The organism is Brachyspira sp. G79 (genome assembly GCF_002379365.1).
Taxonomy (GTDB): Bacteria; Spirochaetota; Brachyspiria; order Brachyspirales; family Brachyspiraceae; genus Brachyspira.
The window spans coordinates 934397-982871 of sequence record NZ_JQIU01000008.1 but is presented as its reverse complement, the minus strand read 5'-3'; the positions used below and the strand labels follow the sequence as shown (position 1 = coordinate 982871).

Annotated in this window: 42 protein-coding genes and 1 tRNA gene; 14 read left to right on the top strand and 29 right to left on the bottom strand. The window is 27.0% G+C overall.

What is annotated here, in order from left to right:
* Positions 1–1667: toll/interleukin-1 receptor domain-containing protein (locus KQ44_RS05710; protein WP_096736606.1), on the bottom strand; the 1667-nt coding region annotated here is incomplete at its 3' end.
* Positions 1668–2039: 372 nt separating this feature from the next.
* Between KQ44_RS05710 and KQ44_RS05705 the strand changes: the two genes are divergently transcribed.
* Together KQ44_RS05705 and KQ44_RS05700 are read left to right on the top strand one after the other, a co-directional pair.
* The gene (locus KQ44_RS05705) at positions 2040–4694 is read left to right on the top strand and encodes a valine--tRNA ligase (RefSeq protein WP_096736605.1); all 2655 of its coding nucleotides are present in this window, start codon (positions 2040–2042) and stop codon (positions 4692–4694) included.
* 291 nt (positions 4695–4985) lie between these two features.
* Positions 4986–6023 (top strand): hypothetical protein, encoded by a 1038-nt coding sequence (locus tag KQ44_RS05700; RefSeq protein ID WP_096736604.1) that lies wholly within the window; start codon positions 4986–4988, stop codon positions 6021–6023.
* 147 nt (positions 6024–6170) lie between these two features.
* On the opposite strand, the gene KQ44_RS05695 is transcribed toward KQ44_RS05700, so the two are convergent.
* Entirely contained in the window at positions 6171–7004 is an 834-nt protein-coding gene (locus tag KQ44_RS05695) for a class I SAM-dependent methyltransferase (RefSeq protein WP_096736603.1), read from the bottom strand.
* A 216-nt stretch (positions 7005–7220) separates the two neighbouring features.
* Here KQ44_RS05695 and KQ44_RS05690 point away from each other — a divergent pair, with 216 nt between their 5' ends.
* Together KQ44_RS05690 and KQ44_RS05685 are read left to right on the top strand one after the other, a co-directional pair.
* Positions 7221–7976, top strand: coding sequence for an outer membrane beta-barrel protein (locus KQ44_RS05690; RefSeq protein WP_096736602.1), 756 nt, complete (start codon positions 7221–7223; stop codon positions 7974–7976).
* Between the two features lie 96 nt (positions 7977–8072).
* Complete coding sequence (locus KQ44_RS05685) at positions 8073–8669, top strand: hypothetical protein (protein ID WP_096736601.1); 597 nt, start codon at positions 8073–8075, stop codon at positions 8667–8669.
* On the opposite strand, the gene KQ44_RS14875 is transcribed toward KQ44_RS05685, so the two are convergent.
* The 10 genes from KQ44_RS14875 to KQ44_RS05640 all read right to left on the bottom strand — a co-directional run bounded on the left by KQ44_RS14875 (position 8670) and on the right by KQ44_RS05640 (position 19259).
* A complete protein-coding gene (locus KQ44_RS14875) occupies positions 8670–8849 on the bottom strand; it encodes a hypothetical protein (protein ID WP_240516502.1) in 180 nt (59 codons plus the stop codon).
* Positions 8850–8869: 20 nt separating this feature from the next.
* Positions 8870–9934: a hypothetical protein gene (locus KQ44_RS05680; RefSeq protein WP_240516501.1), complete on the bottom strand. Its 1065-nt coding sequence runs from the start codon at positions 9932–9934 to the stop codon at positions 8870–8872.
* Positions 9924–10766, bottom strand: a complete 843-nt coding sequence (locus tag KQ44_RS05675; RefSeq protein WP_096736600.1) for a glycosyltransferase — start codon at positions 10764–10766, stop codon at positions 9924–9926. The genes KQ44_RS05680 and KQ44_RS05675 overlap by 11 nt, the downstream gene beginning before the upstream one ends.
* A gap of 130 nt (positions 10767–10896) precedes the next feature.
* Positions 10897–11454 (bottom strand): hypothetical protein, encoded by a 558-nt coding sequence (locus KQ44_RS05670; protein ID WP_096736599.1) that lies wholly within the window; start codon positions 11452–11454, stop codon positions 10897–10899.
* Positions 11455–11696: 242 nt separating this feature from the next.
* A complete protein-coding gene (locus KQ44_RS05665) occupies positions 11697–13592 on the bottom strand; it encodes a tetratricopeptide repeat protein (RefSeq protein WP_096736598.1) in 1896 nt (631 codons plus the stop codon).
* Positions 13564–14127: a transcription antitermination factor NusB gene (gene nusB, locus KQ44_RS05660; RefSeq protein ID WP_096736597.1), complete on the bottom strand. Its 564-nt coding sequence runs from the start codon at positions 14125–14127 to the stop codon at positions 13564–13566. Before nusB ends, KQ44_RS05665 begins: the two co-directional genes overlap by 29 nt.
* A gap of 198 nt (positions 14128–14325) precedes the next feature.
* The gene (locus KQ44_RS05655; protein WP_096736596.1) at positions 14326–14883 is read right to left on the bottom strand and encodes an adenylate kinase; all 558 of its coding nucleotides are present in this window, start codon (positions 14881–14883) and stop codon (positions 14326–14328) included.
* Between the two features lie 111 nt (positions 14884–14994).
* Complete coding sequence (locus KQ44_RS05650; RefSeq protein WP_096736595.1) at positions 14995–16593, bottom strand: PEGA domain-containing protein; 1599 nt, start codon at positions 16591–16593, stop codon at positions 14995–14997.
* 210 nt (positions 16594–16803) lie between these two features.
* Positions 16804–17481 carry a transcriptional regulator gene (locus KQ44_RS05645; RefSeq protein WP_013113036.1) on the bottom strand — a complete coding sequence of 226 codons (678 nt, stop codon included), beginning with the start codon at positions 17479–17481 and terminating at the stop codon, positions 16804–16806.
* 80 nt (positions 17482–17561) lie between these two features.
* A complete protein-coding gene (locus tag KQ44_RS05640; protein ID WP_096736594.1) occupies positions 17562–19259 on the bottom strand; it encodes a hypothetical protein in 1698 nt (565 codons plus the stop codon).
* 282 nt (positions 19260–19541) lie between these two features.
* On the opposite strand from KQ44_RS05640, the gene KQ44_RS05635 reads away from it, so the two are divergent.
* Positions 19542–20609, top strand: a complete 1068-nt coding sequence (locus KQ44_RS05635) for a metallophosphoesterase (RefSeq protein WP_096736593.1) — start codon at positions 19542–19544, stop codon at positions 20607–20609.
* An 8-nt stretch (positions 20610–20617) separates the two neighbouring features.
* On the opposite strand, the gene KQ44_RS05630 is transcribed toward KQ44_RS05635, so the two are convergent.
* Entirely contained in the window at positions 20618–21655 is a 1038-nt protein-coding gene (locus KQ44_RS05630) for a glycosyltransferase family 9 protein (RefSeq protein WP_096736592.1), read from the bottom strand.
* A gap of 184 nt (positions 21656–21839) precedes the next feature.
* On the opposite strand from KQ44_RS05630, the gene KQ44_RS05625 reads away from it, so the two are divergent.
* The gene (locus KQ44_RS05625; protein ID WP_096736591.1) at positions 21840–22829 is read left to right on the top strand and encodes an ABC transporter substrate-binding protein; all 990 of its coding nucleotides are present in this window, start codon (positions 21840–21842) and stop codon (positions 22827–22829) included.
* A 92-nt stretch (positions 22830–22921) separates the two neighbouring features.
* Here the strand turns inward: KQ44_RS05625 and KQ44_RS05620 are convergent, their stop codons facing one another.
* The 3 genes from KQ44_RS05620 to KQ44_RS05610 all read right to left on the bottom strand — a co-directional run bounded on the left by KQ44_RS05620 (position 22922) and on the right by KQ44_RS05610 (position 26673).
* Positions 22922–24382 (bottom strand): radical SAM protein, encoded by a 1461-nt coding sequence (locus KQ44_RS05620; RefSeq protein WP_096736590.1) that lies wholly within the window; start codon positions 24380–24382, stop codon positions 22922–22924.
* Positions 24383–24477: 95 nt separating this feature from the next.
* Entirely contained in the window at positions 24478–25281 is an 804-nt protein-coding gene (locus KQ44_RS05615) for an SDR family NAD(P)-dependent oxidoreductase (RefSeq protein ID WP_096736589.1), read from the bottom strand.
* A gap of 78 nt (positions 25282–25359) precedes the next feature.
* Positions 25360–26673 (bottom strand): MATE family efflux transporter, encoded by a 1314-nt coding sequence (locus KQ44_RS05610; protein WP_096736588.1) that lies wholly within the window; start codon positions 26671–26673, stop codon positions 25360–25362.
* A 268-nt stretch (positions 26674–26941) separates the two neighbouring features.
* On the opposite strand from KQ44_RS05610, the gene KQ44_RS05605 reads away from it, so the two are divergent.
* The 4 genes from KQ44_RS05605 (at position 26942) to KQ44_RS05590 (ending at position 31416) form a co-directional block, all read left to right on the top strand.
* Positions 26942–27688 carry a hypothetical protein gene (locus tag KQ44_RS05605; RefSeq protein WP_096736587.1) on the top strand — a complete coding sequence of 249 codons (747 nt, stop codon included), beginning with the start codon at positions 26942–26944 and terminating at the stop codon, positions 27686–27688.
* A gap of 65 nt (positions 27689–27753) precedes the next feature.
* Positions 27754–28272 (top strand): BatD family protein, encoded by a 519-nt coding sequence (locus KQ44_RS05600; protein WP_096736586.1) that lies wholly within the window; start codon positions 27754–27756, stop codon positions 28270–28272.
* 1 nt (position 28273) lies between these two features.
* Entirely contained in the window at positions 28274–29263 is a 990-nt protein-coding gene (locus KQ44_RS05595) for an AAA family ATPase (RefSeq protein ID WP_096736585.1), read from the top strand.
* A gap of 701 nt (positions 29264–29964) precedes the next feature.
* Positions 29965–31416, top strand: a complete 1452-nt coding sequence (locus KQ44_RS05590; protein ID WP_096736584.1) for a catalase — start codon at positions 29965–29967, stop codon at positions 31414–31416.
* Positions 31417–31609: 193 nt separating this feature from the next.
* Here the strand turns inward: KQ44_RS05590 and KQ44_RS05585 are convergent, their stop codons facing one another.
* The gene (locus KQ44_RS05585) at positions 31610–32806 is read right to left on the bottom strand and encodes a pyridoxal phosphate-dependent aminotransferase (protein WP_096736583.1); all 1197 of its coding nucleotides are present in this window, start codon (positions 32804–32806) and stop codon (positions 31610–31612) included.
* Between the two features lie 336 nt (positions 32807–33142).
* On the opposite strand from KQ44_RS05585, the gene KQ44_RS14870 reads away from it, so the two are divergent.
* The 3 genes from KQ44_RS14870 to KQ44_RS05575 all read left to right on the top strand — a co-directional run bounded on the left by KQ44_RS14870 (position 33143) and on the right by KQ44_RS05575 (position 34763).
* On the top strand, positions 33143–33298 hold the full coding sequence (locus tag KQ44_RS14870; protein ID WP_240516500.1) for a hypothetical protein: 156 nt from the start codon (positions 33143–33145) through the stop codon (positions 33296–33298).
* An 8-nt stretch (positions 33299–33306) separates the two neighbouring features.
* Positions 33307–34269, top strand: coding sequence for a sialidase family protein (locus KQ44_RS05580; protein ID WP_240516499.1), 963 nt, complete (start codon positions 33307–33309; stop codon positions 34267–34269).
* Between the two features lie 65 nt (positions 34270–34334).
* Positions 34335–34763, top strand: coding sequence for a hypothetical protein (locus tag KQ44_RS05575; protein WP_096736582.1), 429 nt, complete (start codon positions 34335–34337; stop codon positions 34761–34763).
* A 65-nt stretch (positions 34764–34828) separates the two neighbouring features.
* On the opposite strand, the gene KQ44_RS05570 is transcribed toward KQ44_RS05575, so the two are convergent.
* From KQ44_RS05570 to KQ44_RS05525, 10 genes are all read right to left on the bottom strand, one after another.
* A complete protein-coding gene (locus KQ44_RS05570) occupies positions 34829–35896 on the bottom strand; it encodes a M42 family metallopeptidase (RefSeq protein ID WP_096736581.1) in 1068 nt (355 codons plus the stop codon).
* 106 nt (positions 35897–36002) lie between these two features.
* The gene (locus tag KQ44_RS05565; protein WP_096736580.1) at positions 36003–36680 is read right to left on the bottom strand and encodes a flagellar biosynthetic protein FliO; all 678 of its coding nucleotides are present in this window, start codon (positions 36678–36680) and stop codon (positions 36003–36005) included.
* Positions 36681–36693: 13 nt separating this feature from the next.
* Positions 36694–36779 (bottom strand) — tRNA-Ser (locus tag KQ44_RS05560).
* An 89-nt stretch (positions 36780–36868) separates the two neighbouring features.
* Positions 36869–37465: a hypothetical protein gene (locus KQ44_RS05555; protein ID WP_096736579.1), complete on the bottom strand. Its 597-nt coding sequence runs from the start codon at positions 37463–37465 to the stop codon at positions 36869–36871.
* On the bottom strand, positions 37465–38415 hold the full coding sequence (locus tag KQ44_RS05550) for an AAA family ATPase (RefSeq protein WP_096736578.1): 951 nt from the start codon (positions 38413–38415) through the stop codon (positions 37465–37467). The genes KQ44_RS05555 and KQ44_RS05550 overlap by 1 nt, the downstream gene beginning before the upstream one ends.
* An 11-nt stretch (positions 38416–38426) precedes the next feature.
* Positions 38427–38777, bottom strand: a complete 351-nt coding sequence (locus KQ44_RS15390; RefSeq protein ID WP_096736577.1) for an AAA family ATPase — start codon at positions 38775–38777, stop codon at positions 38427–38429.
* A gap of 95 nt (positions 38778–38872) precedes the next feature.
* Positions 38873–40837 (bottom strand): N-acetylglucosamine-6-phosphate deacetylase, encoded by a 1965-nt coding sequence (nagA, locus tag KQ44_RS05540; protein ID WP_096736576.1) that lies wholly within the window; start codon positions 40835–40837, stop codon positions 38873–38875.
* Positions 40838–40849: 12 nt separating this feature from the next.
* Complete coding sequence (locus tag KQ44_RS14865) at positions 40850–41281, bottom strand: hypothetical protein (protein WP_240516498.1); 432 nt, start codon at positions 41279–41281, stop codon at positions 40850–40852.
* A gap of 357 nt (positions 41282–41638) precedes the next feature.
* Positions 41639–44392, bottom strand: coding sequence for an RNA polymerase subunit sigma-70 (locus KQ44_RS05530; protein ID WP_096736575.1), 2754 nt, complete (start codon positions 44390–44392; stop codon positions 41639–41641).
* A 34-nt stretch (positions 44393–44426) separates the two neighbouring features.
* Complete coding sequence (locus KQ44_RS05525) at positions 44427–46025, bottom strand: hypothetical protein (RefSeq protein WP_096736574.1); 1599 nt, start codon at positions 46023–46025, stop codon at positions 44427–44429.
* Between the two features lie 193 nt (positions 46026–46218).
* On the opposite strand from KQ44_RS05525, the gene KQ44_RS05520 reads away from it, so the two are divergent.
* Complete coding sequence (locus KQ44_RS05520) at positions 46219–46563, top strand: preprotein translocase subunit SecG (RefSeq protein ID WP_096736573.1); 345 nt, start codon at positions 46219–46221, stop codon at positions 46561–46563.
* 249 nt (positions 46564–46812) lie between these two features.
* On the opposite strand, the gene KQ44_RS05515 is transcribed toward KQ44_RS05520, so the two are convergent.
* Both KQ44_RS05515 and KQ44_RS05510 read right to left on the bottom strand, forming a co-directional pair.
* Positions 46813–47499, bottom strand: coding sequence for a hypothetical protein (locus tag KQ44_RS05515; protein ID WP_096736572.1), 687 nt, complete (start codon positions 47497–47499; stop codon positions 46813–46815).
* Positions 47500–47510: 11 nt separating this feature from the next.
* Positions 47511–48218: a hypothetical protein gene (locus KQ44_RS05510; protein WP_096736571.1), complete on the bottom strand. Its 708-nt coding sequence runs from the start codon at positions 48216–48218 to the stop codon at positions 47511–47513.
* Positions 48219–48475 lie beyond the last annotated feature (257 nt).

Genomic DNA, 48475 nt, shown 5'->3' with positions numbered 1-48475 from the left:
ATAAAAGAAATATTTGTGTTGGCATCATAATATATTTTTTCTATTATATTATCATTATTATCATATTTTATAGAACATATTGAATAACCGTTTGTATGATATGCATTTTGATTACTCATATTCTGAAAATATGTATATATATTATTACCTAATTCATCATATTTGAAATAACATTTTGAGTATGAGAAACGTATATATTCATCTTTAGTATCCAAATAATTAGCACAAGATATATTTCCAAAACTGTCTAATTCATAATATACAGAAGAATAAAAATTATTTAAAGGTATTATTCTATTATGATTATTGTCAAAAAAGGATTTTTTTATTAAATTACCGTATTTATCATATTCTTTTTTTATATATGAATATCCATAATCTTTATGTGTATTAAAAAACAAATTATTTTCACTATCCAAAAACTCTTCTTTTATAATACTGTATAGTTTGTCATAGTGAAATTTTATTTTAAATACGCCATTTCTGTTTATTATATTTTCTCCTTCCATATTAATGCCGTATTCTGTTACTATCATACCATTTTTATCAACTTCGTATCTTTTTCCGTAAAAACCGTTTTTATCTGATACAAATGTATTCCAAGAATCTCTGTAATAAACCTCATTGGTAATATATCCTTCATTATTATATTCAACCTCATACCTTACTATAGAACTTCCGTCAGATACAAATGGAAGATTAAATTCATTTTGAAACTCTATTATTTTTAAATCAGAGCTATATTCTCTAATCATTACTATTTTATTGTTATGATCTTTGCATATTATTCTTTTTACATTTCCAGACACATCGGCTTCTGGAATCCATACGCTTATATTAAAATTATTTTCATCATCTCTTAATCTTCCAAAACTATTAACTCTTCTTACCTGTTTTAAAACACGCCTTTGCTCTTCAAATATGTATGTAACAGCTCTTTTTAAATACATAGACTTTTTTAATTTTCCTATGCCTTTAGGAAGTCCGTATTGATATACAAAATTATTATAGTAAGTGATTTTTAATCTATTATAATCCCATATTAAAATGGCAGCTAAAGATAATGCGGCTAAAAAACATAATGAGATTATAAATTTATTCCTAAATTTTCTATTTTCTCTTCTTTTTTCTCTTTGTCTTAAATCATCAAAATTGCATGCCAATATACATGATAATATTTTTAATAATGCTATTTTTTTAGTTTCTTTTTCTTTTTGATCAGTTTTATTTCTTACATCAGCAGCAAGCGGTTCTATTTTTTTTATTATACCGTTTTCTTCTATAAATGTTAATTCATTAGGAAAAGCTTCATAAGGCTCTCCGTCTATTAATAGAGCAACTATTCTTTCAGAACGTCCTAATTCTTTAAATATCTTTATTTCTTTTTCTATTCTTTCAGATTGTTTGCTATTCTTTGAACATATTACTACTAAATATTTTGAATGTATTAATGCTTTTTCTGTATTTATATTGATATTTTCTGAAGATTCTTCGCTGTCTTTAAATACCCTCCCTATTCTTTTTGGAAAACCTTTTTTTATTAATTCTTTAGGCACGCTCCAAGTCTCAAATTCTCTAATCAGCCAATTAGCCCATTTACTGTCTAAATCTGTATTTCTAGAGCTTATAAAGACATCATAGTTATATATCGCTTCTTCATCAATCATTAATGTATCCTAATCAAATATAATATTTAATAATATAAAATTAGTAATATGATAATATGAGTGTATAGAATTAATTTAATTATATCATAATTGTAAATTTAGGCAATATAAACTATATGATAAAATTGTTTAAGAGCCATAGATATTGCATTTAAGTATTCCTTATTACAAAGGTTATAAAATTCTTTTTAATTTCTGTTATGTTGTGATTTAAACCTTTTTTAATAAAATATTTTTAAAACAAATTTAATATATATTTTTTGTAAAATTATAATTTAAGAAAAATTAATAATTGAAAAATATTGTATATAGTATAAAATATCATATCAATTTTTAGTATTAATTTGCGATTTTATCGGAGGAAAAAAGAATATGAAACACACTTTAGAAGGAGCATACACTCCTAAAAATATTGAAGACAAATTATATAATTTCTGGAAGGAAAACGGATTTTTTCATGCAGTTATGGATAAAAATAAAGAACCATATTCTATAGTCATACCTCCTCCAAATGTTACAGGCGTACTTCATATGGGACATGGACTTAATAATACACTTCAGGATATACTTATAAGATTTCATAGAATGCTAGGCAAATGCACTTTATGGATGCCGGGTACTGACCATGCAGGTATTGCTACACAGAATGTTGTTGAGAGAAGATTAAAAGCCGAAGGTAAAAATAAATATGATTTAGGAAGAGAGGCATTTGTTAAAAAAACTTGGGAAGTGGCTAATGAACATCACTCTATAATAGTAAAACAATTAGAAAAAATAGGCTGCTCTTGCGATTGGGAGAGAGAAAGATTTACTCTTGATGAAGGCTTAAGCAATGCTGTAAGAGAAGTATTTGTTGAGCTTTATAATCAGGGATTAATATATAGGGGAAAATATCTTATTAACTATTGTCCTAGCTGCGGCACTGCTTTGGCTAATGATGAGGTAGAACATGAAGAGACGGCAGGAGCTTTGTATCATGTTAAATACCAAATAGATGGCACTAATGATTATATTGAAATAGCTACTACAAGACCAGAAACTATTTTGGCAGACGTTGCTATTGCTGTTCACCCAGATGATGAAAGATATGCACATCTTACAGAGGAGAATGTTTTGATACTTCCTATAGGAGGCAGAAAATTAAGACTTGTAAAAGATACTTATGTTGATAAAGATTTTGGTACTGGAGCTTTAAAAATCACACCAGCACATGACCCTAATGACTTTGCTATAGCTCAAAGACATAATTTAGAGATTATCAATATATTAAATCCAGACGGCACATTCAATGAAAATACTCCTTCTAATTATCAAGGTAAAACAGTAAAAGAAGCTAGAAGTATGATTATAAAAGAGCTTGAAGAGTTGGGAGCATTTGTCGGAAAGGATAATATTAAGCACCAAGTAGGACACTGCTACAGATGTCATAATGTTGTAGAGCCTTATTACAGTGATCAATGGTTTGTAAAAATGAAGCCTTTGGCAGAAAAAGCATACAAGGCAGTTAATGACGGCAATACAAAAATATATCCAGAAAGATGGATTAATACTTATAATCACTGGATGACTGATATTAGAGATTGGTGTATAAGCAGACAATTATGGTGGGGACATAGGATTCCAGTATGGTACTGTGATGACTGCGGAGAGATGATGGTGTCAAAAACTGATATCGCAGAATGTAGTAAATGTAAAAGTAAAAATATTCATCAAGATGAAGATGTGCTTGATACTTGGTTTTCTTCTTGGCTATGGCCTTTTTCTACTTTCGGCTGGCCTGAGATTAATGAAGAATTAAAATATTTTTATCCTACTACGGCACTTGTTACTGGTTATGATATATTATTTTTCTGGGTTGCTAGAATGATTATGGCTGGAACTCATTTTATGAATGATGTACCTTTTAAAGATGTTTATCTTAATGGACTTATAAGAGATAAAATCGGAAGAAAAATGTCTAAGAGTTTGGGAAATGGTATTGACCCTATAGAAATTATTGATGAGCATGGAGCTGATGCTTTTAGATTTACTTTATCATTTATAACTTCATTAGGCGGTCAGGATATTTGGCTTGACAGAGAGCTTTTCAAAATGGGCGGAAAGTTTGCTAATAAAATATACAACAGTGCTAAATATATTTTTGGTAATATTGAAGATAATGCTGATATAAAAGATTTAGACAGTTTTGAACTTGAAAATAAAGATAAATGGATATTATCAAGACTTCAGAAAGCTGTTGATGATACTGCTAAAAAATTAAAAGAGTATAGATTTGATGAGGCTTCTCAGACTATTTATAAATTCTATTGGAATGAGTTTTGCGATTGGTATATAGAGATAAGTAAGTTTGATTTAAAAGACGAAAGTAAAAAAGAAAAAACTATTGCTGTATTATTGTATGTGCTTGAAGAGTCAATGGCTATGATTCACCCATTTATGCCTTTTATCACAGAAGAGATTTATTCTAATTTACCAAAGCATAATATTGATTCAAAAGCATTGATGATTAGAGAATACCCTAAAGCTAATAGTAAATATATATTTGAAGATATAGAAAAAGATTTTAACTTAATTCAGGATATAGTATCTGGAATAAGAAACTCACGTTCATCATTTAATTTGCCTCCTAATAAAAAACTTGATGTTATAATAAGATATACTTCAGACTATTTTAAAAATACTACAGAAAGCTATAAAGATATTATATCATCACTTTCGCTTGCTGAATCATTAAATATAGTTTCATCAAAAGATACTCAAAGAAATAAAGGTTCATTTGTTAAAGTATTTGAAGGCGGTGAGGTAAATGTTAATCTTGTAGGAATAATAGATTTAGAAGCTGAGAAAAAAAGATTAGAAAAAGAGGCATCTAAATATAAAAAAGATTTGGAAGCAGTAAACAAAAAACTTTCCAATGAAAATTTCATTAATAAAGCTAAACAGGAAGCTATTGACACAGAGAACAGAAAGAAAAAAGAGTTTGAGGATAAATTAAAAGGTATAGAGGAAGTTTTATCTTCTTTATAATTTTAATGCTTAAATAATATTTTTAATAGAAGTAAAATTAAAAACTTGGCTTATGTTTTTTATAAAATGTAGGTCAGGTTTTTTTATACCTAATAAAAAATTCAAATATCAATCATATAAATTTTATAATTAATCTTTTATTAAGAAATTTCTAAGCTTTTTCTAAAGTATATAAACAGAATTATTATTGTATACTGTATTATTTTATTCTATGCTATGTATCTATTTACTTTATTTTTATATTTGTTATAATCGCTCTCTATTAAAATATCAATTTTTAAGGAAACATAAATGAAAACTTTATTAAAAACAATCTTTTGTTTTGCAGTATCGTCTGCATCGGTATTTGGTATGTATGGTTTTAGTAATGATTGGATGGATTTTCTCACAGACAGCAGTCATCTTAGAGCTAGGACAGATCAATTAGGTTTTGTATTGGGTAATAGGGGAGTTAAAGGTACTTTCGGCTTTAAGGCAGATACTCTCTCTTTTGGTAATATAATGAGCTATATTGGTAATGGAAAACTATCATTAGATGCAACTGTTTCTTTGGGTTTGGCATACACTTCAGAGATTATAAGTGTAGGACTTGGATATAATTATACTTATATAGATTCTTCTTTAGATGTTCACACTCCTGTTTTAATGATTAATGCTATGAATGACAGTTTGAGAATATGCGTGCCTTTTCAAATAGCTGATTCTAAAGACAATTCCGATTATTCTGCTTTTAGTACGACTTCTGAAATAAGATATTATACTGGGTTTGATTCTATCAATGCTGTAAGACTTTATATTAATTATGGTAAAAATAGTTATAATGGTAATAGTGCTTCTTCTTTTGGATTTGAGTTAAGATTTTATTTTCTTCCTACTACTATTAATAGTGTTTGGATTAATCCTTTTATAAAAGTGTTATATTCTTCATCATTGGATGCAAAGGGTAAAGATATCATTAATGAAAATACTGATACTTTAGTAAATATACAGTCTCATGACAGAATACAGTATACTTCAAATAGGGTAAGTGAAATATATGAATCTAATCCTTATATTGTGAGAATAACTCCTGCATTGTCATTGTATGCTAATTCTGATTTTGTTAGTTTATATTTTGAACCTAGTATAGGCTATAAAATAATATATGATGGTAAAAAAGTCGGAGAGCTTAATCATACGCTTACTTGGGGAGCTTATTCTGAGGTGAGAATATATCCTGTAAGTGATTTGGAATGGTATTTTGAAATGGGTATAAACTCATCAAATAATCCTATACCTGTTAATTTTAGGTCAGCAACAGGCATAAATTGGTATTTGCCTCAATTATAATATTATATTTTATAGGCTTTGTATATTAATTTTTTGTAATATACAGAGCCAATTAAAATTAGAGTATTATATTTTCTATTTTTGTATATATGCAATTAATGTTATAATATAGCTTAAAATATAATTAGTACGATTTAGTATTATTATCTATTCTTTAGTCTTTCCAATAATTGCCTGCTGACATATATCGTTATATCTTGTGTCTCTTTTTCTTTTTTCTATGATAACAATTCCGTCATAATAATGTATAGAATATGCACTGTCAGTAAAACTATTGGGGTATAAATCATCTTCTTCAGTGGCCCAATATGCATTTAAATAGTCTATTAAGTTTTTGGTATATTCTATAAATGAATTAGGATTTTTATAACCGCCTCCGAAATTAGGCCAGTATGAAGTATAAACATCTTCGCATAAATAAATACCGTCATCTTTTATATGTCCGTACATCTCTTCAAATGTTACTATCTGCTGATTCATTCTATGTCCGCCGTCGTCTATTAGTATGTCCAGCTTTGGTATTTGATTCTTTACTTCATTTAAAAAATCTCTGTCATCTTGAGAGCCTATAAATATTTTTATATTATCCTGTTCAAATTGTTTGCATTTTGGATTTTTATCTATTGAGTATATATTGACATTGGCCTTATCGTTGTTATTTTTGAAATATTCTCTCCACATCTTCACAGCTCCTCCGCTTCCGACACCTATTTCCATCATGTTAATATCTTTACCTCTGTATTTGGAAAAATGTCTTTCGTATATATCAAAAAAAGGAAGATGTTTAAATATTGCTTCTCCTTTATTATTAAGAAAATAGTTATGCAAGTCTGCTTTATCTTTATTATCTTCATTTATTAGTATATCTCTTATTATTTCAAGTTTTTTTTTATCTTCTTCGCTGTCGCTTTTTACTAATAGTAGGTTTTTATGCGTTTTTACTCTCAATTTTTTTATTTCAGACTTTTTGCCTTTTTTCATTTTTATTCCTTTTATTTGTATCCGTAATTTTATACAATAAAATTTTAATTTGTCAAGAATTATATAATTTATATTTTTATATAAAAAGTAAGTTTTTTTTATATAAATAATATATATTTGTAAAAAAATATTATAAATATAAGATTTTTTTATTGATAATTTTACTTTTAATGTTAAATTTTTAATATCATATAAAATACAGTTGGAGTTCAATTTATGAAAAAGATAATACTTTCTATTATGATATTTGTATTTACATCATCTGCATCATTTGCAGTTAGCGAAGGATTTGAGTTTATATTAAATGTACCTGTTGGTATGAGTGTAGGTGTTTACGATTATGAGCTTACTGATTATGCTGAGAGAATGGATGCCATTAACGGTGGATCTATACGCAGTCAATTTGCTAGAAATGGAGGGATTGGTTTTGATATAGGAGCTTCTCTGCAGCTTGGATATATGATTAAGTTTACAGATACTATGGGGCTAAGTATACTCGCAGAAGCAGGATATAGTCATGATACTTATTCTTATATAAGCAGATTAGATAAAAATAATTCTTATTCATACTCTTTTGAAAGTTTGCAGTTGGGTGTTATACCTAAGTTTAATATTAAAAACTTTGCTATAGGTATTGGAGGAGGAGTAAAGATTCCTTTAGCTGGAAATATTAACACAAAAACTTCATTATTTGAAAGCAATACTAAATTAACTTCAGATGATATAAAAAGATTATATGAAAAAGCTTTAATGCCTTATATTAAAGTTACTTTTGATTATTCTATATTTTTTACTCAGAAAACAGCATTTAATATAGGATTATATTTAGGATATGATTTTGGTTTAGAGCCTAATATATATACTGTAGACGGAGCTATTGATGGAAACAGATTGGTTGTTGATGAGGTATCATATTCTAGTTTTGATATAGGACTTCATGTGGGATTAAAATTCGGACCTAGCACAAAATAGATTTGTTTTAATTGCTTGTATAAAAATAAACAGCTTATTTATATATTTTTATAATAGGCTGTTTTTTATTATATAAAATTTATTTAGGATTAATATATGAATGATAATATTATAGATATTTCATTAAATAATCAAAAGAAGGCTTTTAATATTATAAAAGAGCTTGATATAGAAGATGCTTTTGAAGCTATCGGTGCAAGGGTAAATTTAGTAGGTTCTTTAAAGATGGGGCTTTTAATGAAAAATAAAGATATAGATTTTCATGTGTATACTTATTCGCTTGATATAGAAAAAAGTTTCCTTGCCATATCAAAAATAGCAAAAAATAAAAAAATAGAGAAAGTAACATATACTAATTTAATAGATACAGATGAGCATTGTATAGAATGGCATTTATCTTATAGAGATGATTGTAATGCAGATAATATAGAAATTTGGAAGATAGATATTATTCATATATTAGAAGGATCCTATTATGATGGTTATTTTGAAAAAGTTTCTGATGATGTAATAAATATGCTTACAGAGGATAAAAGAAATACAATACTTAAGATAAAATATGAAACTCCAGATGATATAAAAATAATAGGTATAGAATATTATAAGGCTGTACTTAAATATAATGTTCAAACATTTGAAGAGTTTATAAAATGGAGAGACAAACAGTCATTTAGCGGCATAATAGAGTTTTAATTATATTCTATAAATTATAATTGCTATCATATTTAAAACAGCGTATAAGCAAATATAATTAATATATTTAGGTTTTGTATATTTTATATTTTCTATAAAGTATATTATTGGTACAAATCCAAGTGTAAATGATGAATAAAAATAATGCGGACGTCCTCCTCCAGCAATACCACAAATCATATAAAATGCTATTGTTGAAATTATGTAAACCATATAAAAAATAAAAGTTCTTTTAAAGTTTTTGTTTCTTTATCATTATTAGTTATCATTTTTTTAGTAAAGAAATGTTTATATGCATAGATTAATGCTATTAATGCAAATATAAATGAAAGTATATAGAATATAAATGTAAAAGTATATAATGGATTTTTACCAAAGTATGAATTTATAATGTCTTTTAATCCATTTACATATTTATCTCCTCCTTCATTTGTAGTAAAAAGAATTATAGAATATATTTGCGGAGGCTGTATTACATAATTAGTGCTTAACTCAGATTTTCTTCCCAATATTTTTGATAAACTTTCAAAGTGATTTTGAAATTGATATATTAAGTAAGGCAGATATGTTAGAAATGATATAAATACTCCTATAGTTAAAGGCAGTATATTTTTTCTAGTATCTTTTTTCCATCTTATTATTAAAAACACTATTAAAGATGGTATCATAGAAAAGAAATTTGAAAAATGGCATTGTGCTGATAGAGCTAATATTGGAAATAATAATACAGCATATATAAACTTTTTATCATTATATAAATATTCATATAACACAGGTAAGAATATAAAAGATAATATTAAAGGATTATGAGGATTATATATATTATTTCCAGCATTTAGAAAATAAACATTTACAGACATAAGGAGAATCATTATGCTAAATGTAGTCAATGAAAATCTTTTATAAATCCAAACAAAAAATATAATGCTTACTAATATAGATGTAATTAAATTAACAAGTCTTGCTCCTTCATAAGTTTGCCCTCCAATTAAATATTTTACTATATATGCTAAATAAAAATATCCGCCTGGTACCCTAGCATTTTCTTCATTATCATAATTTTTAGGAGTATTAAGAAAAACACCTTCTATAGGGAATCTTTTTTCTTTTATATGTTTTTCTGTTTGATAAAATTGGTACTGTTCATCTAGTCTTGGCGGTTTGCCTATAATTGTTTTATTGTATATATAAAATCTTAAAACTATTCCTATTATAACTGCAGCTATAGAAAGTATTATTAATAATTTTTTGTTATTAACTATCATTTTTATCCTTATAAACATTTTCTTTTTTTGAAATGTTAAATTTTGAAAGTATATAAACAATTCCGATTAAAAATCTTAAAAAATACATAGATATTGAGTAAATAGGGTGGGCTAATAGTTTTTCCCATTTTCCATTTTCTATGTACACACCAATATAACGGTAGAACATACCAAACTGTTTTTTAGTGGTTTTATCATACCCCCATTTTTTGAAGTAGTTATCAAAGTTTGATGCATAGTAGCTTTTTTTAATTATATATTGTTTTAATGTATGATTTTCATGATGATATAGAGGAGATTTTATTATGGATACTTCTCCTATTTGTTTTATACGTCTGTCGATATCCCAATCTTCAGTACCGTTTAAGTTTAGATCAAAGCCTCCTATTTTTATAAAAGCCTCTCTTCTAAAGAAACGTACAGCATCTATTACAGTAGCATCATAAAAAGAACGTTCAAAACTTCTTACTCTATTAAAAAAGTTTTTTCCGTATATTTTTTCTGGTATATATAGAGCATTAACATTTTTATTATTTTCAAAAATCTCTAGGCACTCTGTAATAACATTTTCTGATAAAGTCATATCTACATCTAAAAAACCTATTATTTCGCCGCTTGACATTTCTGCTCCATAATTTCTCTGTGCTGAACGTTCTGGTCCTTTTATAAAAGTTTTTGCTCCTAATGACTTTGCTATTTCTACTGTTTTATCTGATGAGCTATTATCTACTAATATTATTTCTGTATCTTTATAGTTTGAGTTTTTTACCGCATTGATACAGTCAGCAATAAAGTTTTCAGAGTTTTTTGTTGTGATTATAATGCTTACCATTTATTACTTACCAATATTTTAGTGTTTTTATATTATATTAATAATAAAAAAATAACAATGCTATTTAATAAATAAAAAAACAAGAGGTTTTGTATGCCCCTTGTTTTTAATTATTAATGATTATTAATGATTAATTATTTTTAGATCTCCAAGTTTCTTTTTCAAACTCGCCCTGTATAGGTACTAAAGATTCATCTAAATCTATTTTTAATACAGCATTAAAATTATTAGTAGCCATCATCTGAGCTGCAAAACCTACTATAGTAACTATTTCAGAATCATTAAAATGTTTTTTAAGATTGTTAATTAATTCATCAGTTACGCCGTTAGGGTCTTTTACCATCTGCATACCTAATTGTGATAATAATTGTTCTTTTTCATCTAGTTTAAGATTTTTAGGGTCTTCTCCTATAGCTTTTAAATCTCTTATAAAGAATAAAGAACAAAGCATACAGCCATTAGTAGTAGAAACAGAATGTGCTAATATCATAGCTGCTCTTTTACCAACTACTTCTACCAATCTGTCAAAAGAAGTGTACCAACCCATAAATGCTTCATAAGTTGCATAGTCATTTAATAATGCTTTTTTCATATTTGTAACATTGCCGCTTTTTTTTAATTGATAATCGAAAGCCTCTTTTACTTTACCTTGGGCTTCTTCATATTCCATAAATTTAACTCTAGCCATAAATCAATACTCCGTTTTAAAATTAACACTAAATTTAAATAATGTTTAATCTAGTATAACATAAATTGTAATAATATAAATACTTTATTTAGTAAAAATACTGAAATTTATATTATTAAGTAATATTATGATTTTTATTATTGAAAAAATAAGAGGCTTTAATATGAAATAATTACTAAAGCCCCTTATTAAAAGATTGTAGGATTAAAATATTTAATATTCTAAAACTAATTATCTTAGAATCAATTATTGTACATAAGTTCTTTTTTTGTCAAAACCTGTCTTAAACCATCTTTAGCCTGAGAATCGCTACCGTTATAGCTTAATGCATTTCTGTAGCTTTCTTCAGCATTATCAAGCTCATTCATTCTATAATAGCATTTACCTAAAGCTAAATTAATATCAAATAAATCTCTTTTAGATGACGCCAAGTTTAAAGCTTCATTATAAGCATATATGGCATCATTATACTGGAGTCTCCTATAAGAGAAAGCCCCATAAAGCATGTAATTTTCTACACTAGGAGACATTTCTACAAGCTGTCTGTAATAATCGGCAGCATCATTATAAGAACGTATCTCTTCCATCATAGTAGCTAATGTTATCCAAGCATTTTCTCTTACTAATGTTGTATTGTTTTCATCGTTTGCTGCTATAAGTAAAGATTCTTTTGATTTTTCGTAATCTTTAGTTTTATAATAAAGCATTCCAGCTCTGTATATACTCTCTCTATCTTTAGGATATTTTGAAAGTGTATAATTATAATAATTTAATGCCTCATTATTATTTCCTATGCTTTCATAGTAAATAGCAAGCGTTCTGCTTGGAAAGGCATTACCTACATCTTCAGCAATAGAATCTTTTAATAATTTGATTCCCCTGTCAGAATTACCGTAATATAATTCCAATTCTCCAAGTCTAGGCATAAATATAGCATTATTAGTTTCTATTTTGTATATCTCCTGATAATATTTAAGAGAAGGTAAAAAATCTTTTTGTCTGTATGTTATATCGCCAAGTCTTTCCAATGCAGTTTTATAGAGATCATCTTTATTGTCAGCCATTAGAATTTTTTTATAATTAGCCTCTGCCTCTTTAAGCATACTTCCTTTATAGTAGGAATTAGCAAGAAGTCCTATAGCTTCATAAGTATTGGTATACTCTTTCATTTTTGTTAATTTCAAATAATACTTAATAGCTCTGTCATAGGCATTTTCTTTTTCGTATAATTCACCCAAAGCAAGTATAGTATCAATATCATTAGGGTTTTGCTCAAGTATTTGTTCATATACTTTTTTTATACCGTCATAGTCTTCAACCTGCTCGTATATTTTTACAAGTCTTCTTATAGAGTCTGGTTTGGTATCAGAATTAACTAAACTTTTTAAATACATTTCTATAGCACTATCAGTATCTCCAGATATTACATAAATATCTCCAAGTATTGTAGCAGCTTTGTCAGCATATTCACCTTTGCTTCTTCTTACTAATTTACTTAAAGTATCATAAGCAACACTTTGGAAACCTTCATTAAGTGCTATTAAACCAACATAGAATAATGCTTCATCACTCTCTTCTAAAGATAATACTCTCTCATAATATCCCTTTGCCAAACGAGGTAAGTTTCTTTCCATATAAAAACGTCCCAAAGTAAGAAGGCTAGGTATATAATTGCTATTTATGGATAAAGAAGTTTCTAATGAAGTTAAAGCTTCATCATACATCTCTTTTTCCAAATATGATATTCCTAAATTATGTTTAAGTTTTTCATCTAAATATAATGAATTTGTCATAGTATTAAATATTTTTATAGCATTATCATAATCTTCAGTTTCATTATATATTTGACCAAGCAGTATATTTGCTTCATACTGTTTTTTAGGATCTATAGTTGTGCTTATTTCTTTTTTTAATATAGATTTAGCTTTGTTGTAGTCTTTATTTTTATAGTATTCTTTTGCCAAAGTGTAATCATCAGCGGCCTGAGAGTTTAATCTTACTTTACCTTGCATTATTGCCACATTTAATGATATTATAGCTATAAAACCCAAAGCACCTATACATAATATAAAAACCACCATTTGAAGATTTTTATATTTGGCTAGTCTTCTATTGTATGTCTTCTTCCTGTATACCATCTAAAATCCCATTAACAAATTTATAAGAATCTTTATCACTAAACATTTTAGCGATTTCGACTGCCTCATCTATAACTACAGATTTAGGTATGTCTTTTAAAAATATTAAAGAATATATAGACATTCTGATAATAGATTTGTCTACATATTGTATTCTTTTTATGTCCCAGTTATTAGAATATTTTTCTATTAAGCTGTCTATTCTCTCTAAATTTTTTATAGTTCCTTCCACTAGATTTCTTGTAAATGCAAATATATTTTCAGGTATTTTTTTATCATAATCAAAATCTAAAATATCATTTATACTTATTTTTCTTTCATTAATTTCATAAGAATATAAAGACATTACAGCATATATTCTTGCCTGTCTTCTGGCTCCATAGGAAGATAAATCCAAGTCTTTAATATTTTCTTTGTTTTTGGATTTAACTATCATTTTCTTTTTTACTACTTTTCTAGGAGCATTATCTGAAACCGCTTCTTCGTTTGTATTTTCTGTGTTGTCAATATTTTTTATCTCTTTTTCTTCAGACATATTATAAACCTATAAATTAATAATTTTCTTCTATATTTTTAATCTTTTTAAAGATTTTCGGAATATATATTATAAAAATGATTTTACCTAATATTTTTATTTATTAAAAAATTTTATTCAATAATGAATATTTTTCATAATAAAAAAGACTATAGTATAAAAAACTATAGCCTTAACAATCAAATAATTATATATTAATTATAGTGAATCTAATTCTTTTTTTATTCTAGCATACACTTCTTCTGGTGTTCCCACACTTTCTATTTTTATTATTTTTGCTTTGCCGTTATAATAATCAAGCACAGGTTTACTCTGACTCTCAAACACTTTTAATCTATTTTTTATAGTTTCTTCATTATCATCGGCACGGCCTCTTTTTAAAAGTCTCTCTATTATTATCTTTTCAGAAGCAAATATATCTATAACAGCACTAATTTTATAATTTAGGCTGTCAAGTATAGATGATAATTCTTTTGCTTGCTCCATAGTTCTAGGGAATCCATCAAGCATAAAACCGTTTTTACAATCATCTTTGGTTATTCTTGCTTTAAGCATATCAATAACTAAACTATCTGGTACTAATTCACCTTTATCCATATAAGATTTTGCAGTTTTACCTAATTCTGTACCATTAGAAATATTTTCTCTTAGCATATCACCTGTAGCAATATGTGCTATAGAATAATCTTTTTCTATTAAAGCAGATTGAGTTCCTTTACCTACACCAGGAGCTCCTATAAAAATTATATTAAGCATATTACAACTCCTAAAAAGCATTATTATTAGTAGTATAGTAAATAATACATTTTTGTCAAATTTATTTTAAAAAATAATGTTATTTATTTATTTTTTATATTGTGAATATTGTTACCACCGCCATGAATACATTATATTTGCTCCGCTATATCCTGCGTTAAAGGATAATTCCTCTACAGCAAAGTTGCTTTCATTTATCCAAAGCATATAATATATACCAGTAGTTAGTGCAAATGCTCCAGTAAGTACCATTCCTGCTATATATATATTCATAGCAGTATTATATGTTCTTAAATCTACCTCTGGTCGGTTAGCAACATTTTGATATTGATTATAATATTTTACCATTGTAGAATCTAATATTTCACCTGCATATACATAAGTACCTATTGAAAATATAGCACTGGCTATAGTTAGTCCGAAAAATATTTTTGTGTTTCTTTCATAATTTTTAAATATTTTATCAGCTAATGTAGGTTCTTTAAATTTTTTCATATTTGGTGTAAGATTAAGAGAATTGGTACTGTCTACAGTAAATGTACCGTAATAATCTATATAATTTGTATTTGTTATTTTTAGAGAATATGTACCAAAACCAAAATATCTATTTATTACATTAGTTGGTGTTTCTTTTACACCATTTATAACCACTGAACTTTCTTCTTCTCCCGGTATATTTATCTGCACCCTAGCAGCATTTGTAAGTTTATCTAATGTGAATTGAAGGAGTATATTTTCATTAGGATTTTCAAATGAAAGCATAGTATCTATAGTTTCATAAGATTCTTTTTTGATAGTAAACCTATGGCTGTTAGTTGTAAGTGCTGGAACATATAATGTATCGCCGCTTTTTCCTACAAATATGTCATCAACATAAACAAAAGAGTCTGGAGGGCTTACATCTATTGCTATAATTCCTGTTTTATCTAAATAGCTTATTCTATTTGCTATTTCTAGGGCATAATTTGGAACTTGTTCATCTATTCTAGCTTCAGGTACTGTCATAGAATATGAAGTTATTTTTCTATCTTTGATATATGCTACATATGTTACTACATTAATATTTGGTCTTTTATATTCAACAGTTCCGAATATTGCTATATCAGAGTTTCTGGTAAATACATATTTTTTTATGTCATCTCCGAAATATTCATAATAGTTTTTTCCTATATCTACTTTTTGAATAAAATCATTAGTACCTTTTAGTATTACATTAGTTCCGTTATAGTCAAATATCATTTCGTTAGTCTGAAGTACAAATCCTTTAGTTTCAGGAGTTATTAATTTTACATTGCTTCGTACATCTCCCCAGTTGGTATAAGTTGTATATTCATAATTTGTTATTATCGTAATATTTGTTCCATTTTGTCTGCTTGTGTATGTTATATTTGTAAATTGGAATACTTTATAATCATATGCTCTTTCAAAGTCTACGGGGGTAATTGTATAATTTGTTTCAGACTGAAGCCTTATTGTTTTATTATATTCTAACTGATTGGCTATTGCATCTGCTACAGCAAATGTAATATAATTATAGTTTGTATTATCGCTTATATTTGTATATATATAGATGTCTATTTTTGCAGTTTCTGAAGTTGTATAGTACGGTCTTACTTCCTCTAGTTTTATTGGTTTTCCTCCAAATGGGTAGAGCGGTACTGAGGCAAATAATAATATTAATAATAATTTGATAATTTCTTTTCTATACATATATTCCATTTTTGTTTTTATTATTAATTCTATATTAAAAAATATCTTTTATCAATAGCAGTTATTTTATAATTTGGCTCTATAAATATCAATAGATTAGACTTACAGCAAGGCTATTCTACTGATTATTTTAGTAATTAAATATAGTTTATAAATTAGCTTTTTAAAACTGCATATATCAAAATAAAAATTCATCTTGATAAAATACAATTATTTAAAAATATCATTAGTGGCATCATACCAAAATACAAAGTCCAAATATTCCATAGGTATTTTTTCGCTTTTTGAATATTCAACTAGATTTGATTCGCAGCTTAGATAATTATTTTTTGTAAGGCTTGTTTTAGGTGTCATACCTTCAGGCAGAATGCTCAGCTTATCCATTACACGCATTATATGTCTGTCAAGTATGGCAATTTTTTGTCCGAACCCTATATTTCTAAGAAAATGACTAGCCTCTTTAAGTCCGTAGCCTTTAACTTCTTTAGCAAGCTCATTTCTTAATTCTACCATAGTATCATTTTTTAAAGCTTCATTGATTCTGTCTTTTAATACAAACTTCTCATTAGGAAAATAAATCTTTCTAGCAAGCACTATATTTTCAGCCTTCATATTATGAAATCTTACATGCTTAATAAGTATATTAGCTACTTTTTCAGCACTTCCTTTGAAAAGCAAATTATTATTATACAAATCAATTATAGCAGCCGCCCCGCTTCTAGCCTTTGTCTGAGGCGTACATATACAAAATGCAAGTTCAGCAAAAAGTCTTTTATCATTATCTCTTTTAAAAACCCTCTCAAAATATTCAAGTCTTCTTTTCATTCTCTCATGAAGAACTTTATCTTTATATATTCCCATTAAATGTTTAGCATATTCTTTATCCATAATTAGCCTCTAAAAACTAAAATATTATTAGAGTGATGATACTACTATATAAATTAAATTTCAATATATAAAATACTTTATTAATATTTAAACTCCACAGTATAATGCGTAACAGCCTCATTGGGCATAATGTATTCTCTGTTATTCATTAAAAGCTCAAGCATATCAGCCCTAGCATCATACTCCATACCAACACGTACATCTTTTATATAACTATTGGCAACATCACTCCAATAAGTTCCATCTCTAAATTCTTTTGCTGTTTTTCTCAAATAATTTATTACAATAGAATATTCTTTAATAGTATTGTACATAACTTCTATTTGTTCATAGTCCACAAGCTGTACTGCCTTATTATCAATATTAAGCATAACTTTTTCGCCTCCGCTCTGCCATACCATTAATTTATCTGTATAATCTATAGGAGTGATAACTGTCCAATCTTCATCTTTATTCGGCTCTTTATCTTTGGTTAAAAACTGATTAAGCCCTGCACTCTTTATATGAGCTTCTGTGATAGTAAAATATTCCTGCCCGCTGTCATAAGCAGCTTCTATTTCTTCATAAGGAGGTATAGGAACATAATAATATTTATTATTTATTCTATAAGTTCCATAAGGAGAGTTGTCAGATTTATAATATCTCCCATTATCAAGTTTTATCCAATTAGGCTCTTCAGGAGTTCTTATCTTTTTTTGTATATATGGCAAATCTCCTCCAGTAGTTGATAAATATTTTGCATTATTATAAGCTGAGGAATTAGGCTCTACTTGCCAATTTACGCCGTCAGTAGTTGACCATATAGTATTATCATTTTCAAAAGATTCTTTTTTAGAAGTCCAATAAGGAGGGCTTATCCATTCCCAATATTCTCTTTCGCCTTTTGCAACATATATTTTATCTTTATCATAGCGAATATTAGGATAACTTCTTTGTCCCCAAGGAGTATTAATCTTCTCCCAATTAGCACCTATAGAAGTATCTTTATTTTTATCTATTCTATAATAAACGTTCTTACTTACAGTAAATGTTCCTAAAGATGTATTTCTGCATCCGCTTGGATTTTGCTCATCAAAATCTTCTTTTAAACCAATTACATATATATAATTTTTAAACTCTACAATTTTATAACTGCTAACACCAAATCTTCCTTGAAAACTAGCATTAGGGTCTGTACTTACTGAAGGAAAAGTTTTATAAATATTATCATCAGAACCTTCTGTTGTCCAATTTATTAAATCTGATGATGTTCTTATCTCATTATTAAAAGTTATGCCTGTACGAAATGAATGATAACCTTCTTCACCTTTACAGTCTGTAGTATAAAAAGAACTTGAAGAATATGAATACTTTCCATAATAATAATCTTCATATAAAACTCTGTTTTCTTCTATTACATTCATTCTTAATAAATCATCATATCCTTTACTGTCTTTATCATAAACTACTATATTTCCGCTCTCATCTATTTGAAGTATTATGTCTTCAGCTTTTTTATTTAATGTTTTGCTTTTAGGGTCATAATCATACATATAGTCAGCTAATATATACCATTTACCTTGATATTTAAACTTCCTCTGAAAACCTCCGAATACTTCGCCGTCTTTAGCAGGCACTGGATTAACATCAACATGACTTGGTATTGTGTCTTCAGGCAATCTAAAATCAGTTGGCGGCGGTATATGTATAGGGCTTAAAAGATTAATCCCCTTACATGAAACTATTAAAACTATTATAAAAATTAGTAAAAACAATATTAAATACAATCTATTTTTCATAAGTATGGCCCCTATTTTTAAAAAATAGTAAAATTCTTTAATAAACATATTCTATATATAAATGACTTTTATATGATAAAATCATTACTTCAATTATTAATACGTATAAATAAAAAAATATACGTAAAAATTTTGTATTTTTTTGATTATTAATTTTTTAAAATAAATAAAAAATAGTTTTGAAATTAAGTATATTGATTAATTGATATATTTAATTTATAATACAAAAATACAGTTTTGAAAATTTTTAAATATATTAAATTAAAAAAGAGAAAGTTTATTATGCCTAAATTATTAATATCAAGCGACCTGCATTTAAGCCTTCAGGAAAAAGAATACTCGCTTTCAGTATTAGATGAAATATTAGAACAAGCAAAAAATTATGATGCTCTTCTTTTACTTGGAGACACTTTTAATACATTTGAGGATTTACAAGAACTAAAAGATACATTCTCAAAAAAAATAGAAAGCTATGATAAAAATGTATACTTACTTAAAGGAAACCATGAAAACCTAAAATCAAAAGGCATAACATTAAATAAATTGAAGTTTCCTGATAATTTAATAGTAATAGAAGATATAAGTTTTTTTAATATAGATAATTTAGATATTATAGCACTTCCATATAGTGAAAAATATATTATAGATAATGAATTAAATAAAAAAATAGAAAATCTAAATGCTGACAACAGGATAGTAATAGCACATGGTATAGTAGAAGGCACATTATGGGCTATAGAAGAAAATGAAGAGGCGGCAAGCATACCAATAGATATAATAAAAAAAATAGAGCCTAATATTGCTGTAGTAGGGCATATTCACAAACAAATGGAAGTTAATATTGAAAATATAGAAATAATATATACAGGTTCTGCAAGAGTATGGAGAAGAACAAAATCAGAAATGGGTGAAAGAAGATATTTGGCTATTGATATACAAAATAACTCTATAAATAAAAGTTTTATCAATATAAAAAATGCAGGTGAATACAGAGTATATGAAAGTAATATTTATAATATATCAAATTTAGAACAAAAAGCCTCTGAATGGAATATAAATGATATTATAGATATTAATATTTATGGAATAGCTGAAGATGAAAATGAGCTTGAAGAAAAAATAAACAGCATAAAAAATAAATATTCAAAATATGTACGTGATATTAATATAAAAACTAAAGAATTATTCCTGCTTGAAAATGCCCACAATGAAAGCATAATAAAAGAGTTTTTAGCTATAGCAGAAGAACATGAATTTGCTACTAATAATGAAGAAGACCTAGAGATAGTAGAAATTGCCAAACGCATAGGAATAGAAAAAATATATTCTGCTTTGCAAAATAAAAGATAATATAAACTCTATATTTTTTTTATTAATCTTTCAGCAAGAAGTTTTGCATCTATATTTTCTATACATATATGATTATTAGGACAATTTTTTCTTTTATAGCATCTAGCACATTCTAAATTTTCAACTCTTATAGTCTCGGAGTTTTTTGCTATAGGTCCAACACGTACCTCGCTTGTAGGACCGAATACTGCTATTAATGGTTTTTGAAATGCACATCCTGTATGCATTGGAAATGAATCTACTGTAACCATTCCCTTTGATTTTTTTATTAAATACGCTAGTTCTGGCAGATTAAAAAGTCCAGAACTATTTAAAACATTATTAAATCCCTTTACTATTTCTAAACATTCTTTATCATAATCGGATGTAGCTGAAACTATTATTTGTATATCCTTTAATTTTTGTATCTCTTTTATTATTTCTCTTGATTTATTTACTGATAAATCTTTAGTATCCCATCTTGAAAATGGAGAGAAAACTATATACTCATTATCTATATTAAAATTACTATTTATGCTGTATTTTATATGTTCTGTTTTTTTATTAAAATCAGCTTCTATAGTGTCAGGTAAAAAATAGTCCAAGTCAGTACCGTCATCAGGGCAATCAATAAACTTCAAAAAAGATATAAGTCCTTCTATAGCATTTATATCCTTATAATAATTACTTTTTACTCCAAACCATTTTCCCTTAGCATATTTCTTTTTAGCATGACATAAATATAAAAATATTATGCTTCTTTCAAGTCCCTGCAAATCCATAGCTATATCATAACTCTCTTTTCTTACTTCTGCTATATGAGAAATAAACTCTCTTATAGTAGAAAAAAATAATAAAGGAGATTTAAATATCTCATTTTCATATCTGTATATATCCAAAACATATAATCTGTTTATATAAGGATTGTTCTCTAATATACCTAATGCTCTTTTATCTGTTACTACATCTATTTGACAGTCAGCCTTCCATTTCTTTAATGCCCTTATAACAGGTGTCATATGTAGAACATCGCCTAAAGAAGTTTGTTTTATTAATAGTATTTTCATAAAATTATATAGCCTGCTTTATTATAATATCATAATCATATAATAATTTTATAATATATCAATAAAAAATGAATAAAAATAAAAAAAATTACTACAAACAGTATTGACAAATATTACTTTATATAGTAATATTACTATATAAAGTAATTATATATACTTAAATATTTTAATAAAGGAAATAACAATGAAAAAAAATCATATTATAATTTTTATATTAATAGCAGTATTTGTATTAGTAGGAGCATTTGGTATAAGCAGGCATGAAAATGATAAAAAGACAAACGCCTCAAATGATAAGGTAATAAAGATAGGTGTAAGCCAGATGATAGAACATGAGGCATTAGATTTGATATATAAGGGAATAGAAGATGAACTTAATAAATACTATAATAACAGCAATAAAAAAATAGTAATAGACTATAAAAATGCTCAGGGGGACACCGCAAACTGTAATACTATAGCACAAAAATTTGTTAATGATAAAAGCGATATCATAATAGCAATAGGTACTCCTGCAGCTCAGTCGGCTGTAAATCTCACCAAAGACATACCAATAATAGCTTCGGGAATAGGAGATCCAATAGGGGCAAAATTAGTCACCAATCTCAATAAACCTAATGTAAATGTAACAGGCACCATAAATCTCCCTCCTATAGAAAAACAAATAGAACTCATGCATACATTACTTCCTAATGCCAAAAAAATAGGACTTTTATACTGTTCAAGCGAAATTAATTCATTATATCAGATAAAATTAGCAAAAGAGAAATTGGATTCACTAGGACTTGAATATATAGATCTAACAGTTGCAAATGCAAATGAAATACAGCAGATGATGATAAGTGCAGCAGATAAAGTTGATGCTATATTTTCACCTACTGATAATATAATAGCAAACAGTATGGCAAATGTTGCTATGATAGAAGAAAGCGAAAAACTTCCAGTTATATGTGCTGATGCTAGTATGACAAAAATAGGAGGCACTGTAACATATTCTGTTAATTATTATGATATGGGAGTTCTTACTGCTAAAAAAGCAATAGAAGTTTTGGAAGGCATCAAAGATATAAAAAACATACCTATTGAAACAGTTGACAGCTACAATTTTGTTGTAAATACAAATATGATAAATAGATTGGGACTTACTATACCTAGTGATATATATATGAATTAAAAACAAGTTCCATATTTTTTAGATACTACATAACACAAAAACCTGCAGTTTAATACTGCAGGTTTATTTATTTTATAAAAATAAAAATACTATTAGGCAAAATCTTTTAAGTGTCCAGATGATACTTTTTTGAAAGCCCTTAAATAATATTTAATATCGTCCAAATCTCTTATAGATAATACTTTATGCATTAAAAACTGCGGAGTAAAACTTAGATTATAAAGTTTTTGTACCCATTCTTTTATTTCCTCTTCGCCTACATCAGTTTTCATTATAGCTTTACGCATATCATAATCTTCCCAATTTTCTGTAGTAAGCCAATTTTCTTTTTTACATTGATTAAATAACTCTGTTCCAGGATAAGGTATTATAATTGTAGCCTGCATAGTTTTAGCATAACCTTTAAGAAGAAGTTTTTTAGTAAGCTCATAAGTTTTCTCAATATCCTCTTCAGTTTCCCAAGGATAGCCAAGCATTACAGTTACATGAGGAGAAAGTCCTGCATTTGATGCTGCCTTACAAGATGGAAGTATCTCTTCAACCTTATTTCCTTTTTTAAGTTTGTCCAATGTATTCTGACTTGCCGATTCCAAACCAAATAATAAAAATCTAAATCCAGCTTTTTTCATAAGTCTGTACTCATCTTCATTACATGCCCCAAAACGCATATTGCAGTCTATATTAACTTTTTTATTTAGCTTTTTATCTATCATAAAATTACAAAAATCATTAAGCCATTTTTTTACTGGAAAACAGCCTGTATCGTCCATTATCTCTTTAATATTATATTTATTATAAAGAAACTCCACCTCATCAACCACATTTTCAGCAGTTCTTGCACGGAAATTTGTATATATACCAGTCCAAGAGCAGAAAGTACATCTATGATGCCAGCAGTCTCTTCCAGCCATTATATAAGTACCTGGTATTCTTTTGAAGTTGCCATTATCATATGCGTATCTCTGCCACTGAGTTAAATCTCTGTCTATAAATGGAAGGCTTTTTAAATCATGTCTTAATTCAAAAAATCCTGTATTTTTTATACTATTATTTTCTCTATAATATATACCTTTTTCTAACTGAGTTTTTCCATTAAGATGCTCTATTAAGTTTAAAAGAAGAAAATCATAATCCCCGCCCATTAATAAATAATCAACTTTGCAGTTATTCATAGTCTCTTCTGGCATAGCGGTAACATGGTCTCCAGCAATAACCACTATCATATTTGGGTATTTAGCTTTCAAGTCATTAACTATTTTCCAAGCCTTATATATAACAGGGGTTTTTACCTCAAAAAATAATAAATCTGGAGTTTTCTCATCTAAATATTTATACCATTGTTCAGTTGTCATATTTCTAGCAATGGCATCAACAAAGTCCACATCATAACCCGCATTTTTTATCATAGTTGCTGCAGTAGCTGGTACTACTGGGTAAATATATGTAGGGCTTTTAAACCATTGAAATTGTCTATTTTGAGATAATAATGCTACTCCTCTGTCGCTTTCAAATGGCGGATAGCCTATGTATATCTTATTTATCTTATTACTCATAAATTGATTTGCCTTTTTACTAAATTACTAAATATTAAAAAATTATTATACTTTAATAAGTAAAAATGTAAATAAGTTCATAATGTAAAAAAATATTATCCTTTCTTTCCGCCCATATCCATATACTGACTATACATAGGTGAAGGAAGACCAAATCCTCCTGCTACGGGCATAGTTTCACCTGTTATAAATGATGAATAATCGCTTGCAAAGAAAAGTACTGCATTAGCAATATCTTCAGGCTCTGCTGGTCTGTTTAATGGAACATTTTTTAAAAACAATTTCAAAAAATCTTCTGACATATTTTCCATAGCAGCATCAGTTGCAACAAAGCCAGGAAGTACAGCATTGCATCTTATATTTTGTCTTGCATACTGAACAGCAATATTTTTTGTAAGAAAATTGATTGCCGATTTTGATATGCCGTATGCTAGTCTTGACATATCTGGAAATATGCCGCCTACTGAAGAAATATTAATTATACTTCCTCCGCCAGTATTAATCATATGCTTAACAGCAGCCTTTGAAGGAAGATAAACACTTTTTAAGTTTTCATTAACTATATTAAAAAATGCATCAGTATCACCGTTAATTAAATCAAAATCTTTATTAGTATCAGTAGTACCGAAATTATTAACTAGTATATCTATTCTATTTTCTTTTTTTACTGTCTCTTCAATCATAGAAGTAAAAGTTTCTTCTTTAGAAGCATCAAAATATACCGTGTCAGCCTCTCCGCCATTTTTTATAATTTCATCGACTATTTTCTTACCTGCATCAAGTCTTCTTACAGCTAAATAAACCTTTGCTCCATTTTCAGCTAGTTTTTTTGAACATGCTAAACCTATACCTCTGGTTGCTGATGTTACTAGTGCTATTTTTTTATCTAAAAGTTTCATTTACTTAAATCTCCTTTTTACAATGTTTATATTAAATAATTATATTCTATTTAATAATTATTTCTATAAAATATATAATTATTTTAAAGTTCTATATTTTATAAAAAATACTGCTGTTACTATAAAAGTTAAAACTTCTGTAATAGGCATAACATACCATATACTCTCTTTTGCAAATATTAAAGGCATTACAAATATTAAAATACCGCTTATTATAAGACCTCTCAATATTGCAATTATAAATGAATAAGCTGGTTTCATTATAGCCTGAAAATAGTATGTGGCATATATATTAAATGGGAGTATTAAGAATGATATAAAATAAGCTCTCATAATATTTTTTGATATACTCAAAGCTTCATCTGAAGGCTTCATAAATGCTTTCATTAAGAAGTCAGTATTAAAGTATGTAAATAAAGTAGAAACTATTGCCAATATTAAAGCTGTAAATATACCATATTTCACTGCAGATTTTATTCTGTTCATATTGCCTGCTCCAAGATTAGCAGATATTATAGGCTGTGCTGCTTGTCCTATTGCATAAGCTGATGACTGAACTAATATATTAATATTAATTATTACAGAGTACACTGCCAATGCTGAAGAGTTAAAATATTTCATTATCTGATTATTAAACATTAAAGCAAGTATTCCCATTGCTATATCTATAAAAAACGTAGAAAAACCAATTGATACTATATTCTTTGATAATGAAAATAATTTATTTACTTTTACAAATTTTAAAGTATTCTTTTTTGTAAATAGATGAGATATTAAAATTAAAGCAGTAATAACCTGTCCTATAGCGGTGGCAAGACCAGCACCGAATATACCCATATCGCATACAAATACAAAAAAGTAATCACCAAATATATTAAATATTCCGCCAGCCATAACAGCAATAGTAGCTTTCATAGGGGCATTATCATTTCTAAGATACGCAGCAAAAAATTGACTGAAAGCAAATAAAGGAAGGATTATTTTTATAGGAAGAAAATATATTTTAGCCAATCTTAAAAGCACATCATCAGCACCGAAAAAATAAAGTATATTATCTTCAAATACTATTGATAAAACCCAAATTATAAATATGACTATTGATAGAGCAATGAATGAAGAAGTAAAGAAAATATTTGATTTTTCATGTTCTCCAGAGCCTCTTGCCTTACTAAAAAGAACAGAACCTCCTATACCAAATAACATTCCTATGCTGTATATTATATTCCATATAGGAGCAAATACCGCCAAAGCAGCAGCTCCATTATCACCTTCGTACTGACCAACCATAGCAACATCTACTATAGAATAAATAGCAGCTATTAAAGCACTTCCGAAACTTGCATACAAATACTTAAAAAATATTTTTTTCACATCCGTTTTTAGAATATCCATAAAATAAACCCTTACAAAAAAATAAAAGGCTGGAAAAGAAATCTAATAATTAGACATCTTATCCAACCTTTGGTATTTTCTATTTCCAATAAGTCCTCCGATGAACTTAATTACATTATACCATATACTTTTTAAAAGTCAAATTTAGGACTAATAACATACTATATTTCTAATAGTTATAATAATTTATTTATTAATATTATTTATTGATATTTTTTTGTATTAAGTGTATTATAAGTATATAAATACTATGGAAGATTTTTAATATATGAGAAGATTAATTTTTACATTTATTTTAATGTCTGTATTATCAGCATTGGCTTATTCTTTTCCATATAAGATGTACACTGGAATGACAGGTGCATTGCGTTTGGGCGGTACTATTTATGTTAATAATGATAGAATAGGTACTAAAAAATATACATTATCAAGTCCTATTATGATTAACTTCGGAATACTTAGAAACTTTGATATATTTGCAAGAGTACTTCCTATGACGTATCTTCCAGAATTAGGTGTTGGTGTAGAAGGAGAGCCCCAGTTTTCAATAATGCCTAGATTTCAGTTTTTTAATGGCTTTATAGGAGCTGTTGAAGTATTATTCCCAGGCTCATCAAAACAAAAATTTGGTCTTAATCCTCAAATACATTATTTAATAGGATTAGGAGATTTTTTAACTATGTATGCCAACTTAGAAGTTCCTATGTATTTTAATGATCCTAGAGGCGTAGTAGAATCTTTAAGGCTTAAAATGGCTTTAGGAGTATACCCTGGAGCTTTATTCGGATTTTCTCTTGCTGGTATATATTTAGAGTATCATATAGCCTATGATTTCTATAATAGTGCATTTTTATATCTTAATCATTTGGGATTAGGACTTTATCTTGTACTTAACAGCGATGCAAGTCTTTCATTAAACTTTACTCCTTATTTGGAACAGCTTGCAAGCGGATTTTATTTTGGTATAGGTGTATCATTGTCATACACTTTGGATTTTAATAAGTTTAGAAGATAACTATTGACTTTTTTTACATTTTTATATAATCTACTTCAATGATTAAATACTATATTTTTTTAATAATGATAACAGCAAATGCACTATTATATTCTATAGTAATAGTGGAGGATAAAGTTAATAAAAAAAGTATGTATGAATGGGAAAATATAGAATATTCTCTCCTTTATACTGGAGATGCTGGTAAGTTCAAACCGTCTGGCATTAATGAAAATGCTATAAGTGATTTTGAAGTTATTAATAAAGAAATAGAAATGGAAACTATACATAAAGATAATGAAGTTCCTACTATGAATTATAAAATAACTTATACACTTAAACCCATTAGAAAAGGAAAATTAAAAATACCTGAACTAGAAGCTGCATACTATAACGTAGAAAGAGGAAATAGTTTAGTGCCTCAGGAACAATTAATTAAAGAATATAATATAAGGGTCTTCAGTTCTTGGTTTATATTAATTATGATAGGGCAATGGGTTGTTATAATTCTTATAGCTTTTTTAATATTTAAGTTTATAAAAGAACAGCATAATTTTAATAAAAAAGCATTTGAAAATAAAAAAAACTATAAAATAGGAAGTTGACATGACAGAAAATAATTCTTTGCAGGCTATTTCTGAAGCCTCAAAAATGGCACTTGATGTTGTGCAGGCTATAAAAAGCGAAATAAAAAAAGTAATAATTGGTCAGGAAAATATGATAGACAAACTTCTTTTGGGTATTATATGTGATGGGCATGTATTATTAGAAGGAGTACCTGGGCTTGCTAAAACTTTAACTGTAAAATCATTGGCAAGTACTATAGATGCAAGCTACAAAAGAATACAGTTTACACCCGATTTACTTCCTGCTGATATTGTGGGAACAGAAATTTACGATATAAAAAACTCGGCATTTGTACCAAAACAAGGACCAATATTTTCAAATATAATATTGGCAGATGAAATAAACCGTTCGCCTGCTAAAGTACAGTCTGCTCTTTTAGAGGCTATGGGTGAACATCAGGTTACTATAGGAGATACTACTTATCAGCTGCCCGATGTATTTTTGGTACTTGCAACTCAAAACCCTATAGAACAGGAAGGTACTTATCCATTACCAGAAGCACAAGTTGACAGATTTATGCTCAAAGTAATAGTAAAATACCCTACTAAAAGCGAAGAGAAAACTATTATAAAAAATATGTCTTCTTCAAAACCAGAAGAATTAAAATCAATAACTACTATAGAAACTATAGAAAAATTAAGAAAATTGGCTAATCAAATACATATAGAAGAAAGATTAATTGATTATATAGTTAATATTATAGACGCCACTAGAAATCCAAAAGAATATAAACTTCAAAGTGAATATATAGAATACGGTGCTTCTCCAAGGGCTGGAATATACCTTACAAAAGCAGCAAAAGCTAATGCTATGATGCAGGGAAGGGGATTTGTTATGCCAGAAGATATAAGAGCAGTTGCTTATGAAATATTAAGGCATAGAATAAGCATAAGCTATGAAGCACAGGCAGAAAATATTAATAGCGATATGATAATAGAAAACTTGCTTGCTAGTATAAATGTGCCTTAAAAAAATATACTTGAAAAATAAAAAGCCTATATAATAATTTTATATAGGCTTTTTTATAAGGTAAGCATTTATTAATCAAATAAAAACAAACTAAAGCTGCTTTGAACCGCATAAACCTCCAAAATGTTCAAAGCAGCTTTATATGCATAACACTTTAAAATCATGAAATTTAGTTTACATCATTAAAAGTATTAAGCAAAAATAACCTCCTTTAAAAATTTAACATAAACCTCTAAAACGATTTAATTTTATAAATCAGCTTTATTTAACATATTAGACGTATAAATCTATAAAAAGTTCCCTATAAAAAATTGCTAAAAATAAAATTTATATAATTATTTATTGAAATATTTTCAAACAGCGTCATTAAAAATTAAATAATAATTTTGGATAAAACTGCAGTATACTACTATAAAGCAGTTTTATCCGTTTTAATATTGTACAACACTGTAAAACTTTTATAAATATGTCATTCAAAAGTTTTAAGCGAAGGCATATTAAAATAAATATGCTTTTAATTTAACACAAACCTCCAAAATATATAATCATATATCTGTTTGATATATTAGACGTATAAATATTAAAAAAGTTTCATATTAAAATATAAAATAATAAAAAAATTATGATTAAGTCTTGAAATAATATATATTATTTAGTATAATATATTTATTAGTAATTAATATCAATAAGGAGATTTTAATATGTCTGATAAAAAATTAACAACTGAATTTGGGGCTCCAGTTGAAAACAATCAAAACTCAATTACAGCAGGACCTAGAGGACCTATGCTTCTTCAAGATGTATGGTTTATGGAGAAGATGGCACATTTTGATAGAGAGGTAATACCAGAAAGAAGAATGCATGCAAAAGGTTCTGGGGCATACGGTACATTTACAGTTACACATGATATAACACAGTATACCAAAGCAAAAATATTTTCTGAAATAGGAAAGAAAACTGATTTATTTGTAAGATTTTCTACAGTAGCTGGAGAGAGGGGAGCTGCAGATGCCGAGAGAGATATCAGAGGATTTGCAATTAAATTCTATACAGAAGAAGGAAACTGGGATTTGGTAGGGAATAATACTCCAGTATTTTATTTTAGAGACCCTTTAAAATTCCCAGATTTAAATCATGCTGTAAAAAGAGACCCTAAAACAAATATGAGAAGTGCTCAGAATAAATGGGATTTTTTAACTTCTTTGCCTGAAGCTATTCATCAAATAACAATAGATATGAGTGACAGAGGAATACCTTATAGCTACAGATATATGCATGGTTTCAGCAGTCATGCTTATAGTTTTATAAATAAAGATAATAAAAGATTTTGGGTAAAATTCCATTTCAAAACTCAGCAGGGCATTAAAAATCTTACTGATGAAGAAGCAGCAGCAGTAATAGCAAAAGACAGAGAAAGCTCTCAAAAAGATTTATTTGAAGCTATAGAAAGAGGAGATTATCCAAGATGGAATATGAAGATTCAGATAATGACAGAAGAACAAGCTAATGCAAGCAAAAGAAATCCATTCGATCTAACTAAAACTTGGTCTCAGAAAGAATATCCTTTAATTGATGTAGGAGTTTTAGAATTAAATAGAAATCCTGAAAATTATTTTGCAGAAGTAGAACAGTCAGCATTCAGTCCTTCTACAATAATTCCGGGAATTGGTTTTTCTCCAGACAGAATGCTTCAAGGAAGATTATTCTCATATACTGATACTCAAAGATATAGACTTGGCGTTAATTATTCAAGCATACCAGTAAATGCTCCTAAGTTTAAAGCTAATACTTATCATAGAGACGGATATATGAAAGTAGATTCTAATAATGGCTCTAAAGTAGAATATGAACCAAACTCTCAGGGTGAATGGAAAGAGCAAAAAGAGTATGCTGAGCCTCCTCTAAAACTTTATGGTGATGCTTTCAGATATGATTACAGAGAAGATGATGATGATTACTATACTGATGCAAGAGCTTTATTTAATCTTATGACTGATGAGCAGAAAAAAGTATTATTTGAAAACACGGCAAGAGATATGAACGGCGTTACTAAAGAAGTAAAATTAAGACATGTTAAAAATTGTATGAATGTGGACAAAGCCTACGGATTAGGTGTACTTAAAGCTTTGGGCATTGATGAGAAAGATATATGATAATTTTTTAGTATAATGATTTTGAAAAAAATATAAAAACAATCAAACTATTATTACAGCTAATATCTTTTTTAATAAAGGTATTAGCTTTTATTTTATAAAATAATAAAAGATATAATAAAAGAGAGCCATAAAAAACAGCTCTCTTTTTATTAAGATTATTAATATTTTATTATAAAAAAGTAAATAATACTTATTTTTCTACTTCTTTATATTTAATCAATGCTTCTTTTAATATATTCATAGCTTTTTTCAAATCATTAGAATCTAAAGCATAAGAAATTCTAACTTCATCTTTACCCAAGCCTTCAGTTGCATAGAAACCTTCAGCAGGAGCAAACATAACAGTTTCTCCATTAATATTAAAATCTTTCAAAAGCCATATTATGAAATCTTCAGCATTTTTAACAGGAAGTTTTGCAAGTACATAAAAAGCTCCTTCAGGTTCTCTTGCAATAACACCTTCCATTTTATTAAGCTCTTCAAATATAATTCTTCTTCTGTAATCATACTCTTTTAAAGCTGCGTCAAAATAATGATCTGGAAGTTCATACAAAGCAACAGCTCCAAGCATATCCAAAGTAGGAAGAGAAAGTCTTGCTTGACATTCTCTGAATACTGCAGTCATTAATTTTTTATTTTTACTTATAAGACAGCCTATTCTAGCTCCACATGCAGAGAATCTTTTTGATATGGAGTCTATTATAACAACATTTTCTTCTATATCTTTGTAAGTACCAAAACTAATTGCTGTTCTGTCTCCATAAACAAACTCTCTGTAAACTTCATCGCTTATCAAAAACAAATCATATTTTTTTACTATGTATGCTATATCGTCCATCTCTCTTTTAGTGTACACAACACCTGTAGGATTAGAAGGATTTGCAAGCATAAATGCTTTAGTTTTAGGAGTTATATGTTTTTCTATTTCCTCGCGGCTAGGCAAATGGAAACCGTCTTCAGCATAAGTTCTAACAGCATTGTATTTAATATCAAATACATCATAGAAACTTTTGTAATTAGCATACAAAGGCTCAGAAACTAATATCTCATCTCCCTCATCAAATATAGCAAGCATAGCAAAAGATATAGCTTCAGAACCTCCGCTAGTGATAACTATATCCTCTACATCATAATGAATACCTAATTTTTCATAATATTTTTGTATTCTATCAATAAGCAAAGCCAATCCTCTTGAATGCTCATATCTGAGAGTTGTACCGTTATATTTAGAAATTGCTTCAAAAAATATCTTAGGAGTTTCTATATCTGGCTGACCAATATTAAGATGGTAAATCTTAATTCCTCTTTTTACAGCATCTTCTGCATAAGGGTTCAATTTTCTAACAGGCGAAACTTTTAATCTTTGAATTCTTTTAGATATATCCATAACACTTCTCCAATAATTATTATATATAGTAATCTAAAAAAACAAGATATATCAAATTATAAAAATTGTCAATATACTTAATAAAAAATTTGTTAAAGAATACTATGTTTTAAAAAATATTTTAGTATGTAATTATTAATTTTTTGTTTATATAATATTTGTGCAGCATAGAAATTTTACAGTTTTATAAAAGATGTTATATGTACTTTTGCTTAAGTATATATTATGAACTATCAAAATCTTAAGTTTAAAACATTATAAATCTTTATTGATTTAGTTTTATAGCAAGTCTATTCTTATACCGAAAATTATTATATATAAATTTGAGGCTTTATTATGAAAATAAATATTTTAGATGAAATTATAATTTTTGAAGATAGAAATTTATATCCTGCTTTTCCTAGTATTATCAAACTTGATAATAATAAATATTTAGTAAGTTTTAGACTAGCACCAAAAATAAAAAACATTATTCTCATCTTCATTCATTAAGCAAATCAATGCTTGCTGTTATTAATAAAAATAGGGTAGAGAGAATATTTGAATTTGCTAAAGATGATGAAGCTGCAAAACAAGATGCCCAGCTTTTTAGAATAGATGATAAAACTATAATGGCATACTATTTCAGATATACATTTCACCCAATTAATGAAAAAGAATTATTCAAAGATTATACTTTTATAGAATATGACAGCACTATAGCATTACTTTCTGGAATAGGTGTATGTATAAGCTATGATAATGGAGAAACTTTTTCGAGTCCTTATATTATAAAAATAAATAATGAGAATGATATAATGAAAAACTTTGCGGTTAGAGGCAGTATGTGTAAATTAAATAACAATGAAGTACTTGCTCCAATATACGCATACAAAAAAAATATAAATAAAAATAATTTTAAATATCAGTGTTATATTATTTCTAGTAAAGATTTAATTAATTGGAAACTTAAAACTTTTTTAGCTGAAACTGATTTAAGAAAAATAAATAGAAAAAAGTCAAAAATAGAATATGTTGAACCTTCTCTTTTCAATTATAAAAATAATGTTATAGCTTTCATAAGAACGCATATTAATAATGAATATGCTTTTACATCTATAAGCTATTCAAAAGATGAAGGGAAAACTTTTTCAAACCCAATATCGACTAATATAAAAGGCTACCCGTTAAATCCTCTAATTTTAAGTAATGGTAAACTTCTTCTTACTTACGGATACAGATTAAAGCTGTATGGTATAAGAGCTATTTTACTTGATAATACTGATGATATAGATGATATAATAGAAAAAATTAATTATAAAGCCTTAAATGAAGAGATTATAATAGATTCTTCTATGAAAAGTACAGACTGCGGATATCCTTGGTGTGTTGAAGATAATGGTATTATATCATGCGTATATTACGGATATAAAGATAAAAATAAAATAAGAAAAATATATATGAAAAGGTTTACTTTTAATTAAAAATATAGTATAAAGTAAATATAACTATATGATAATAAATATTAATAGTGTATCGGAGGGTTTATATGGACGATAAAGATATAATGGATCCTAATGTATATCAAATAAAAAAAAATGACTGGGAAGTTTTAGAAGATGATAATTACTATATTTATAAATTATTAGCATACAAATTATCATCTTGGAGTGAGGATACATACTTAATTATAAAAATAAATAAAGAAAATCAAAATAAAGAAATAATAATATATTGGAACAGTAAAGATTTTGTATTTGCTCATCATAAAACATTTTTTAGATTTGATAATGATTTGCCTGATAATTTAGACTGCAAAGCTAGTGAAGACAGATTGAGCTCAATAGTTTTAAAACCAGATTATGTTTATGATAATTTACTTGATGCTGATATGCTAATAGTACGTGCTTCTTTAGAAAAAAGCAAAACTACAAGAATGTTTGATGTTTCGAAGTTTAGAGATATAGTAAAAAAATAAATATATAAAAAATGGTACTATGTTTTTTACAGCATAATACCATTTTATTATTTAATTACATTTTATTAAAATTCTTTTATCTTTTCTTTGTTTAGAGTTTTTATCAATTCTTTAGCAATGTTAATAGAGGCTATTATATCATCATAAGAAGCATAGCAGTAATGACTATGAGCATATCTTGTTGCTACACCTAACACCACACTTGGTGCACCTAAATTAGTTTTATGATAAACAGCTCCATTGGTAGAACCTTTTTCACGTACAATAATTTGATGAGATATATTATTTTTTTTAGCTATATCTATTGTGTATTTATTTAATCTAGGATTGGTAATCATACCGCCGTCAATTACTCTAAGCTGAGAGCCTTTTCCTATAGCACCATGAGCTCTATCTCCGTAATAAAATGTATCATCTGCTGGAGAGCCTTCAAATACTATAACTAAGTCTGGCTTTACTTTATTAGAAGCTACAGCAGCACCTCTAGCACCTACTTCTTCCTGAGCTGTCATCATTCCAACCAAATTAACATCTAGTTTTTCATCTTTTAAAGCTCTTAAAGTTTCTATTACACATAAAGCTCCAACTCTGTTGTCTATTGCCTTAGCACATATACTTTTTGTTCTGTCATCATATCTGAAATCAACATCAGGAGCTATAGGGTCTCCTATTTGTATACCAAATACTTCTTCAGTTTCATTTTTACTTCTAGTTCCAACATCAATATACATATCTTTTAATGAAGGAAGTTTTCTTTTATCTTCTTCACTCATAAAATGCGGAGGTTTTGAACCTATCACTCCTTTTACATATTCTCCGCTTGAAGATTTTATTACTACAGAGTTTGATACTATATTAGGTATATGCCAGCCTCCTAATGGTATAAAAGATATTGTGCCATTATCATTAATATGTTCTGCCATAAATCCTAATTCATCTATATGACAGTCTAAACCTACTATAGGTTTATTTTTATCTATTTTGTTTAATCCTAAATAAAGATTATTAATAGAATCTCTTTCATTATCTATAAATGCTGTGTTTTTTATTATCACTTTTATAACATCATCTTCAAAACCAGAAGGTCCGAATGCATTAGTTAAATCTTTCATTAAATTCAAAATATCATCCATGAATATTCCTTTATCAAAATATTTAATTGCAAATATAATAAATCATTTGAATAAAATATCAATTAATAATTTAGGTTTTATTATTATATATATTGTGTATTAATTTTTATTTCTGAGTATCTTCTTTATTGGTAGGATTATTCGAGTTAAGATCATGAAGTCTTTCTCTTATTTCAGAAGTAGTTTTAAGTGGGTCTTTTTCTTTCATCTTTGGTTGCTTGAATACAGAAAGTGTTTGATTTAAAATATTTTTAAAGCTGTCATCTACAATATTATTTTTAGAGTTAATATACATCATTTTAATTTGATCTTTAGTTTCTTTATCTTCAATTTTTGAAAGCATATTAATATTATGATCTGATATAGAAACTAAATACATATCATCAACAATTTCTATTATAGAAACATATCTGTTAGGTGCTAATGGAGTAGTGGCAAGTACTTTTATGATTTCAGAGGAACCAGAAACTTTTTTCGATTTATTTTTCATATACATAAATACTAAATATATTCCAACTAAAGTAACTATAAAACCAATAATAGCTTTAAAAAACATCCAGCCATTACTTACTTGGGCTCTGTTTTCTATATTTCTAATATCCTGAAGTATAGCAGGTTCATTAATATTGTTTGTATTGTTTAGCTGAGCATTGAAAAAGTTTGTTTCTGTATTTTGTATATTTTCATTAGTAATTATTTGATTAGTTATTGTGTTATCATTTGTTTCCTGAGAAAGTGCTGCCATAAAAACAGCTAGGAATATAATAGAAATTTTTTTAATCATATATAAACCGATGCGGAGAGAGCGGGATTCGAACCCGCGGTAGGGGTTGCCTACGACAGTTTAGCAAACTGCTCCCTTCGGCCTCTCGGGCATCTCTCCATAACTATATATTTTCTCAAATAGTTTTGTTATCATAACATAAATATAATTTTTAGTCAAGTTTATATTTAATTAAAGTTTATTTTTTATTAATTTTGTTCTTTATTAAGTTCAGGTATTATATATTCATTAAAATTCTCTTTTGTACAGGCAAATGACTCTTTAAATAATATTTCTTGCAAAGTATTTAAATCTTTAAATTTATATTCCTTATAAGTCAAAGCATTTTTAGCAAAATATTTATAAATATTATCTTTGTTAGGCTCATCATTTTTTAATTTATTATAAACAACTATATATGTCAGATAGTTTCTTGAATAATTTAAATTTTTTATTATTCCTATATCAAGCAGCATTAAAAATGTATCATAAGCTTTTTTAAAAATATCTAATTTTTCTTTATTATTTATTTTACCATTTTTAAATTCTATTATGTATATATTTCCATTTTCAAATTTATAAACAGCATCTGCAGATTTTGGTCTGTTATTAAAATTATATTTACTGTTATAAATATCTTTCAAAATATCACCATTAATTACAATATTATCAGCATCTGTCATATATTCATCATTTGAAGGCGAATACGAAGTTATATTGATAGTATTTTCTAAATTATTTATTTCTCTGCTTTGTATAAAATTAGATATTATCTGTTTTATATCTTTTATAATTTCATTTTTCATTATTCTATATCTTCGTCGTATTTCATATTGTTTAATATTTCTATAGGTTCATACATTTTTTTATATATTAAATCAATGTTTTCATTTACATTACTAATAATTGTATTCTTATTATCTTTTTCTAATTCTGATAAGTAAAAATTAGTATTATTATTTATTTCATGTAGTTTAGCATATCTGTTTATAGCATCTACAAAATAAGGGCTATGGCTTGTTATTATAACAATTAGATTTAAATACTTATTAAGTAATACTATTAACTCAGCGTATATTAATTGCCATTTTGGGTGTAGATGTATTTCAGGCTCGTCTAATATTAGAATATCATTTTCTTTTAGAGATGTATTTGATAGAAGCATTTTTATAATTATAAATGATTTTAATCCTGCGGATAAATTTTCAAATACTATATCAATATTATCTTCTTTTAGATAGTAAACTCCATTATTTTTTATTATTTCTCCAATAGTTATATTTTTTAATAATTTTTCTAAATTTTTCATTATATCATTATTTTTTACAGCACTGAAAATATTTTCATACATGTTTTCAGTATAATCTTTTGTAAGAGAAGCAATTAATTTTTTATCTATAAGGCTGTATTTATTTTCTGTACCGTTAATTTTATCTAATATAAACGGATTATCCATATAGTAAATATTGTTAATAATATCAAATTCCTCTTCAAATTTTATACATTCATTATTTTTAAAGTCTATATTCATTTTTTTGTTTTTTATTTCTAGTTCTAATGATGCTGTACTTTCTCTATGGTACAAATTGTTTATTTGATTTTTAAATATTTCATTAAAATATCTTTTACTTACTTCCTGCATTATTTTTCTATATGAATTTTTTAATGTTTTTTCTGCATCATTTGAAATATTATTTATAATATTATCATAAGTTTCTATATTTTTATTTTCCGAAGTTTTTTCTAAAAAAATCATAAAAATTATGGTCAAATATTTCTTTGAAAATATTTTTTTATAAATTCAATAGATATATTTTTTGTATCTTTAAAATAATTTATTTCTTTTAGAATAAGATCTAATTTTTCAATAATTCTATTATATAAATACTTATTATGTGCTGTAATATCTATAGAGTTTTTTAAAAATATTAATTGAAATTCAAATAATAATTCTTCTTCTATTTTAAGATATTTATCTTTATTAGAATCAAAAATAGAGAATAAAATCTTTCCTACAGTACTTTTTCCTGTATTATTTTCACCGCATATTACTGTTATACCTTTTAGTTGTATATCAGCCTTTTTTATTTTGGAAAAATTATTTATTGTTAATTTCATTTTGTCATTATATCATTTTTTTAAATTTATAAAAGGCTTTAACTAAAATATATTTAATCAAAGCCTTTTTATAAATATTTATATTAATTTTTTATTTAAGCATGTGTCACCCATTCATGGTCATAATTATACTCTTTGTAGTTTCCTTTAAATACCACACCTTTTACTATTAGGTTTTCATCTAGTATCACTAAGTCGGCAATATAACCTTCTTTTATTCTGCCGTATTTGTCATCTATGCCCATAACTTTAGCAGGATAAAGCGAAGCCATTTTCAAAGCCTCTTCTACAGCAGCACCTACATGATTAACTACATTTCTTACAGATTGACTCATAGTAATAGAAGAGCCTCCCAAAGTACCGTTATCATCAATAAGCCTGTTGCCGTCTCTATGTATTTTTTTACCAGCCCAAATATATTCTTTTATCTCTGGAGCAGCAGCAGGAGCTATAGCATCAGTAACTATACATATATGACCTGTTTTTAATTTGTATGCAAGCTCTACTGAAGCAAAATCACAATGCACACCATCGCATATTAAACCAGCGTACATGTCTTTAGTTTCAAGTACCGCTCCTACAGCACCGGGCTCTCTTGAACCCCAAGGACGCATAGCATTAAATAAATGTGTGGCAAAAGTTATTCCATAAGGTATTTTTTCTTTTATTTCATTGTATGTGCCGTTTGTATGTCCTACAGATACTACTTTTCCTCCCATAGCAAATGCTTCTATAACTTCTCCTTTTACCATTTCTGGAGCTACAGTAACCATTACACATTTTGATGCATTGATTTTTTTTATCATTTCAATATTAGGCTCTCTTATAAACTTCTCATTGTGTATACCTCTTTTCTCATGCGATATATAAGGACCTTCAAAATGTATTCCTAATACCCCCATTACAGATAGATCCTCTATATTATTGAATAAGTCTATAATTTTTATCATATATTCATCACTGTTAGTAATTACTGTAGGCAAATATGAAGTACAGCCGTATCTTTGACAAACTTCATTCATATTTTTTAATGTTTCAACAGTAGGAGAGGCATTAATATCATATCCGCCTATACCATTAACCTGCAAGTCTATATATCCTGGAGCAACTATTTTTCCTCCTAAATCTATTCTGGTAATAACAGCATCAACATCTATTTCTTTTTCAACGCTTTTTATAACATTATTTTCTATAACAATACAATGTCCGTCTATAAACTTTTCGCCGTCAAATATTTTAATGTTTGTAAGAGCATAATAAGATTTATAAAGCCCTTTAATAAGTTCTTTAGGGTGAAGACTTTTACTTTCCAAACTTTTAGCATATTTATAAGTTTTTACTTTCAAATCGCTGCTTGACTCTTCATCAGCAACGATTATAAGTTTTTTATGTTCCTGAAGTACAGAAGTAGGGTAGAACTGAGTAATAGCCCCCTCTACACAATGAGCCAAAGCATCGGACACTTCATAACCGCTAGCCATTACAAGTACATATTTAGCATTAAAAGCCTCTTCAAAACCTAAAGTAAATCCTTCTCTAGGAAACATCTCTATCGGCATACCAAACTTTTTTGATTCATAGCTTCTTATTATTTCGCTTATTTTTTTATCTCTAACACTTCCTTCTAGTGAGGAGCTTGGAGTATTAAGAAGAAAACTTCCGTCTTCTGCTAATGTATCTATTAATAATGTTATATTTCCTAATTCTTTTATCAAATTAGCCATTCTTTTAGCTTCTTCTTTTCTGTTTGCCACATTGCTTTCAAATAAATGGACATTCTCTCTAGGTATATCTATAAACTTTAAGAAATTATCCTCTAAATACTTTTGCGATATGTCGGAGTCTATATATTCTCCAGATGAAACTATATGTATATTTTTAAATGATACTATATTGTCATTATAAAAAGATAATAGTTTTTGATAGTATGATTTATTAACATATCTTAAAGGAAAAGATAATACGAAAGGCTTATCAGTTTCCGAATAATCTAATATGCATTTTACTGTGTAGTAAGCAGCCCATTCATAAACGCTTTCATTTGTAATAATGATTCTCATATATTCTCCTTATTATTTTATATTCTTTTCTATTTTCATAAATACAGTTTGGCTTGAAAGTCTTAAAGAAGATTCATAATCAGCTATTACAGTAACATCGCTGTGTTTTTGAAGTTTGCTTAGAGGAGAAGAATTACTTATTCCATATTCCAAACAATCTCTCAAAGAACATGATTTTTCTATACCAGATGATGTAAGCAAAACTGTATCAACAATATTTATAAAACCCATACCCATACTAAATACCGTTGTAGGTACTTCCTCATCTTCTGAAAATCTTTTTTTTATTTCACTTATAGAATGTTCGCTTAAAGTTTTAATTCTAAATAGTGAGGATAATGACGACATTCTTTCATTGCCTGCAGAAGTAGAATCTGCTGTAAGAGAATACCATATAACATCAAATCTGCCTATTTTTTTTATAATTTCAAGCTGTTTGTCCATTTGAGATTCATCACCCTTTCCATCAAATAAAAAAACATTTTCTTCTGGTATATCTAATTTTGATATAAGATTTTCTCTTAAAAAATATGCTTTGCTGTTTTTGTCAGTAGGGGAAAGCCCTATATATTCAGATTGCTGAAATATAAATATATTTTTGAAATTTATTTTATAAGATTTAATATTTTCTATTATAGATTTATAAATATCTTTTGTATCATATTCGCTTGAAACGGATATATATTAATTTTTCTTTTTTTCCTGTTTCTTTTCTAAAAAAATTGAGAATATGTTTAGCTGTAAAATCAATATAGTCTTTATATGAATTAGCAATATATATATTCATTAATAAGTCCTTCATTAATATGAACTTATTATAACACTTTCCCTATTTTCTGTATATACTATATTGTTTATTTTATTTGTATTATCTGATGTATTTTTGTAGTTTGCTATGTTTATATTATAATCTTTATATCCTGCTTTAAAGTTTAAATTTGTGCTTGTAAAGCTGTTTATAGTAATATTAGTATTAATAATATTTCTTCTCATAGCTATAGGAACATTATTTTTAGGCATTGTCTTTACTATTACCCAAGGCTCAAATTTTTTTATGTTTTCTTTTGTAAAAACTTCGGCTCTGTATAATATATTATTTCCTATATTAGTTTGAATAACTTTATATTCTAATTCATTTTGAGATAATATTTCTACGTATGTAGATGAATAATTACCTTCTATGATAAATTTATTATTTTCAAGCACCATAGGAAGTTTTGAGTTAAACGCCCATTTATATTTATAACCATAAACATGGTACTCTCTAGTGATGTCAGGCAAAGCTTCAATATCTTCTTTTATTATTAGAATATTAGGTTTTAAATAATAAAATCTTCTGTCATAATTTTTGAGATTTACAGAATAAGTATACTGCTGATTTGCTTTAGCATGTGCATAAAACATTTTGTAATAATTTGTTATGCTTTCTATATATGAATAGCTTCCAGTATTTTCTTCTATTTTTTCATTATCTATAGATATACCATTATGAAAATCCGCATCTTTAAATAATTCATAATTATTAGTATCAAAATTATATCCTAACTCATCAATTATAGAATCACCATAATTATAATAAACAAAGCTCATTCTGTCATTATGATTAAGCCCAAAAGATGTGTCAGCATTTCTGCCCTTTGCATATACGGCTAAATAAGGAGCATTAAGAGTTTTTATATTTTCATTATATATAGCAGTTTGTATTTTTTTTAATAGCAATGTTTCATATTGAAATTCTGGATTAGAAGGAACATTGTCTCTAAGATAATAATTATTCCACATTAATACATAAGGCAGATATCTTAAATTTACAGCCTCGCTTTGTGCAAATACTGCATAATTTTTATATAATGGATTTGCACTCATTTTACTTAAAAGCTCCATAACAGCACTTCTAGCACCAGTATCAAATCTTAATTTGCTTCTGTTATCTATGGCAGTGTATCCTATAGGTAATGTGTATCCTGAAGGATATCCTACTATAGATAAATATTTTCCTATATTTTTAAAAGATTCTAAACTGAAAGCATCAAATATTCCAACATTTTTTAATGATAATGCATATGTAAGTATCGGAAGAATAGTGTCAAATGCCTCGCTTATAGAAGATTTAAAACTGCCGTCTTTTTCAAACATAGAAAATATCATTCCGTTAATATAATTCATTGAAAAATAATGCCAATTTCTAATTTGATCCTGATTAACATTTTCATTAAGCATATTTATAGCTATTAATCCTAATGCTGAAGCGTATTTTATGGTGTCTTTTTTCCTATACTCTGCAGGATTTTCAGCTATATAATTATAAAGAGTCTCTCCGTATTTAATAAACTTCTGCTTCATCAAAACTATTTCTTCTGGAGAGAACTCATCATACATTAAATCAAAAGGCATAAGAAGAGAATTAGCCAATATAGTAACAGCATCTGTTTCTTTATAATTTGGTATATTTGCTTCATCTAGGTTTACTATATCCCTTATCATCTGTTTAATTTCATATTTTAATAAATTATTATTAGGTTCAAATGCAGCTTTTAATGACATAAGCATAGTATGAGAAGGAAGGTCTTCAAAGTGTAATTTATTAGTATCATCAGTATTTGTGTACGATATATTATTAACCGACCATTTTCCCATACTGGCAGATGTGTATAATTTGAATGCATTTATATTTCTAAGTAGGGTAGATGCTTGAAGACGGTTTTGCCTGTATAGTAAATTGTATAAAACATCAAATGTCTGTTTATCTATAAATACAAATGGTCTTTTTATATTAAATGTTTTATTTGTTATTGGTATAATCTTTGTACTGCTATCATCTATAAAGAAATGATAAACTCTTCTTAAATTTGTATCTCCGTTTTCGTCAAATGCTATATACCATTTACCGTTTTCTAATTGATTTGTCATAGAAAAGAAACTATTATTTCTTAATGTGTATTCATATCTTGAAGAAAAAGAAAGTTCCTTTGATACCGATATTCTTGTAAAAGTAGTTCTTTTATTCACCATTATAAAAGGAGGATTGCTTTTAGCTATATGTCCGCTTTCTGGAAGTATTAAGGCAATATTTTCTCTTGAAACTCTTTTATCTTCATTTTCTGCTATTGCTATCTTTACTGTGTCTTTAGTGTCAGTACTTCCTATACTTTTTATACTTACAGAAAGCTCATCAATTTTATCTCTTTCTAAAGGAGGATTAAAATTGGTGGCGTATATTGTAAGGTTTATATTTCTATTAACTAAAGGATTTTCTATATTAAATGTTTTTTTGATATTATTTTCATTTACTTCTATATTTAATTGTATGGGTATATTATCTGTGTCTATATTGTAAGTTAATATTATACCATTTTGTATTTTTACTGATTTACCATATTTTAATGATATATATTTAGGGTATTGTTTATTATATTCTGGGTAAATAATAGTATATGAATTATCTCTTTTATCGTAAACGGCTTCTATTTCTCTGTCATATATTTTCTTTTTAGAACAGGAAAAGATAATAGGTATTATCAATATTATTAATACAATTTTTATAATTTTTTTCATTACTATTTTTTATATCCCAAATATTTTTTGTACACTATTCCATTCTTACTCTATGAAGACCTCTTAAATAGTAAGTAATATCTTGTATATTTTTATCTATCATTTGTTTATATTCATCAGGTATATTTTGATCTCTTATAAGTTTGAACATTTCGAGACCTTCCTGCAGATTGCCGAATAAACTTATTCTAGCAGCATTTCTTAATATTCTTTTATATTTAGAATAGTATGTATTTTCTGGCATATTATCAAAACCATAAGTAATTACAAGTTTTTTCTCATAATCATCTATATCATCTAAAAGCTTCATTCTCATAGTAGGAGTTTCGCTTGCAGGTTTAAGCTGAGTTTCTGGTTTTGCCAATTTAGCACTTTCTTTAGGAGCTTCTACTTTTACTGTAATATTAGGCTGCTGAGCTGGTGTTTGAGGTGCTTGTGATGCATCCTGAGGAGCTGCAACTATAGTCTGTCCACCTGAAGGAGGAGTGTATCCCTCATTAATTTCTACACGGCTGTTTTCTATTTTATCTATAATAGTAAAAGGTCTTTTGCTTAAATTTTCATCTTTGCTGCTGTCAGAATCTTCAAGTCTGTTTTCAACTAGATTTTCTAACTCTTCAGAGGCTTTATTTAATCTCTCTTCTCCTTCCGACATTATAGGCTCTGAACTTTCTTTTTCAAGCTCTTCTCTTTCTTTTTCTTTCTGCTCTCTGTAATCGTCCATAGCAGCACATAATAGAGTAGCTAATTTTGTTATGCCTTCTTCTGTTTTGGCGTCCATATTAGAAAGTAAATTGCCGTTTTCTTCATTATCCTCTTCATCATCAGCAAGATAGCTTTTTTTCATTGTTGAAGCTATATCTTTTGCGGAGCTTTTTATATCTCCTCTTATTTCTTTTAATTTTTCTTCTTCTTTTTTTAGAAGTTCTCTTTTCTTATCTAATGCTTTTGATTCTTTTTCTATTTGTTTTAATATCTTTAAGTTTTCTTTATATTGTTCTTTATCTTCTTTTGATAATTTATTAGTGTTTTTCTTAGCATTTTTTAATTCGGATACTGCTTCTTTTAATTTTGCTTTTAATTCTTTTTTCTCCTGTTCAGATTCAATTAATTGTTCTCTTAGAGCTTTTATTTCTTTTAATGTTTCTTTATCTGTTTTGGCTGTTTTTGATTGAGTTGCAGATTTTGATTTTAAAGCTTCTTTTGCTTTTTGTTTTAGCTCTTCATTTTTTAATTCTATTTTTCTTTTTTCTTCTTCTAGTTTTTGATTAGTTTTTTCCAATTTATCTAATCTTTTTTGAAGTTTATTAATTTCAGCATTACTGCTTTGACTTTTTGCAGGTATTGATTTTTTTGCTTCTAAATCCTCTATGATTTTTTTATATTTATCTTCTATTTTCTTTTTTTGTATGTCTACTACTTTTTTATATTTTTGATTAAGTTCTGCTATTTTTTCTTCAGACTGTTTAAGTTTTAATTTTAATTCTTCAGACAATTCTTTGTATGAAATTCTTACCGACACTTTTTTTTCTGATTCTGCTTTTTTTACTGGTTTTGCAGCTTTAGTAGTTTTTGATACCGCAGAAGTTTTTTTAGCTGTATTTTTTTTTGTATCTATTTTTTTTACTGCCATATAAAGTACCTGCCATTATATTTTAATCCTTATTATTGTTAACGGAAAAATTAAAATTTAATAAAGAAAAAATATTTTTTATTTAATATATTATACATTAAATTTAATACTTTTAAACACTTGAAAAATATTTTATAAATGATATAATTATATGCAATTATTTTATAAAAATAAAACTTTTAAGGAAATATATATGAATGCTTTGCTTACTTTAGGAATAGTTGTTTATTCTATAATCTGTGTATTATTAATATTAATAATTATTATACAAGGCGGTAAAGCTGAAGGTTTATTTTCAAGTGCACAGGCTAATGTTTTGGGAAGCCAAAGAGGAAATGCCTTAACTAAAGCTACTACTTTTCTTTCTACTATATTTGTAGTAGGTGCTCTTCTTATATCTGTTGCTATAAGTACTCAGAAAACTGCTTTTGAAAATGTAACTACTAATACAGCTACTACTCAGCAGCAAAATACTCCTTTGTCTGCTCCTACTAATACTGGAACTTTACCTAATAACACTGTTTCTTCTAATCAGTAAAATATATTTTTTAATGCTTAAATAGTATTTTATTTAAATTTCTTGTAAAATTGTAATATTATATCTTTAGCATGTAATTTTAAATTTATAAATTAGTGCTTATCTTTATTAAAAATATATTTATAAATTGATGAAAATTATTATCACTATTTAAACTAGTTTTGAAATAATACTATTATTTTTTTGCTTAAAAAAAATTGCATACTATTTTTTAAGCATGCAATTTTCTATTTTATATTATAATAATAATTATCTGCTTATTAAATACGCTCCTATTTGAAAGCCTATATCAAAAGCAGCTATCGATTCTTTGTTTACAACTATATCTTTTAAAAGTCCATTTTTATCTATATTGATAGGAAAGTCATAATTTGCATAAACTCCCAAAGACATCATAAATTTCCCTTTTGTTTTTATTAAAAAGTCAAGAGAAACTTTAACATAAGGTATATAAAAAGTTTCAAATGAATCTTTTATATCTCCAAAATCTAATGAGTATTTGTTGTAGCTGTATGCATCTCCTTCTTTAGAATATTTTAAAGATAATGGAATTTTTATGCCTCCTCCAACACCTATAGAAACAAAACTAATATTAAGTCTTGGAAATAATCCAAATGATATACTATTGAAATCATAATTTTCTAAAAGTCTTCCGCCATTTACATTATATTTTAATTCATATTTATCTTTATTGTATCCTATATCAAGAAGTAATGCTGTAGACAAAAAATCATCATATCCCCAAAATACACCAGGCTGAAATGAAAAAGATGTTTCAAAATCCCTAAAGTCAGTTGTAAATACTTTATTTCTGTTAGCTGTAGTACTGCTTGCACCTAAACGTCCTACAAAACCCGCAACAAAATCTGCAGCGTAAATATTATTTAATGGTACTAAAAATGTAATACTTAACAAAAAAACTATTAATTTTTTCATAAAAATCTCCCTCAATAATGATAGTCTCTATTTAGATTTATGTTTAAATAATAACCAAATTGAACTCCTATATCAAAAGCACTTATAGAATCCTTATTTATTATTGTATCTTCTATATAGTTATTATATTGGAAATAAAGCGGAAAATCATAATTTGCATATACGCCTACTAATAAATAATTAAATATAGTAAAGTCAATGGATACTTTTATATATGGTATTATAGCTCTTTCAAATATATCGTTTAAATCTCCGAATCTAAATCTATAACGCTTGTATTTATTATATGATTCTAATTTGTAAGAAGCATAAACAGGTATTTTAACTCCTCCTCCTGCTCCTAATGACATGAAGCTGAAATTAAATCTTCCATATCCTCCAACTAAAAAACTTTCAAATTGATAATTCTCTGTAGCTCTTTTCCCGTCTATTGTATATTTAAAATCATAAGCATCATGACAGTATCCTAAATCCAAAAGTAGTGATAAAGACATAGATGATGATAAATCTTTATTAATACCTATTGAAAAAGAAAGTCCGCTGTCAAAATCTCTGAAACTTGATGGAAATATTTTTGATGAGTTAGTATTTGCTCCGCTAATGCCAAATTGACTTACAAGTCCGATTGCTAAATTAATAGCATTTAAATTATAGCTAAATGCTAATAGTACGAAAAAACTTGAAAAAAGTAGACTTTTTCTCAAAATATAAACCCCCATTTATAATTTGTACCTATATATAGTATACTACAAAAAATATATAAAGTCAATTAAATAAAATTATAATAAAAAATATAATGTATATATAATTGTATGTAAATATGAAATTTCTGTACTTTTTTATAATTGCAGCTATTATATTATGTATATAATTAGCAATTATTATAATATAAAAAACGATAATAAGTGTATCTGAAAATAATGATGTATAATTTTTAAAGTAAAATATAGAAAATATTATACAAACAGTATTTGAT

Bases quoted from the DNA above. Each gene is read 5' to 3' on its own strand.
- KQ44_RS05705 (WP_096736605.1), top strand. From the start codon at position 2,040: ATGAAACACACTTTAGAAGGAGCATACACTCCTAAAAATATTGAAGAC.
- KQ44_RS05700 (WP_096736604.1), top strand. From the start codon at position 4,986: ATGAAAACTTTATTAAAAACAATCTTTTGTTTTGCAGTATCGTCTGCA.
- KQ44_RS05695 (WP_096736603.1), bottom strand. From the start codon at position 7,004: ATGAAAAAAGGCAAAAAGTCTGAAATAAAAAAATTGAGAGTAAAAACG.
- KQ44_RS05690 (WP_096736602.1), top strand. From the start codon at position 7,221: ATGAAAAAGATAATACTTTCTATTATGATATTTGTATTTACATCATCT.
- KQ44_RS05685 (WP_096736601.1), top strand. From the start codon at position 8,073: ATGAATGATAATATTATAGATATTTCATTAAATAATCAAAAGAAGGCT.
- KQ44_RS14875 (WP_240516502.1), bottom strand. From the start codon at position 8,849: ATGATTTGTGGTATTGCTGGAGGAGGACGTCCGCATTATTTTTATTCA.
- KQ44_RS05680 (WP_240516501.1), bottom strand. From the start codon at position 9,934: ATGATAGTTAATAACAAAAAATTATTAATAATACTTTCTATAGCTGCA.
- KQ44_RS05675 (WP_096736600.1), bottom strand. From the start codon at position 10,766: ATGGTAAGCATTATAATCACAACAAAAAACTCTGAAAACTTTATTGCT.
- KQ44_RS05670 (WP_096736599.1), bottom strand. From the start codon at position 11,454: ATGGCTAGAGTTAAATTTATGGAATATGAAGAAGCCCAAGGTAAAGTA.
- KQ44_RS05665 (WP_096736598.1), bottom strand. From the start codon at position 13,592: ATGGTATACAGGAAGAAGACATACAATAGAAGACTAGCCAAATATAAA.
- nusB (WP_096736597.1), bottom strand. From the start codon at position 14,127: ATGTCTGAAGAAAAAGAGATAAAAAATATTGACAACACAGAAAATACA.
- KQ44_RS05655 (WP_096736596.1), bottom strand. From the start codon at position 14,883: ATGCTTAATATAATTTTTATAGGAGCTCCTGGTGTAGGTAAAGGAACT.
- KQ44_RS05650 (WP_096736595.1), bottom strand. From the start codon at position 16,593: ATGTATAGAAAAGAAATTATCAAATTATTATTAATATTATTATTTGCC.
- KQ44_RS05645 (WP_013113036.1), bottom strand. From the start codon at position 17,481: ATGGATAAAGAATATGCTAAACATTTAATGGGAATATATAAAGATAAA.
- KQ44_RS05640 (WP_096736594.1), bottom strand. From the start codon at position 19,259: ATGAAAAATAGATTGTATTTAATATTGTTTTTACTAATTTTTATAATA.
- KQ44_RS05635 (WP_096736593.1), top strand. From the start codon at position 19,542: ATGCCTAAATTATTAATATCAAGCGACCTGCATTTAAGCCTTCAGGAA.
- KQ44_RS05630 (WP_096736592.1), bottom strand. From the start codon at position 21,655: ATGAAAATACTATTAATAAAACAAACTTCTTTAGGCGATGTTCTACAT.
- KQ44_RS05625 (WP_096736591.1), top strand. From the start codon at position 21,840: ATGAAAAAAAATCATATTATAATTTTTATATTAATAGCAGTATTTGTA.
- KQ44_RS05620 (WP_096736590.1), bottom strand. From the start codon at position 24,382: ATGAGTAATAAGATAAATAAGATATACATAGGCTATCCGCCATTTGAA.
- KQ44_RS05615 (WP_096736589.1), bottom strand. From the start codon at position 25,281: ATGAAACTTTTAGATAAAAAAATAGCACTAGTAACATCAGCAACCAGA.
- KQ44_RS05610 (WP_096736588.1), bottom strand. From the start codon at position 26,673: ATGGATATTCTAAAAACGGATGTGAAAAAAATATTTTTTAAGTATTTG.
- KQ44_RS05605 (WP_096736587.1), top strand. From the start codon at position 26,942: ATGAGAAGATTAATTTTTACATTTATTTTAATGTCTGTATTATCAGCA.
- KQ44_RS05600 (WP_096736586.1), top strand. From the start codon at position 27,754: ATGATAACAGCAAATGCACTATTATATTCTATAGTAATAGTGGAGGAT.
- KQ44_RS05595 (WP_096736585.1), top strand. From the start codon at position 28,274: ATGACAGAAAATAATTCTTTGCAGGCTATTTCTGAAGCCTCAAAAATG.
- KQ44_RS05590 (WP_096736584.1), top strand. From the start codon at position 29,965: ATGTCTGATAAAAAATTAACAACTGAATTTGGGGCTCCAGTTGAAAAC.
- KQ44_RS05585 (WP_096736583.1), bottom strand. From the start codon at position 32,806: ATGGATATATCTAAAAGAATTCAAAGATTAAAAGTTTCGCCTGTTAGA.
- KQ44_RS14870 (WP_240516500.1), top strand. From the start codon at position 33,143: ATGAAAATAAATATTTTAGATGAAATTATAATTTTTGAAGATAGAAAT.
- KQ44_RS05580 (WP_240516499.1), top strand. From the start codon at position 33,307: ATGCTTGCTGTTATTAATAAAAATAGGGTAGAGAGAATATTTGAATTT.
- KQ44_RS05575 (WP_096736582.1), top strand. From the start codon at position 34,335: ATGGACGATAAAGATATAATGGATCCTAATGTATATCAAATAAAAAAA.
- KQ44_RS05570 (WP_096736581.1), bottom strand. From the start codon at position 35,896: ATGGATGATATTTTGAATTTAATGAAAGATTTAACTAATGCATTCGGA.
- KQ44_RS05565 (WP_096736580.1), bottom strand. From the start codon at position 36,680: ATGATTAAAAAAATTTCTATTATATTCCTAGCTGTTTTTATGGCAGCA.
- KQ44_RS05555 (WP_096736579.1), bottom strand. From the start codon at position 37,465: ATGAAAAATGAAATTATAAAAGATATAAAACAGATAATATCTAATTTT.
- KQ44_RS05550 (WP_096736578.1), bottom strand. From the start codon at position 38,415: ATGATTTTTTTAGAAAAAACTTCGGAAAATAAAAATATAGAAACTTAT.
- KQ44_RS15390 (WP_096736577.1), bottom strand. From the start codon at position 38,777: ATGAAATTAACAATAAATAATTTTTCCAAAATAAAAAAGGCTGATATA.
- nagA (WP_096736576.1), bottom strand. From the start codon at position 40,837: ATGAGAATCATTATTACAAATGAAAGCGTTTATGAATGGGCTGCTTAC.
- KQ44_RS14865 (WP_240516498.1), bottom strand. From the start codon at position 41,281: ATGGACAAACAGCTTGAAATTATAAAAAAAATAGGCAGATTTGATGTT.
- KQ44_RS05530 (WP_096736575.1), bottom strand. From the start codon at position 44,392: ATGAAAAAAATTATAAAAATTGTATTAATAATATTGATAATACCTATT.
- KQ44_RS05525 (WP_096736574.1), bottom strand. From the start codon at position 46,025: ATGGCAGTAAAAAAAATAGATACAAAAAAAAATACAGCTAAAAAAACT.
- KQ44_RS05520 (WP_096736573.1), top strand. From the start codon at position 46,219: ATGAATGCTTTGCTTACTTTAGGAATAGTTGTTTATTCTATAATCTGT.
- KQ44_RS05515 (WP_096736572.1), bottom strand. From the start codon at position 47,499: ATGAAAAAATTAATAGTTTTTTTGTTAAGTATTACATTTTTAGTACCA.
- KQ44_RS05510 (WP_096736571.1), bottom strand. From the start codon at position 48,218: ATGGGGGTTTATATTTTGAGAAAAAGTCTACTTTTTTCAAGTTTTTTC.